This window comes from Delftia sp. NA_296.1 (assembly GCF_052692095.1).
Genome location: NZ_JBQZGF010000009.1, coordinates 1 through 55515 on the forward strand (window position 1 = coordinate 1; position 55515 = coordinate 55515).

A 55515-nucleotide genomic window follows, 5' to 3' on the forward strand; every position below is an offset into this window, starting at 1 on the left:
GGCATCGGTATTACGATCCGGTGGTGGGGAGTTATATCAATCAGGATCCGATTGGGTTAGCGGGCGGAAGCAATAAATCTATTTATGTGGAAAGCAGACCTTTAAGATTTTTCGACCCAGTGGGTCTGGTTCGCTGGAGTGATGTGGGATCAAATACTCTAGGAGTACTGGGATCTGGTGCAGGGATGTTTTTAGGTGCCGCTCTATTCGCGTTTCCCAGTGGGGTGTCTCAGGTGTTAGGTGCTGCAGTATTTTCAAAATCTGTATACGGATTTGGGACAAGTACTTATGGATTAACTCGTGCGTTCAGTGATGACGCCAGCTATGATATCCCCAGCAAGTATCAAACCCTACCAAGAGCAGTTGCAACCAGTCTTAGCTGCAGCAAGAATGCAGAGCGCTACGCAGATGCTGCTGAACTGGCCTTGGATCTTGCCGCCGGAAAAGCTCCCGCCGGTTTTAAGCCAAATCCCAGTGGCTACTTAAGAAACCCTGTTGGCTATCCGCCAATGGACAGCAGTCACTTTACATCTCCGGCCAACTATTCAAACATGTCTTCAAAAGACTTAAATCTGCTTTCTGACATTCTCCAAGGATCGCAAACAATTCAATACGGGTTAGAGGCCACAAAATGAGAATATTTGCAATTATATTTTACATAGTTTTATCAATTTTTGTTGCTTACAATCTATGCAGCCAAAAATACAAGATTATTGGCAATATATTTCAAATTGCAGTGGTCATGTCATTTACTTATGAGCATGGGTACAAGATATTCTTCAAGAACAACAAGAAAATAATATTTTATACGACATATTTACTCCCATTGATAATAATTATTCTTCTGCAAATCCATATCGCATTTGATTTGAAAAATATTTTTAATTAACCATAAATTACTTCAATACTTAACTTAAATGAAAATTACATCAAACTACTACATTTTGAAGAAAGACATGATCACCCAAGCCTTGACCGGCATCCTGTCTCTCTCCGCAGCCACTGCCACCTACGCCGCGCAGTGCCCGCTGATTCCCGATGGCAATGCCACTCTGGAAGAGTCCGAGAGAGCTGCACTGCTCAGCGAGTTCAAGTTCGAGGCGCTGGACAAGGAACTGGCCCGCAGGCACAAGAAGAATCTTTCTTCCTCGGGCGGGGACTTGTTGACCATGCGGGATCTGCTGGGAATGCAGCAACTGAGCCTGCAGGAAGAGAACGTGATGCGCATGTGGGCGGATCAGCAGCCCAAGTCGTTCTTTGCCCAGCTCAATGCGGGCCTCTATTACGGCAACAAGGCATTTGGCGCCCGCGGCAACGCGCCGGCTTCCAGTGTGACGGGCAGCCAGTGGAACAGTGTCAAGCAGCTCAGCGCGAAGGCCCAGCCGTATCTGCAAAAGGCCATGGCGCTGGATGCCCGCTCGGCCTTGCCGCAGACGATGCTGATTGGATTGGCCGCGATGGAAAACCAGGTGGGTGGGCGTACTGCGGCGCAGTGGCTGCAGGCGGCAGATCAGGCCGATCCCAAGAACCTGGCGGCCCGCGTCAATGCCCTCAATTACCTGAGCCCGCGCTGGGGCGGGTCCTTGGAGGGCCTGGACCAAATGGTGTCACAGGCCGTGAAGTCGCTGCCATCGGCCAGCGCCGGCTATCTCCAATACAACCTGGTGCTTGCCAAGGCCAGCCATTACGAAGTCGTCGAGAAGGACAAGAGCAAGGCCCAGGCCCTCTACAAACAGGCCAAGGACATGTGCGACAACTCGGAGGCCGCACGGGCGGGCATGGTCAGGACGTACCAGTAATCAGGAAACAAGGCAGGCCCAAAGGCCTGCCTTGTTTTATCGCCCACAGCCTGCGGGCACACACACCCTCAAAACGTCGCCGAAGGCAGATCCTGCCGGCTGAACACCAGCGACACCTTGGCTTCTTCCGGAATGGGCGGCAGTGAAGCATCCCATTGCTGCCAGGCCTGGCGCAGTTCAGCCAGGCGCTGGGGCTCGCGGTCGCGCAGGTTGGCGCGTTCGCGCGGGTCCTGGGCGACGTTGAAGAGGTATTCCACGCCTTCGATCTGCAGGTATTTCCAGTCACCGCGCACCAGGGCGCGCTGGGCGCGGTGCTTCATGCGCCAGCACAGGTCGCGCTCGGGGTTCCAGGTGCCGTCTTCCATGAGGGGCAGCAGGCTGATGCCGTCCAGCGGGTAGTCGGCGTGGCCGTGCACGCCGGCGGCGGCCAGGAAGGTGGCGGACCAGTCCATGGTGAGATTGGGCGTATCGCTGACGATGCCCGCCGGCATGCGCTCGGGCCAGCGCGCCACCAGGGGCACGCGGATGCCGCCTTCGAGCAGGTCCATCTTCTGGCCGATGAAGGGCCAGTTGTTGGAGAAGCGTTCGCCGCCGTTGTCGCTGGTGAAGACGATGAGCGTGTTCTCGGCCATGCCCTTTTTCTCGAGCGCGTCCAGCACCCAGCCAATGCCTTCGTCCATGTGGTGGATCATGCGCTGGTAGGTCTCGATGGTGCCTCCGTCGGTGTGCTTGCCGAAGCCGCCGATGCGCCGCGACTCCTCCAGGTCGTCGCGCGTGAGCCAGGGCCAGTGCGGGGCGCTGTAGTGCAGGGACAGGTAGAAGGGCTTGTCGGCCGTCTGGCGCTCGACGAAGTCCACGGCGCGGCGGCTCAGCAGGTCGGTGAGGTAGCCCTCTTCCTCATGCGGCTCCTCGTTGATCCAGAAGTCGGGGCGGCCGCGCGGGTCGCAGTGGGCGAAGTAGTCGGCGCCGCCTGCATGGAAACCGTAGAACTCTTCATAGCCCGACATGCGCGGGCCGAAATGCGGCGGGTAGCCCAGGTGCCATTTGCCGACCAGGGCGGTGGCGTAGCCGGCGTCGCGCAGCAGCGAGGCCACGGTGGGATGGTCGGGCGGCAGGCCCAGCACCTTGTCGCCGTGGACGCTGGCGATCGGCTCCTCGGCCGCGCCGCGCAGGCGGTACTGCCAGCGGCCCGTGGCCAGGGCAAAGCGCGTGGGCGAGCACACGGCCGAGTTGGAATAGCCACGCGTGAAGCGCATGCCCTGCGCGGCCATGGCGTCCAGGCGGGGCGAGACATCGGTGGCGCGGCTGTGCGCATCGCGCGCACCCGTGCAGCCGAGGTCGGCATAGCCGAGGTCATCGGCCAGGATGAAGATCAGATTGGGGCGCTGGGTTGCCATGGGAGCCAGAAGACAGTGGATGCGTTGGGAAAGGGAGTATCGCCAAAACGGCGGTGCCTCAGGGCCACAGGCCCTAGTGGCGGCTTCAGTCGTTGGTCAGGTGGATGCGCTTGACCAGGGCGGCCCACTGCGCGGACTGTCCCTTGGCGCGCGCCTGGGCCTCGGCCACGGTGGAGCCGACCATCTCGATGTCCAGGGCCTTGGCGCGTTCCTTTTGCTCGGGCGCGCGGATGGCCTCGTTCATGGCATCGACAAAGCGCTTTTGCACGGCGGGCGGCACGCCCTTGGGCGCGGCCAGCAGGATCCAGAAGGTGCCGTCGAACTCGGGAAAGCCCGATTCGGCAATGGTCGGCAGCTCGGGCGCCAGCGCCGAGCGCGTCTTGCCCGAGGTGGCCAGGGCGATCAGCTTGCCGCTCTGGACCTGGGGGAAGACCGTGGGGCCGGCCAGGAAGCCGCAGTCCACCTGGCCGCCCAGCAGGTCCTGCATGGCCGGCGCGGGGCCCTTGTAGGGCACATGGACCATCTTGGCGCCCGAGGTAGCCAGCAGCGATTCCATGACCAGGTGGCCCGGCGAGCCCGCGCCGCCCGAGGCATAGGTCAGCTCGCGCGTCTTGCTGGCGGCCACCATGTCCTTGACGGACTTGAAGCGCGTGCCCGGGCCGCAGACCAGGGTCTGCGAGAAGCGCGCGGCCACGACCAGGGTTTCCAGCGCGTCGGCCTTGTAGCCCATGTTCTTGTAGACATGGGGGTTGACGGTGAGCACGGGGTCCATGGCCCACAGCCAGGTGTAGCCATCGGGCGCGGAGCGCGCGACCTCGGCCGCGCCGATGTTGCCGTTGGCGCCCGGCTTGTTGTCCACCACCACGGCCTGGCCCAGCGCCGCCTGCATGGCGGCGGCCACGGGGCGCAGCGAGATGTCGGACGGGCCGGCCGGCGGATTGGGCACGACGATGCGGATGGGCCTGGCCTTGGGCCATTCCTGGGCCAGGGCGGGCGCCGCGCACAGCACGGCGGCGGTCAGGGCCACGGCGGCACGCGCCAGGGCTGCGAGGGGGCTGGGCATACTTGTCTCCTTGTCGTTGTCTTGCGGCCAATGTACGCAGGCCGCAGACAATGCATCTAATCCATCATCCCTAGCGTAAACCCGAAACCGGCCCGCGAGCCCATGACCGACCTCCACCGCTGGCGCCACCCCGCCGTGCTCGACGACATGTTCCTCTACCACCTGGCGCGGCTGCAGGCGGTGGCCGGCAGCCGTGTGGTGCGCCTGTGCGAGGGCCGCTACGGCATTACGCGGCGCGAGTGGCGCATGGTCTGCCTGCTGGCCGAGGCCGGGCAGCTGCAGCCCTCGCAGCTGGCCGAGCAGGCGCAGCTGGACCGCACGCGCACCTCGCGCGCGGTCACGGCGCTGCTGGCCAAGGGGCTGTTGTGGAAAGAGAGCCAGGTGGGCGATGCGCGCCGCGCGCTGCTACGCCTGAGCGACACGGGCCGCGCCCTGCATGCCGAGCTGTTCCCGCAGGTGCAGGCCATCAACCGCGAGCTCATGGACGCCGTGCCCGAGCCCGAGCTGCAGGCCATGGCCAGCGCCTTTGCCCGCATCCGCACGCGGGCGCGGGAGCTGGAGGCCAGCAGCCCGCCGCCCAAGGCGCCGCGCAACCGCAAGAAACCGGCAGCGCCCTGACGCCAAGGTCCAGAAGGTCAATCACCCCTGCAGATACACCACATGCGTGTGCGTGTACTCGTACAGGCCGTGCTTGCCGTCGGCCCCGCCCACGCCGGACTTGCGCACGCCCGCGTGGAAGCCCTGCATGGCCTCGAAGTTCTCGCGGTTGATGTAGGTCTCGCCGAAGTCGATCTCGCGCATGGCCTGCATGGCCTTGGACAGGTCGCGCGTGTAAAGCGACGAGGTCAGCCCGTATTCGCAGTCGTTGGCCAGGGCGATGGCCTCGTCCAGGTCCTCCACCACCTGGATGGGCAGCACGGGGCCGAAGATTTCCTTGCGCATGATCTCCATGCCGGCATGGCAGCCGGCCAGCACCGTGGGCTGGAAGTGAAAGCCCGCACCCAGGTCTGCGGCCTGCCCGCCCGTGACCAGTTGCGCGCCGTCGGCGATGGCCTGGCGCACCTTGGCCTGCACGCTGTCCAGGCCCTTCTGGTTGATCAGCGGGCCCATTTCCACGTCGGGCCGCGCAATCGGGTCGCCATAGCGCGTGGCGGCCATGGCCTGGGCGATGCGGGCCGTGAACTCGTCGGCCACCTGGCGCTGCACGTAGACGCGTTCGGCGCAGTTGCAGACCTGGCCGGTGTTGATGATGCGCGAGTCGCGGATGGCGCGCACGGCCAGGTCCAGGTCGGCATCGGCCAGCACGATGGCCGGGGCCTTGCCGCCCAGCTCCAGGTTGAGCTTGGTGATGTGGGGCGCGGCGGCAGCGGCGATGCGCTCGCCCGTGGCCACGCTGCCCGTGAAGCTGACCATGTCCACGCCCGCATGGCCGGCCAGCGCAGCGCCCGTGCCACCCTGGCCATAGACCACGTTGAACACGCCGGCCGGCAGCTCGCACTGGGCCAGCAGCTCGGTGAAGGCATGGCAGTTGATGGGCGTTTCCTCGCTGGGCTTGATGACGATGGTGTTGCCCGTGAGCAGGGCCGGCGCCATCTTGCGGGCGATCAGGAAGAAGGGAAAGTTCCAGGGCAGGATGCCCGCGACCACGCCCAGCGGCTTGCGCAGCAAAAAGATCTGCTCGTTGGCCCGGTCGCTGGTGATGACCTCGCCCTCGATGCGGCGCGCCCATTCGGCCATGTAGTCCAGGTAGTCGGCGGTGAAGTTCACCTCCACCTCGGCCAGGCCCAGGACCTTGCCCTGCTCCTCGGTGATGGTGCGCGCAATGCGCGCGGCGTTGTCGCGGATGCGGGCCGCCACGCGGCGCAGGTACTGCGCGCGCTCCACGGCCGGGCGGCGCGCCCAGGCCCTGTGGGCGCCACGCGCGGCGGCGATGGCGCGGTCCACATCGGCCTGGCTGGACAAGGGCGAGCGCGCCAGCACCGCGCCCGTGGCGGGGTTGGTCACCTCATGCAGTTCGGCGCTGTCGGTGAAGCTGCCGGCGATGAAATTGCGCAGCACGGGAAGGGATGCCATGGAGTTCTCCTTGGGTTCAGTAGGTGCGGGATGCAGGGGCCGCCTGGTCCGTGGCTTGCGTGGCGCGATAGCGCCCCAGGTTGGCCAGCGCGGCCTGGCGCAGCAGGCTGATGTCGATGCCCACGGCGATGAAGCCGCAGCCCCAGTCCGCATAGCGGCGCGCATCTTCCTCGCGCGGCGCGAGGATGCCGCAGGCCTTGCCGGCGGCCAGCGTGGCCTCGACGGTGCGGCGTATGGCGTCCTGCACCTCGCCCTGGCCGGCGTCGCCCGCATGGCCCATGCCCGTGGACAGGTCGGCGGGGCCGATGAAGACGGCGTCCACACCCTCGACGGCCGCAATCTCGGCGGCGTTGGCCACGCCCCGGGGCGATTCGATCTGCACGATCAGGCACAGCTGTTCATGCGCCGTGCGGATGTAGTCGGGCACGGCATCCCAGCGCGTGGCCCGCGTCAGGCCGCCGCCCACGCCGCGCACGCCGTGGGGCGGGTAGCGCATGGCGCGCACCAGTTCGCGCGCCTGTTCGGCCGTCTCCACCATGGGCACCATCAGCGTCTGCACGCCCACGTCCAGCAGTTGCTTGATGAGCACGGTGTCGCCCTGCACGGCGCGCACCACCGGGTGCGTGGCGTAGGGCGCCACGGCCTGCAGCTGGCCCAGCAGCGTGGGCACGGTGTTGGGGGCATGCTCGCCATCGACCAGCATCCAGTCGTAGCCCGTGGTGGCGATGATCTCGGCCGCGTAGGGCGTGGCAAGGCCGGCCCAGATGCCGTACAGCGGCTCGGCGCTCCGCAGCGCGGCCTTGAAGGGGTTGGCAGGCAGTTGCATGGCGGGCTCCTTCAGTGCGTGTACGGGCGGTGCAAGGCGCACTCGGGATTGAGCTCCACGCCGAAGCCAGGCCTGTCCAGCGCCGACAGGCGCATGCGGCCGTTGACGGGCACGGGCTCGCCCAGCAGTTGCGGATGGAACATGGGCACGACCTCGTCGGCCTTGGGGGCCATCATCAGGAACTCGGCAAACGGGCTGTTGTGGCGCGTGGCCACGAAGTGATAGCTGTAGACGCTGGAGCCATGCGGGATGACCAGGGCCTGGTGGGCATCGGCCAGGGCCGAGATCTTGAGCAGCTCGGTGATACCGCCGCACCAGCCCACGTCGGGCTGGATGATGTCGCAGCAGCCCATCTCCAGCAGCTGGCGAAAGCCCCAGCGCGTGGCCTCGTGCTCGCCCGTGGTCACCAGCATGCCGGTGGGCACGTTCCTGCGCAGGGCCGCGTAGCCCCAGTAGTCGTCGGGCGGCAGGGCCTCCTCGATCCACTTGAGGCCATGGGCCTGCGCACCCTGGGCCAGGCGCGTGGCGTAGTTCACGTCCAGGCTCATCCAGCAATCCAGCATGAGCCAGAAGTCCGGGCCCACGCGCTCGCGCATGGTGGCCAGCTCCTGCAGGTTGCGGCGCAGCCCTTCCTCGCCCTCGGCCGGGCCGTGGTGCAGCGGCATCTTGCCGCCGATGAAGCCCATCTTCTGCGCCAGGTCGGGCCGCGCGCCCGTGGCGTAGAACTGCAGCTCGTCGCGCACGGCGCCGCCCAGCAGCTGGTGCACGGGCTCGCCGCGCACCTTGCCCAGCAGGTCCCACAGCGCCAGGTCCACGCCCGAGATGGTGTTGATGACGATGCCCTTGCGGCCGTAGTACAGCGTGGACAGGTACATCTGGTCCCAGATGCGCTCGATGTCGGTGACCCGGGCGCCTTCGAGGAAGCGCGCCAGGTGCTTTTCGACGATGTAGGCCGCAGGCTCGCCGCCCGTGGTCACGGCAAAGCCCACGCGTCCGGCGCTGTCCTCGATCTCCACCACCAGCGTGCCCAGCACGTTGATGCCGAAGCTGCGGCGGCTTTGCCGGTACTCGGGGTACTTGGCCATGGGCGTGGCGATGTGGTCGTCGATCCAGTGGCCGTCGGACTGGTCGTGGTAGTCGGCGCCGCCGCCCTTGAGCGTGAAGGCGCGCACCTGCTTGATGGTGGGGATCTGTGTCATGGGATGGTTCTGCTCCGTGTGCAAGGGGTTCAGGCGGCGGACGGTGCGGCCAGGGCCGGCGCCAGGCGTGCGCGCACGCCCAGCACCAGGGCCGCAGCCAGCAGCGTGGTGCCGGCCAGCAGGTACAGGCCGGCCGCCGGGGAGTGGAAAAAGCCCTCGGCCCAGTTCTTGACGATGGGGGCGATGAAGCCGCCCACGGCGCCGAGGGAGTTGATGAAGGCGATGCCGCCAGCGGCCGCAGCGCCGGCCAGCGTGTTGGCGGGAAAGGTCCAGAACACGGGCTGCACGGCGATGAAACCGGCCGCCGCCAGGCACAGCGCGGCCACACCCAGCAGGGGGCTGGAGAAACTCACCGATGCAGCCATGCCCACGGCAGCCATCACCAGCGTCAGGCTGGCGATGCCGCGCGGCTGGCCTGTTCGCTCGGCATGGCCCGGAATCCACCAGGCGGCCAGCAGCGCGCACAGCCAGGGAATGGCCGAGACCACGCCCACCAGCAGGCCCACCTTGGTGCCCAGCAGGCCTGCCACCTGGCTGGGCAGGTAGAACACCACGCCATAGACGCTGGCCTGGATCAGCAGATAGATCAGCGCCAGGTAGAGCACGCGCGGCTGGCACAGCGCGGCCAGCAGGCTGTGGCCGTGGCTGCCCTTGGCGCGCTCTTCGCTGTCGAGGATGTCCTGCAGCAGCGCCTTGTCCTCGCGGCTGAGCCAGGTGGCGTCGGCGGGGCGGTTGTCCAGGTGGAAATATGCCCAGATGCCCACGGCCACGGCCATCAGCCCTTCCACCGCGAACAGCCACTGCCAGCCGTGCCAGCCGCCCATGCCGTCCAGCTCCAGCAGCAGGCCCGACAGCGGGCTGCCGAAGATGAAGGCCAGCGGCGCGCCGAAGTAGAAAAAACCCATGGCCTGCGCGCGGTGCGCTGCCGGGAACCAGTAGGTCAGATACAGGATGACGCCGGGGAAGAACCCCGCCTCGGCCACGCCCAGCAAAAAGCGCAGCACGTAGAACGTGGTCTGGTCGTGGGCGAACATCATGGCCGCCGACACCAGGCCCCAGGTGACCATGATCCGGCACATCCACATGCGGGCGCCCACGCGGTGCATGATCAGGTTGCTGGGCACTTCCAGCAGCGCATAGCCTGCGAAGAACACGCCCGCGCCAAAGGCGAAGGCGGCATCGCTGATGCCGGTATCGGCCTGGAAGGCCACCTTGGCAAAGCCCACGTTGGCCCGGTCCAGGAAGGCCATGATGTACATGAGCAGAAGAAAGGGCAGCAGGCGCCAGGAGATCCTGGCGAGCAGGGGAGCGGGGAGTTTTTTCATGACGGTCCTGAAGGCGATGGAGAGCCGTCACGCCCGCAAAAATGGGGGCGCTGAAGGCGTGCTTTTTCGGGAAGGCGAGAGGCGGCTGCGGCTTGGTGCCGGTCGCATCAGCGCGTCATGAAACAGGCGATGGGCTGTGCATGTCTTGTCTCCTGGATTGGGTCTGTTTTTTCTTGTCGCAGGGCCAATGTACGGCGCATGATCGATGCTCAACAAATCGAATTTCGGTCACATCCGATACCTTGCGCTTATGCCTGCGAATACGCCTGAATCCGCTCCGCCCGTGCTGCACCGCAGCCTGCTCAACCGCCTGCGCTACAAGCACCTGCACATGCTGGTGGCGCTGGGATCGAGCCTGAACCTGCACCGCGCATCGCTGAGCCTGGCCATGTCCCAGCCTGCGGCCACGCGCATGCTGCGCGAGATCGAGGACATGTTCGGCTGCCAGCTGTTCGAGCGCCTGCCGCGCGGCATGCGGCCCACGGCGCTGGGCGCGCAGCTGGTGCGGTTTGCCGAGGCCTCGCTCAACAGCCTGGACCGCTGCGCCGAAGACCTGGCCGCGCGCCGCCAGGGCGGCTACGGCTACCTGTCCATCGGCACCATCATGGGCGCAGCACCCGACCTGGTGATGACGGCCGTGGCGCGCATGAAGGCGCAAAGCCCGCAGCTGCGCCTGCGCATCATGGGCGACACCAGCGACCAGATCCTTCGCCTGCTGGACCAGCGGCGCATCGACATGGCCATTGCGCGGCGCAGCCCTGCGGCCCACAGCAGCAGCTACAGCTTCGAGGAACTGGGCAACGAGCGGCTGCTGGTCGTCGTGCGCAGCGGCCATCCGCTGACACGCCGGCGCAAGCTGGGCTGGCAAGAGCTTGTCGGCGACTGGCCCTGGATACTGCAGCCGGCCACCAGCCCCGCGCGCATCGCGCTCGACCAGCTGCTGCAGCGCCTGGAGCTGCCCGCGCCCGCTGACATCATCGAATGCAGCTCGGTGTACTCCATGCAGCAACTGGTGCAGCTGACCGACGCCGTGATGCTGCTGTCCGAATCCGCGCTCAAGGACTATCTGCGCATGGGCCTGGTCAGGGCGCTGCCGGTCTGCATCGACGTGCCCATGGCGCCCTTCGGCATCCTCACCCGCACCGACGACGCGCCCACGCAGGAGCAGCAGCGCTTCATCGCGCTGCTGCGCGCGCAGGCCCGGGGGCTGGCTCAGGCGGGTTGAGCCAGCACCTGCCCCATCGCGGCCTGGAACCTCGGATCGAGCATGGCGCTGACGTTGCAGCGCGACCAGCGCGAGACGGCCGAGGGATCGACGTGGAAAACACGGCCCGGCGCCATGCTGAGCTTGCGCGGCACCAGTTGCTCGGCCAGGCGCAGCGAGTCCAGCACACCGGGGAAGGCCACCCACAGGTACAGGCTTTGCGGGCTGCGCGCAAAGACCTCGCAGCCGTTTGCATCGAGCCAGCCCAGCGCCTGGGCCGTGGCCTGGCCCAGCTTGTGGCGCAGGCGCACCAGGTGGCGCTCGTAGTGGCCTTCGCGCAGCATCACGTCCACCATGCGCTCGCAGTACTCGGAGCCGCTGACGTGGATCAGCGCCTTGAGGTCGGCCAGGTCGCTGGCCAGCGCGTCGTTGCAGGCGATGAAGCCCACGCGCAGCGCGGCCGAGAAGGACTTGGAGAAGCTGCCGATGTAGATGGTGCGCTCCAGCTGGTCCAGCGTGGACAGGCGCACGGCCGAGGTGGGCTTGAAGTCGGCCAGCGGATCGTCCTCGACGATGAGCAGGTTGTGGCGCTCGGCCAGCTGCAGCACCTTGTAGGCCTTGGCGGCCGAGATGTCCGAGCCCGTGGGATTGTGGGCCAGCGACTGCGTGAAGAACAGGCGCGGCCGGTGCTGCGCCAGCAGTGATTCGAGCGCGGCCACGTCGGGCCCGTCGGCCAGGCGCGGCACGCCGACCACATGGGCGCCGGCCAGCCTGAGCTTGCCGAACAGCGGGTAGTAGCCGGGCTCGTCCACGAGCACGGTGGCCCCCGGCGGCACGAAGTAGCGGATGACCAGGTCCATGGCTTCGTTGGCGCCGTGGGTCAGCACCAGTTGGCCCGGCGTGGCCTGCAGGCCGAAGTCACCCAGCTTGCGCACCAGGCTGTCGCGCAGCGGCGCATAGCCATAGCGGCTGCCGTAGCGGAACAGCGATCCCAGCCCCGTGCGCACCACCTTCTGGTGGTAGCGGTCCAGCCGCATGTCGGCCAGCCATTCCACGGGCGGAAAGCCGTCGCCCACGCCCACGCAGTCGGGCTGGGTCTTGAGCTGCTCGCGCATCAGCCAGACGATGTCCATGGCCCGACCCAGCTGGCCCGCGTCCTCATCGGTGCGCTGGGCACCGCGCCCCGTGCCCAGCACGTAAAAGCCCGAGCCCCGGCGCGGCTCCACGATGCCGCGCGAGACCAGCAGATCGAAGGCCGAGACCACGGTGTTCTTGGCATAGCGGTGCAGCTGCGCCAGCTCGCGCAGCGAGGGCAGCTTGTCGCCAGGGCGGTACACGCCGTCGGCGATCTGCTGGCCGATCAGGTCGGCCAGCTTCTCGGCAATGGGGGCCGAGCGCCCTCTGGTGTCTGCCATGCGCCCTCCGTTCATGTTGCAGTGCGATGGTACTGTTCCCCGAAACTGTACCTTTTGAAAGCGGTACAGTTTTCCTACAGTCCGGCGACCAGAGTTTTGATTCGAGGAGATGTCTTCCATGGTTGCCGACTCGCGCCTGCCCAATTTCCGTGCCCTCACACCGGCCCAGCGCCGGGATTTCCTGGCCGATGCCTGCGGCCTGTCCGATGCCGAGCGCGCCCTGCTCGCCGCCCCCGGCGCCCTGCCCCTGGCGCTGGCCGACGGCATGATCGAGAACGTGTTCGGCAGCTTCGAGCTGCCGCTGGGCGTGGCCGGCAACTTCCGCGTCAACGGCCGCGACGTGCTGGTGCCCATGGCGGTGGAGGAGCCCTCGGTGGTGGCCGCCGCCTCGTACATGGCCAAGCTGGCGCGCGAGGACGGGGGCTTTCAGACCTCGAGCACGCTGCCGCTGATGCGCGCCCAGGTTCAGGTGCTGGGCGTGACCGATCCGCACGGCGCGCGCCTGGCCGTGCTGCAGGCGCGTGCGCAGATCATCGAGCGCGCCAACAGCCGCGACAAGGTGCTGATCGGCCTGGGCGGCGGCTGCAAGGACATCGAGGTCCACGTCTTCCCCGACACGCCGCGCGGCCCCATGCTGGTGGTCCACCTGATCGTGGACGTGCGCGACGCCATGGGCGCCAACACCGTCAACACCATGGCCGAATCGGTGGCGCCCCTGGTCGAGCAGATCACGGGCGGCAGCGTGCGGCTGCGCATCCTGTCCAACCTGGCCGACCTGCGGCTGGCCCGCGCCCGCGTGCGGCTCACGCCGCAGACCCTGGCCACGCAGGAGCGCAGCGGCGAGGAGATCATCGAAGGCGTGCTGGACGCCTATACCTTCGCGGCCATCGACCCCTACCGCGCGGCCACGCACAACAAGGGAATCATGAACGGCATCGACCCCGTCATCGTCGCCACGGGCAACGACTGGCGCGCGGTCGAGGCCGGCGCCCATGCCTATGCCAGCCGTAGCGGCAGCTACACCTCGCTCACGCGCTGGGAGAAGGACACCGGCGGCGCCCTGGTCGGCAGCATCGAGCTGCCCATGCCGGTCGGCCTGGTCGGCGGCGCCACCAAGACCCATCCGCTGGCACGCCTGGCGCTGAAGATCATGGACCTGCAGTCCGCCCAGCAGCTGGGCGAGATCGCCGCCGCCGTGGGCCTGGCGCAGAACCTGGGCGCCCTGCGCGCCCTGGCCACCGAAGGCATTCAGCGCGGCCACATGGCCCTGCACGCCCGCAACATCGCCCTGGTGGCCGGTGCCACGGGCGACGAGGTCGATGCCGTGGCGCGCCAGCTGGCCGCCGAGCACGACGTGCGCACCGACCGCGCGCTGGAAGTGCTGGCCGCGCTGCGCGCCAGGGCCTGACCAGCGCGCGGCCACACAAACAAAAACCCAAGGAGACACACATGACAAGCAAGGATCCCGCCGACTGGCGGCTGGCCGAGGTCTGGGGCGACACCGTGGACCTGCGCCACCTGGCCTGGGCGATTGCCATCGGCACCGGCATCAGCGTGCTGGGCTTCTACCTGGCCAGCCGCTGGCTGACCACGGTGGTCGAGTCGCGCCAGCTGGCCCACGCCTACGCCATGCTTGCGGGCCTGGCCGGCTGCGTTATCGCCGGCGTGATCTGCGCACGCGCCTTTCCGCCCAAGCGGGAAGTGACCGAGCTGGACACCTCGAACGACCCCGAATGGCGCCGCGAAGTGCTGGAGGAACTGGCGCGCCAGCCCGGAGGCCTGGGCACGGTGCAGGACCTGCCGCCCGCCGTGGTGCAGGAACTCAAGGAGCTCAAGCTCTACGAGTTGTTCGCCGACAAGGCCGGGAGGGCATGAGATGGAAACCCTGCTGACCAATGACATCGCCGTCGCGGCCGCCATGGGACTGATAGGCGCCGTGGTGTTCGCCGCCATCGGCCTGGTCTCCGGAACGGACGAGACCACCACGCTGGCCCCGCTCACCCTGCTGGTGGTGCTGCTGGGCGTGCCGCCTGCCGGCGTGTTCACCTTCTTCCTGGCCGGCGCCGTGGCCAAGCACATGACGCATGCCGTGCCCACGGCGCTGCTGGGCATTCCCGGCGACACGCTGGCCACGCCGCTGCTGCAGGACGCCAACATGCTGCGCAAGCTGGGCGTGCCCCACATCGCGCTGCGCAAGATGGTCTCGGGCGGCATCGTCGCGGCCTTTGTCGCCGTGCCGCTGGCCGTGCTGTTCGCGGTGATGCTGGCGCCCTTCGGCAGCATGATCACAAAGACGGCGCCCTGGATCTTCCTGGCCGCCGCCCTCCTCATCGCCTACTTCTCGGCGGGGCGCTGGGCCTCGGTCATGCTGCTGATTCCGTTCGTGGTGGTCATCATTGCGCTGCAAAGCCTCACCGCCAAATACGAGGTCAAGCTCAGCATCAGCTACTTCCTGGGCATTGCCATCGGGCCGCTGATCGCCGACCTGTTCACCGTGATCTCGCCGGCCGGCCGCCAGCGCATGCTGCGCGACAAGGTGCGCCAGTTCAACCTGGCGCCCGACGTGAAGGGCTGGTCGGGCTACTTCCCCAACCCGCTCAAGGTGCTGGACCGCGTGCAGACGCGCTGGACCCTGGCCACGGCCACCATCTCCAGCGCCACCTTCGTCTTCAGCCCCGTGGCCATGACCGTGGTGCTGGGCGAGCTGGTGGGCTCGCGCATCAAGCATGCCTACCACCGCCTGACCACGGTGCTGAGCGCGCGCAACGGCGTGACCGAGGCCACCTACATCGCCGAGGCGCTGATCCCGCTGATCGCCTTCGGCCTGCCGCTGAGCCCCGTGGCCGCCGGCCCCGCCGCGCCGCTGTTCAACGCGCCGCCGCGCTTCACCGTCGATGCCGCCACGGGCCAGGTGAACAACCTGCACAACCTGCTCAGCCACTGGGAGTTCCTGGGCTACGGCATGCTGGCCGTTCTGCTGGCGGCCCTCGTGTCCTACCCCTTCGCCATGAACTTCGCGCGCAGCGCGGCGCTGTTCGTCTCGCGCCGGGTCAGCCACGAAGCCATCATCGCCACCTTCGTGGGCCTGATCATCGTCATCAGCGTCTGGGAAGGCCAGTTGCTTGGCCTGCTCGTGATCCTGACCATGGGCCTGCTCGGCGGCCTGCTGTCGCGCGGCTTCGGCTTCAACACCGGCGTGCAGTTCATGGGCTACTACACGGCCGTGCTGAGCGTTCCGGCGCTGGTGAAGCTGTTCTGATTTTTGCGCCGCAAGGGTCAGAACATTCTGAGATTTGGGGGCAGCGCCGCACCCGCCGCCCACAAGGTCCAAGGCCGTTGCCATACTGGGTCACCGAGGCCGCCGCACCGCTGGCGGTCTCTTCCTTTGTGTCTGGCTTTGTGTCTGTCGTTCCTGCGAGGTGCCCATGGGTCTGGCCCTGGTTCAAAGTCGTGCGCTGCTGGGGCTGGCCGCCCCGCGTGTCACCGTGGAAGTGCATCTGGCCAACGGCCTGCCGTCGTTCACGCTGGTGGGTCTGGCCGATGTCGAGGTCAAGGAAGCGCGTGAACGCGTGCGCTCGGCACTGCTGAACTGCGGGCTGGAGTTCCCGAGCAACAAACGCATCATCGTCAACCTGGCGCCCGCCGACCTGCCCAAGGATTCGGGGCGCTTCGACCTGCCCATTGCGCTGGGCATTCTCGCGGCCAGCGGCCAGATCAATGGCGATGCGCTGGCCGACTATGAATTCGCGGGCGAGCTGTCGCTGTCGGGCGCCCTGCGGCCCGTGCGCGGCGCGCTGGCCACGGCCCTGGCCCTGCACCGCCAGCAGGACGGCGCCCGCCTGGTCCTGCCGCCGGGCAGCGCGCAGGAGGCGGCCTTCGTGCCATCGGCCCAGGTGTTCTGCGCGCACCACCTGCTGGACGTGGTGCGCCGCTTCATCACACGCTCGGCCAATGCCCTGGTGCAGGCGGAGCAGGACACGGACGGTGCCTGCTGCAGCGACGAAAGCGAGGACACCGGCGAGACCGACGAAACCGACGAAACCGACGCCTTGCCGGCAGCAGGCGACACCCAGACATGCTCCGGCCCGGGCTGGCATGCGGTGCAACCACAGCCCGCTGCCCCAGTGCGCAGCAGCCTGGACCTGGCCGAGGTGCGTGGCCAGGCACAGGCGCGGCGCGCGCTGGAAATTGCGGCGGCCGGAGGCCATGGCCTGCTGCTGGTGGGGCCGCCGGGCTCGGGCAAGTCCATGCTGGCCCAGCGCTTTGCCGACCTGCTTCCGCCCATGAGCGATGACGAGGCGCTGGAGGCCGCCGCCATCGCCAGCCTGGCCGGCCGCTTCACGCCCGAGCGCTGGCGCCAGCGCCCCACGGCCAGTCCGCATCACACGGCCAGTGCCGTGGCCCTGGTCGGAGGAGGCTCGCCACCGCGCCCCGGCGAGATTTCGCAGTCCCATCAGGGAGTACTGTTTCTGGATGAATTTCCCGAGTTCGCGCGCAGTGCGCTGGAGGCGCTGCGGGAGCCGCTGGAGACCGGCCAGATCACCATCGCCAGAGCCGCCCAGCGCTGCGAATTCCCCGCGCGCTTTCAGCTCGTCGCGGCCATGAATCCCTGCCCCTGCGGCCATTGGGGGTCGACGGTGCAGCGCTGCCGCTGCACGCCCGACAAGGTGGCGCGCTACCAGGCGCGCATCAGCGGCCCGCTGCTGGATCGCATCGACCTGCATGTGGAAGTCGGCGCCCTGCCCCCGCAGGAGCTGCTGGCCGCGCGCTCGGGCGAAACCAGCGAGGCCGTGCGCAAGCGCGTGGTCCAGGCCCGCGCGCTGGCCGTGCAGCGCCAGGGCAGCGCCAACCACCAGCTCCAGGGCCAGGCCCTGGACGACCACCTGGGCCTGTCGCCCGAGGCCCTGGCCTTCGCCCACAAGGCCGCCGCACGCCTGGGCTGGTCAGCCCGCAGCACCCACCGCGCGCTCAAGGTGGCGCGCACCATTGCCGACTTGGCCGGCAGCGCGGCAGTGGAGACGGGGCATGTGGCCGAGGCCATGCAGTATCGGAGGGTGTTGCGGTTGCCTTCATGAGGATCTGCATTGGACGCGGTTGCCTGGTTGTCGAACTTATTTCTGATATTCCGAAATTTCCTCCTGAATGAAACGAAGTACTCCTGAATTTCGGAATATTGGAAATTGTTTTGAAAATTCCCGAAGAAATCCTAGAATTTCGGAATATCAGAAATAAGGCCAATCCATCCATGCCGTCTTCCACGCCCATGAACGACCCGCAGCAGGATCGCCCGCAGCCCGGGGCCGTGGTCATCGCTGACCTGTCCGGGCTCGGCGCCCAGATCCGCGCCATGCGCAAGGCCCAGCAACTGCGCATCGATGACACGGCAGCCCTGTGCGGCGTGTCGCTGGATCTGCTCTCCCGTCTGGAGAACGGCAAGGGCGGCGTGGGCTCCGACAAGCTGCTGGCCGTACTCGACGGGCTGGGCCTGGCCATGGTCATCGCGCCCAAGCAGGACGCCCTGATGGCACGACTTCCACGGGCCTGAAGCGCACATGGGCACGCCGCCGTCGCTTTCGCTTTCGCTGTGGAACGATGTCGGCACGCACGTGGCCGATGTGACCCACGACCCGCACAACGATTTCTGGGGGCTGCGGTATGCGCCTGCATGGCTGGAGCAGGAACGGCCTTTCTACCTGGCGCCCTGCTTGCCGCTGGCCGCTCCCGAAGGGGGCTATGACTCGCGCTCCATCCGGCGTTTCATCGAGAACCTGCTGCCCGAAGGCGCGGCGCTGGATGTGGTGGCCAGAAGTCAGGGCATAGGCAAGGGCAACATCTTCGGTCTGATACGCGCCCTCGGCGCCGAGACCACCGGGGCCTTCCGGTTTCAGGCCGACGGCAGCAAGCCCGATCCCCAGGCCGCCAATGCCGCTCGCCCCATATCGACAGCCGAACTCGCCCAACGCATTGCAGACCGAGACACACGCCCTTTCATCGAGTGGGATGGCAAAGTGCGCATGTCGGTGGCCGGCTACCAGGACAAGCTGCCCGTGCACGTGGAAGGCGAGAGCGTGCAGGAAGGCACCATCTTCCTTCCCGACAACGTTCCGTCCACCCACATCCTCAAACCCCAGCCGCGCGACAGCGCGATGCCGCACATGGTGGTGAACGAGCATTTCTGCATGCGCCTGGCAGCGGCCATGCGCTTGCCGGCAGCCGAGGTGCAGATGCTGCACGTGCCACAGCCGGTGCTGGCAGTCAGGCGCTTTGACCGTGTGCGGCAGGCGCCGCAAAGGCGGGTCCTGCGCACCCACATCATCGATGCATGCCAAGCGGGCGATCTGCCCGTCAGCTACAAGTACGAGCACCACATCGGCAGCGTGGGCGATGCCCGGCTATACCGCGACGGCATGAGCTTTCCCCGGCTGTTCGGTCTACTGGAGCACTCGGTGGCGAAGGCTGCGGACAAGCTGGCAATGATCCGATGGGCGCTGTTCCAGATACTGATCGGCAATGGCGACGCACATGGCAAGAACTTCTCCTTCCACGTGCTGCCGCAGGGCCTGGCGACCGCACCCTGGTACGACCTCGTCAGCGTGGCCCAGTATCCCGATGTGTCCCAGGAACTGGCCATGGCCTTCGGCGACTGCTTTGCGCTGGAGGAACTCACACCCTTCGAGTTTGCGCATTTCGCGCACCTGTGTGCGATAGACCGCAGGCTGCTCGCACGTGAAGCCCAGCGCATGGCCAAGGCAGCCCCTGTTGCGGCGGCCAAGGTTCTGCGCGAATCGCCTTACACGCCAGAAGAACACGCCTTCGCCCAGCGCATCGCCGCCTATGCGACCACCCAGGCCCAAAGACTGGTGGACATCGCCCAGAAGGCAGCAGCCTTGCCTTCCGACCTGTTCTGAGCCTCAGGCAGACGCCGCCGGGACTTCCTCCAGGCCAAGGGCTGCCTCGCCCTGCACACCCTCGATCCCCAACACCTCCACGCACGCATGCAGCGCAGGCGACCAACCCTGGCGCGCGGGCACGACGAACCAGGTTTCCACGCGGGCGACTTCCTGGGCGAGTGCTCCGGGAAGGGCCGTGATGTGCACGCCGAAACGGTGCTGCTGGGCCTGAACCACGCTGCGCGGCAGCAGGCCGTAGCCCATGCCGGCGGCCACGCAGCCGAGGATGGCGTCCAGCGATCCCATTTCCATGATGCGTGCGGCCACGCCACGCGCGGCCAGCAGCAGCTCGATGCGCTGGCGGTAGCTGCAGCCCTGGCGGAAGGCCAGGAAGGGCACGGCGCTGAGCTGGGCGGCATCGGGAAAGCGCGGCAGCGCGAAGGCGGTGACCAGCACCAGTTCTTCCTCGAAGACGCGCCAGCCCTGCAGGCGGGACTGGGGCGGCATGCCGGAGACAAAGGCGCAGTCCAGCCGCCCAGCAAGCAGGTCGGCCAGCAGCTCGGCCGTGGTGGCCGTGCGCAGCTCCAGGTCCAGGCCGGGCTGGGCCTGGTGCAGGCGCGCCAGCAGCGGCGGCAGGCGCAGCGCGGCCGTGGTTTCCATGGAGCCTATGCGCAGCGCGCCGGCGGCCCGGGAGCTGCCCTGCAGCAGGGCCAGCGCCTCGTCATGGTCGGCCAGCATGCGCCGCGCGTATTGCTCCAGCAGGCGGCCGGCAGGCGTGGCGTGCACGGGTGCGCTGCGTTCCAGCAGTTGCACGCCGGCCTCGTCCTCGAGCTTTTTCACATGGGCCGTCACGTTGGACTGCACGGTGTGCAGTTGCTGGGCGGCGGCGCCGAAGCTGCCGCTGTCGCAGACGGCCAGGAACATGCGCAGGGACTTCAGTTGCATCGCGGCTCCAGTGACATCCATCTTCAATCGAGATCGACGCCATCATTTTGAATCATTGGACATGATGGGCGGCAGCGCCTAATGTATGCCCATCCTCCCCGCATGGCGCCCACTCCCGTGATCCAACGCAACGAAACTTCCCTGCTGCTGACCGGCTTCATGGCCACGCTCAGCGGCGTCGGCCTGGCGCGCTTTGCCTATACGGCGCTGATGCCGCAGATGGTGCATGCCGGCTGGTTCAGCGGCGAGCAGGTGGCCTATCTGGGCGCGGCCAACCTGCTGGGCTATCTGATCGGCGCGCTGGCCGCCGCGCCGCTGGCCGAACGCCTGGGCGCGCTGCGCGTGCTGCTGTGGTGCTGGGTGGCCCTGGCGCTGAGCTTTGCGGCCTGCGCCTGGCCGCTGCCTATGCCCTGGTTCTTTGCCTGGCGCTGCATCTCGGGCATTGGCGGCGCCATCCTGATGGTGCTGGGCCCCTCCGTGGCCCTGGCGGCCACGCCCCTGCAGCGGCGTGCGGCCCTGGGGCCGCTGATGTTCTGCGGCATAGGTGCCGGCGCCCTGCTGTCGGCCACGCTGATACCGCTGCTGGCGCGCCAGAGCCTGGGAGCCGTCTGGTGGGCGCTGGCGGCGGTCTGCGCCTGGGCCGGCTGGCTGGGCTGGCGCCATGTGCGGCGGCTGCCGGTGCCTGCGCCCATTGCCATCACGCCCCATGCCCGGCCCGTGCCCGCCGCGCCCCTGTGGACGCTGCCCGTGGTGCTGGTGATGCTGGCCTATATGACGGACGCCTTCGGCTTTGTGCCGCACACGGTGTTCTGGGTGGACTACCTGGCGCGCGAGCTGCAGTTGGGCGATGCCTACGCCTCCACGCAGTGGGCCGTGTTCGGCCTGGGCGCCATTGCCGGGCCGCTGGTGGCCTCGCTGTGCGCCACGCGCTTTGGCTGGTGGGGCACGACCACGGGCGCCTATGCGGTCAAGACCCTGGCCATTGCCATGCCGCTGTTCTGGGTGGGATTTGCGGGGCATGCGACCTCGTCCTTTCTGGTGGGCGCCTTGTCGCCGGGCATGGCGGCCATCACCTCGGGCTACCTGATGCAGCTGATCGGCCCCGTGCAGCACAAGCGCATGTGGGGCTATGCGACGGCGGCCTTTGCGCTGATGCAGGCCGTGTCGGGATATTTCATGGCCTGGAGCTATGCGGGCCTGGGCTCGTACCAGCGCCTGTTCGTCATCGGCAGCGTGTCGCTGCTGCTGGGCACGCTCATGATCGCCGCCAGCCGCGCCAGCGCGCGCCGGCAGGCCGCCGCATGAGTGCGCGGATTCGAGACAGGAAACAAGGAGTCGTATGAGCACCGCAAAGACCGCGTGGATGGCCCGACTGGGCATGCGCCATCCCATTATCCAGGCCCCCATGGCCGGCACGTCCACGCCCGCGCTGGCGGCTGCCGTCACCGATGCGGGCGGCCTGGGCTCGCTGGGCATTGGCGCCAGCGGCACGGAGCAGGCGCGCCAGCAGATCGTGCAGACGCGTGCGCTGACCTCGGGCGCCTTCAACGTCAACCTGTTCTGCCACCGGCCGGCCCGGGCCGATGCGCAGCGCGAGGCCGCCTGGCTGGCCCATCTGGCGCCCGAGTTCGCGCGCTTCGGCGCCACGCCGCCCGCCACGCTCAACGAGATCTACGCCACCGCCGTCGACAACGCGGCGCTGCAGGCCATGCTGCTGCAGGAGCGGCCTGCCGTGGTGAGCTTTCATTTCGGGCTGCCTGAGCAGGACTTCATCGACGCGCTGCGCGCGGCCGGCGTCGTGACCCTGGCCAGCGCCACGTCGCTGGACGAGGCACGCCAGGTGGAGCAGGCCGGTGTCGATGCCATCGTGGCCCAGGGCGTGGAGGCCGGGGGACACCGCGGCACGTTCGATCCCGCGCAGGACCGCATGATGGGCACCTTCGCCCTGGTGCGCGTGCTGGCGCGCAACACGGCCCTGCCGGTGATCGCGGCCGGCGGCATCATGGACGGCGAGGGCATTGCGGCCGCGCTGGGCCTGGGCGCCTGTGCGGCGCAGCTGGGCACGGCCTTCATCCTCTGCCCTGAATCGTCCGCCAGCCCGGCCTACCGTGCCGAGCTGCGCAGCGAACGCGCCCACCACACGGGCATCACCGCAGCCATCTCGGGCCGGCCTGCGCGCGGCATGTTCAACCGGCTGCATGCGCTGGGCGCCAGCCATGGCCAGCCCCTGCCCGACTACCCGCGCGTCTACGACGCGGGCAAGGCGCTGCACCAGGCGGCGTCCGCCCAAGGCAGCTCCGACTACGCAGCCCACTGGGCCGGCCAGGGTGCGCCGCTGGCGCGTGAGATGCCGGCCGCTGCGCTGGTGCAGACGCTGGTCGGCGAATTGGCGAGTGCTCAGGCAGGCCGCTAGAGCGTGTTATCCACTAAAGTGCCGCCAGCCCCTGCTCCAGGTCGGCGATGAGGTCGCGCGGCGACTCCAGGCCGATGTGCAGGCGCACCACGGGCCCGCGCGCACTCCAGTCGGTGACGCTGCGCGCCTGCGCCATGTGCGCGGCCGTCGCCAGGCTTTCGTAGCCGCCCCAGGAGGCGCCGATGCCGAAGAGCCGCAGGCCGTCGATGAAGCGGTCCACGGCGGCCTCGGCGGTGCCGGGCTGCAGCTCCAGCGACACCAGGCCGTTCGTGCCCTGGCAGTCGCGCAGCCACAGCGCATGGCCGGGATGCGTGGGCAGCGCGGGGCAGAACACGGTGGCCACGGCCGGGTGCTGCTGCAGCCAGTGCGCCACCTCCAGCGCATGCGCCTCGTGCATCTGCAGCCGTGCGGCCAGCGAGCGCATGCCGCGCAGCACCAGCCAGGCATCGTCGGGGCTGACCGCCATGCCGAAGGCATCGCAGCGCGCGGCCAGCGGCTCCCAGGCGGCCTCGGTGGTGGCCACGGTGCCCATCATCACGTCGGAGTGGCCCGACAGGTACTTGGTGGCTGCCATCACCGAGACATCGGCCCCCAGCGCCAGCGGCCGGTACTGGCAGCCCGATCCCCAGGTGTTGTCGGCCACGACCAGGGCGCCGCGCGCATGGGCCATGGCCGCCAGCGCGGGCAGGTCGCACATCTCGTAGACCAGCGATCCCGGGCATTCGGCATAGACCATGCGGGTGTTGGGACGCATGCGCGCCTGGGCGTCGCTGCCATCGGCCGCGAAGAAGTCGTACTCGATGCCGTAGGGCCGCAGCCATTGCCCGGCCAGGTGGCGCACAGGCTGGTAGGCGCTGTCGGTCAGCAGCACATGGTCGCCGGGGCGCAGGTAGCTGAGCAGGGCCATGCCGATGGCCGCCAGGCCGGTGGGCAGCAGCCGCGTGCGGTGGGCGCCTTCCAGCTCGCTGACGGCGTCTTCCAGCGCAAAGCCGGTGGGCGTGCCGCGCGCGCCGTAGCTGAAGATGCGCTCGCCAGCGCGGCGCTCGCGCATCTCGCGCTGCTGTGCCGTGCTCTCGAACAGCACGGTGCTGGCGCGCACCAGGGGCGGGTTGACGGCCGTGCCGCCCGCATAGGCCGGGCGCTTGCCCGCATGCAGCAGCCGGGTCTGCAGGTCCAGCGCGGGGGCGCCAGGGGCGGATGCGCCAAGCACGGGGGCGTGTTCGGCAGCCATCAGTCGATCTTCGCGCCCGAGAGCTTGACCACGCGCGACCAGCGCTCCATGTCCTGGCGCAACTGGGCGGCAAAGGCCTCGGGCGTATTGGCCACGACTTCGCTGCCGCCATCGACGACCAGCTTGGTCACTTCCGGCAGTTGCAGGGTGCGCACGATGGCGTCGTGCAGATAGGCCACGCGCTCGGGCGGCGTGCCGGCGGGTGCGAAGAAGCCGTACCAGTCCTCGAAGCGCGCATTGCGCAGGCCCAGTTCCTCCAGCGTGGGCACCTTGCCGAACACGCCGATGCGGCGCGGGCTGGTGACGGCCAGCGCACGCACCTGGCCCGCCTGGATCATGCCGGCCACGGACGAGGTGGAGGTGATCAGCACATCGACCTGCTGGCCCAGCAGATCGTTGATGGCCGGCCCCGCGCCCTTGTAGGGCACATGGGTCATGGGCACGCCGTTTTCCTTGGACAGCACCACGCCCACCAGGTGCGACAGCGTGCCGTTGCCGGGCGTGGCATAGGTGACGCGGCCCGGCTCGCCCTTGCTGCGCGCCACCAGGTCGGCAAAGCTCTTGAGGGGCGAGGCCGAGGCGACCACGATGGCCAGCGGCGCCGCGTTGATCTGCGTGATGGGCACGAAGTTCTTGAGCGGATCGAAGCCCGGCGCGCTGTAGAGCGCGGGGTTCACCGCCATCAGCGAGACCTGCCCCGTGAGCACGGTGTAGCCATCGGGCTTGGCCTCGGCCACGGCCTTGGCGCCGATGTTGCCGCCCGCACCGCCCCGGTTTTCCACCACGGAGGGCTGGCCCGTGGCCTCGGTCAGGCGCGTGGTGACCCAGCGTGTGCTGGCGTCGTTGCCGCCGCCCGGCGGGAAGGGCGAGATGAAGCGGATCGGCTGGGCCGGATAGCCATTGCGCGCAGCCAGCGGCTCGGCCGTGGCCTGCGAGAGCATGGCCAGGGCCGCGAGGCTGGCGGCCAGCATCCTGGCCAGGGTGGGGATTGCGAACATGTCTTGTCTCCTGTCGTTATGTGATCTGATTTATGTCGCTCTACGGCAAGTCAGCGATATATGGCGCTGCCTTTGCAACTGACGTGACTTTGGCCAGGGGCACCAAGCAAGGGCCGCCCCCGCAGCGAGGGTGCCGTCCCCCTCCCGCGCAGCGAGAGAGGGGGAAGCGGCGAAGCCGCTCAGGGGGAGCTTCATGCACTCGGCAGGCGGAAGGCGGCCAGTTCCTGCGCGTCCAGTTGGGGCACCAGGCCCGTCTCCCAGGCCAGGTAGCGGCGTGCCGCTTCCTTGTTGCCGTCGTGGCGGTCGTGCACGAAGAACAGGTAGTCGATGCACTCGGCGTCGGTGGGGCTGTCGGGCGTGGCCTCGACGGGCAGGCCGGCCTGCTGCCATGCGGCCAGGCCGCCTTCGAGCAGCAGCGGCGCGGCACCCTGCAGCTCCAGCGCGGCCCATTGCGCCATGCCGGGCTCGTCGGCCACCAGCACGATCTGGCGTGTCTCGCCGGCCAGATCGCTGGCAAGGCACGGGCGGATGGACCAGCGGGCCCCGGCGATGTGGCCTGCGCGGTACTTCATGCCCGCGCGCAGATCGACCACGGCCACCTCGCCCTGGCGCATGCGTTCGTGCAGGGCCTGCGCCGTGATGCCTGCCAGTGCGAGGACCTGGGGCGGCTGGGCCGGTGCCAGGTCCAGGCCGCTTTGCAGGCCGCCCCGCAGCACGCAGGCGTCATGGCCGAGCTGGCGCAGCCAGCTGGCCACCACGGGGGCGCGCACGCCATCGCTGTCGAACAGCACCAGGCGCGCACCGCGCACGCCCACGTACTGGTCGCCGGCCTGCATGAGCTGGCCGCCGGGCGTGTGCTGGGCACCGGGCAGCGAACCGGCCTTGAATTCCTCGGGCGTGCGCACATCGCACAGGAACAGCGTGCGCGCAGCATCCTGGCTCCAGGCGCGCACGGTGTCGGCATCGACCTCGGGCACATCGAAGCGTTCGGCCAGGGCACGGGCCTGTGCTTGCAGCGCGCTGCTGGCCGAGTCGTCGCCATAGCGGTGCGTGCCGCCGTGCTCCAGCGGCAGGTCGGCCAGGTACCAGCCCTGGGTGCCGTTCTCCAGCGCGTAGACGGGGTTGGGAATGCCCAGGTTGATCAAGGTCTGCGCGCCGATGATGGAGCGCGTGCGGCCCGCGCAATTGACCACGATGGGCGTGGCCGCATCGGGCACCAGGCGGCTCACGCGCAGCGCCAGCTCGCCATTGGGGCAGCAGATGGCGCCGGGGATGTTCATCTTGTGGAACTCGGAGACGGGCCGGCCGTCCAGCACCACCAGGGGCAGGCCCGCCGCCTGGCGCGCCGCCAGCTGCTGTGCCGTGATGCGCGGCGTGCCATAGGCGTGCTCGGCCAGTTCGCCAAAGGTCTTGGAGGGCAGGTTCACGCCGGCGAACAGCGTGTAGCCCGCAGCGCTCCAGGCCTTGGCACCGCCTTCGAGCACGGCGACCCGGGTATAGCCCAGGGCCTCCAGGCGGTGCGCGGCGCGCTCGGCCACGCCCGCGCTGGCATCGCCCTCGCCACCGTCGTAGGTGACGACGCGTACCTGCCTGCGCGGCACCAGGCGGGGCACATCCAGCTCCAGCCGGCTGTAGGGCAGGGGCGTGGCGTAGAACAGGTGCGACTCGCCGTACTGGCCGTGCTCGCGCACGTCGAGCAGCGCGATCTCATGGCCATCGTGCAGCCAGGATTTGAGGGTGTGGGCGTCAATGGATGCGGTCATTGCATGCGGTCCGGGAAAAAGATCGGCAAGGAATTTCGGGCAAAGCCCTGCCACGCGCGCCCCGTGGGGCGCGCTGCGGCATGGACAGTGAAAAGGCAGGAAGCGGGAGGTAGCGGCCGGGAGGCCGGGGCTCAGCGGCGCGTCTGCACGCCGATGGCCATGGTCTGGCAGGTGCCGGTGGCCAGGTCGTAGCTGGTGCGCTCGTTGAGCGTCTCCAGCGCGCGGCCGTACATGTGAAGGTGGCGGATGACCTGCTCGCCCTGGATCTCCACGGAGTGGATGTCCTCGGGCATGAGGGCGATGCCCTGGCCTGGTGCGACCACCACGAGTTCCGTCTCGCGCAGCGTGCCCTTGCCGGGGACGGAGCCGTCGTCGGTGCGCTCGTAGACGCGGTTGTGCTCCGTGCCCTCCACGGCGGCAATGCAGGCCCAGGTCGTGTGGTTGTGCGGCACGATGCGCTTGCCCGGGCGCATGACGTTGAGGTACAGCGCATAGCTCTGGTCGGCGTCCTCGGCAATCAGGTAGCGCGCCTGATGCTCGCCCTGCTCCGGTGCGGCGTAGTCGGCCTGTTGCCAGAAGTCTCGGCGCGCGGCCAGGCCCAGCAGTTGCTGGAGCACGGCGTCCAGGCTGGCGCGCGTGGCCGCGTCCTCGCCAATGGCCTGCTTCATGCTGTCGATGGCCGCTGTCACGGCGGCGCTGCGCTGTTCGGTGATGGTGTTGTTGGTGGTGTTGGTGATGGTGTTCAAAGGGGGCTCCTTGTCGTCGTTGAAGCCCACTGTAGTGAGGCGCCCCGCCCGCAACAATCCACGCATGCCCAATAAATACTTCAATAAAATTGAAGTATGGAGACGCTTGACCTGGACCTGCTGCGCACCCTGGCCGCCATTGCCAGCCACGACAGCTTTGCCGCCGCCGCCGTGCAGATGGGGCGCACGCAATCGGCCATCACCCAGCAGATGCAGCGGCTGGAGGAGAAGATCGGCCACGCGCTGTTCGAGAAGCAGGGCCGGCAAAAACGCCTCACCGACCATGGCCAGCGCCTGCTGGGTTATGCGCGCCACATGCTGGCCATCCACGACGAGGCGCTGCGCAACCTGCAGCACCGCCAGGTGCAGGGCCTGGTGCGCATTGGCGCGCCCCACGACGCGGCCGACAACATGCTGCCGCCCGTGCTGCAGGAGATCGCGCTGAACTTTCCGGGCATGCAGATCGACATCCATGTGGGGCGCAGCCCGTTCCTGATGGAGTCGCTCAAGCAGGGCGAGTTGGACCTGGCCATCTCCAACCGGGAGGATGAAGGCTTCGAGGGCTTTGCCCTGCGCTCCACACCCACCGTGTGGCTGTGCGGCGCGGGCTATGCCCATGACCCGGGCAAGCCCGTGCCCCTGGTCATGGCCGACGGGCCCAGCATCTTCCGGCGCCTGGGCTGCGATGCGCTGGATGCGGCCGGCATTGCCTGGACGCCGCGCCACACCTGCACCAGCCTGGTCGGCATACGCGCGGCGCTGCGCGCCGGCCTGGGCGTGACGGCACGCGGCGTGGAGCAGCTCGACCCGGGCCTGCGCGTGCTGGGCGCGGGCGACGGCATGCCGCCGCTGCCGGAACTGGCCTACCGCCTGTACATCCGCAGCCATGTGATCAGCCCCGTGACACGCCAGATCTTCGAGAACCTGCAGGCCCGCATGCGCCAGCCGGCGGGCTGAGCGCCGGGGCGCTTGGCGCGCAGCAGCGCTGGATGTGGCGGCGCTGGATGTGGCGGCGCACTTGACTGCACCGCTTGTAATGGGACTTATTCTCAAATAACATCCGCGCCACCACCGCCCCCTCCGGCCGGCGTTTTTCGAGCCTTTCCAGGCCCCGTGCCATGCCATCTCCCACTCTTGCCCGCACCCATGACTGGTTCCGTGACTGGTTCCGTGACTACGGGCCGCTGATCTCCCGCATCCTCGCCGCGCTGTTTGGCGGCTACGCCGTGGCGGCGCTGGCCAGCGTGGCCGTGCTGGCCCTGCCGGCCGACCGCACGCAGGCGGCGATCTCGGGCACCTTGCTGAGCTTTGCCGTCTATGCGGGCGCGGTGATCTGGGTGTTTGCCGTGCGCAGCGCCACGCGTGCCTGGGCCGGCCTGCTGATCACCGCCCTGGTGCTGGCGCCTGCCGCGTGGTGGACCTGGGGCAAGGGGCTGGGCGCATGAACACGAACACCACGGACACCACGAACACGGCCGGCAAGTCTGCCAAGCCCGCGAAAGCCGCCAAGCCCGGGAAAGCCGCCAAGGCGCCCGGCATCCGCCAGACCATGTCCGACCTGCACACCTGGGTCGGCCTGCTGCTGGGCTGGTTCCTCTACGCCATGTTCCTCACGGGCACGGCGAGCTATTTCAGGAACGAGATCACGCAGTGGATGCAGCCCGAGCAGCCGCACCAGAGCCAGGCGAGCGAGCCCGCGCTCGTGGCCCAGCGGATCGGCGACGCCATGGCGCATGTGGCGCCGCAAAGCCCGCAATGGCTGATTAACCTGCCCGATGAACGCAGCACGGTGGCCACGGTGTTCTGGAGCCCGCCGCAGACCGAAAAGGGCGCCAGGCGCCGCTTCGAGAACGGCCGCTTCGACCCGGCCACCGGCACGCGCCTCGAAGGCCCGGTGCGCGAGACGCGCGGCGGCGAGTTCTTCTACCGCTTCCACTTCCAGTTCCACTACATGCCCGTGCTCTGGGGCCGCTATCTGGCGGGGCTGTGCGCCATGTTCATGCTGGTGGCCATCGTCAGCGGGGTGATCACGCACAAGAAGATCTTTGCCGACTTCTTCACCTTCCGCTGGGGCAAGGGCCAGCGCTCCTGGCTGGACGCGCACAACGCGCTGTCGGTGCTGGGCCTGCCATTTCACCTGATGATCACGTACACCGGCTTGGTGACCCTGGCCCTGATGTACATGCCCTGGGCCAATCTGGCCACGACCATGACGCCGGAGCAGCGCGTGGTGGCCGGCCAGCAGCTCAGCGCCTTTGTTCCCGCAGGCAAGCCCTCGGGCCAGGCCGCGCCCCTGGCACCGCTGGCCGACATGGTTCGCCAGGCCGAGCAGCGCTGGGGCGCGGGCCAGGTGGAACGCCTGAACGTCAACCTGCCCGGCGATGCCAATGCGCGCGTGACCGCCATCCGCGGCGAGAACGGCCGCGTCTCCATCAGCCCGCAGTTCATGATGTTCGACGGCGTCAGCGGCCAGCTGCTGCAGGCACAGGACAGCGTGGGCGCCGCCGCCGAGACGCGCGGCGTGCTCTATGCGCTGCACATGGGCCGCTTCGGCGACCTGCCCACGCGCTGGCTGTACTTCATCGTCAGCCTTGCGGGCACGGCCATGGTGGGAACGGGACTGGTGCTGTGGAACGTGAAGCGGCGCAGCAAGCTGCCCGACCCGGAAAGGCCGCATTTCGGCTTCCGGCTCGTGGAACGGCTGAACATCGCCACCATCGCCGGCCTGTCCATCGGCATGGCCGGCATGCTCTGGGCCAATCGCCTGCTGCCGGTGGAGATGGCGCAGCGCGCCGAGTGGGAGGTGCACGCCATGTTCATCGCCTGGGGCGCCACCCTGTTCTGGGCGCTGGGCCGGCCCGCCAAGCGGGCCTGGATCGAGTTGCTGTGGGCCGGCGCCGCCGTTCTGGCCCTGCTGCCCGTGGTCAACGCGCTGACCACGGATCGCGGCCTGTTCACCAGCCTGCGCGCGGGCGACTGGGTGTTCGCCGGCATGGACCTCATGCTGCTGGCCCTGGCCGCACTGCATGCCCATCTGGCCCTGCGCACCCAGCGCCACCAGCCCAAGGCCAAACCGGTGCGCGCCGCCCGGCCCGCGCCCAAGGCAACCGCCACTGCAGCAGCCGCCACGGCAGTGGCCGCCACAGCAGTGGCCGCCGCAGCGGAGACCAGCGCATGAGCATGGCCCATCTGTTCTGTCAGCTGCTGGCCCTGGGCGCCTTCGCCTGCCTGGCCCTGGCCATGGACCGCCACCAGAGCGACCTGTTCGGCAAGGAACTGCCACCCGCCCACACACGGCGCCTGCGCGCGGCCGGCTGGGTGCTGCTGGCGCTGTCGCTGTGGGCGGCGCTGCAGGTGGAGCCCTGGTCGCTGGGGCTGGTGTCCTGGTTCGGCCACATCGCCGCAGCAGCCGCCATCGTGCTGCTGTCCATGGTGGCGCGCGAGCGGCTGCGCTGACGGCCCTCCCGGCGCTTTCAGAGAAACATGCCGCCCGAGGCCTCGATGCGCTGGCCCTGCACCCAGCCCATGCCGGGCTGCAGCAAGGCGGCCATCACGGGGCCGATGTCGTCGGGCTGGCCCACGCGGCCCAGTGACGTCTGGCTGGCCAGGGCGGCGCCCATCTGCGCATCGTCGCGCACACGGCCGCCGCCAAAATCCGTGGCAATCGCGCCCGGCGCCACCGTGTTGACGCGAATGCCGCGCGCCCCCAGTTCGCGCGCAAGGTAGCGCGTCAGCACCTCCACCCCGCCCTTCATGGATGCATAGGCCGCATAGCCCGGCTGGGTGAAGCGCGTGAGGCCGCTGGACAGATGGATGATGCTGCCGCCATCGCGCAGCAGGGGCAGCAGGTGCTGGCTCAGGAAGAAAGGCGCCTTCAGGTGGATGGCGACCAATTCATCGAACTGCGCCTCGGTGGTGGTGGCGAATGGCGCGTTGATGCCGATGCCGGCGTTGTGCACCAGCGCATCAAGGCGGTCGGCCTGCCAGGTATCGGCCAGCGCCTGGCGCACGCGGGCCGCAAAGTCCGCAAAGCCCGCGCTGCGCGCCACGTCCAGCTGCAGGGCGGCGGCCCGCCCGCCCAGCGCCTCGATGGCGGCCACGGCGGCCTGGGCCTCGTCGGCACGCTCACGGTAGGTCAGCACCACGTCCAGGCCCTGGCGCGCCAGGTGCTCGGCCGTATTGCGGCCCAGGCCGCGGCTGCCGCCCGTGACGAGGACGATGCGGCGGGCGGCAGGGGAAGAAGCGGTCGAAGGAGAAGCTGTCATGGCGGACCTCGTTAGGTGGTTTGCAATGACAGCGACTGTATTGAAGGTCGATTCTTGGATAAATTGGCTGTTTCTGATTTATTTGTTCGCCCCATGCAAACAATCAAGCTTCTGGAGCAGATGCAGATCTTCAGCCGCGTGGCCGAGATGGCCAGCTTCACGCGTGCGGCCGACAGCATGGGTTTGCCCAAGGCCAGCGTCTCCCAGGCCGTGCAGCAGCTGGAGGCGCGGCTGGGCACGCGGCTGCTGCACCGGACCACGCGGCGCGTGCAGCTCACCCAGGACGGCCAGGCCTGCTACGAACGCTGCCAGGACCTGCTGGCCGACGTGGACGAGTTCCAGGGCCAGTTCCAGCAGGCCGGCGACGCGCCGCTGCAGGGCAAGGTCCGGCTGGACATGACCACGGGCCTGGCGCGCCACGTCGTCATGCCCTTGCTGCCGCAACTGCTGCAAAGCCATCCGGCGCTGGAGCTGGAACTGAGCTGCACCGAGCGCCGCGTGGACCTGGTGCGCGAAGGCTTTGATTGCGTGCTGCGCCTGGGCCCCGTGGACGAGCCCGGCCTGGTGGCACGCCCGCTGGGCCTGGTGGCGCTGGCCACCTGCGCCAGCCCCGGCTATGTCCAGGCCCACGGGCTGCCCGCCACGCTGCAGGATCTGGGCGGTCACCGGCTGGTGCACTACCAGCGCACGCTGGGCGCGCGGCCGCTGGGCTTCGAGTACGAGGAGGATGGCCAGCCCCGGTACCTGGCGATGGCGGGCGCGCTCACCGTGAACAACGCCGAGGCCTATCTCGCGGCCTGCCAGGCCGGCCTGGGGCTGATCCAGGTTCCGCGCCTGGCCGTGCAGCCGCTGCTGGACGCAGGGGAACTGGTCGAGGTGCTGCCCCGCCACCCGCCGCCGCCCATGCCGCTGCACCTGATCTACGCCCAGCGCCGCCAATTGCCGCGCCGCGTGCGCGTGCTCATGGATTGGCTGGCCGAAGCGGTCCTGCCCTGGACGCTTGGCGCTGGCCCGGCCGAAAAGCCCTAGCGAGCGCTGCAGCGATTCAGCCAGCGTCATTTTGCTTATCACTAATCCGTATCAAGACAAAGGTTCGCGCCTGCCCCTTTTGACGCCATTTACCGGACAATAGCGACCTTGCCCCGGTCACCGGCCGCCACGAAGCAGCGGCAACGCGCACACCGCGCCTGCTCCCTGTGCTTCCCGCCACCGCGTGCCTGAATGGCACTGACCTCTCATTGCAACGTCCCGGCGGGCACTGCCTGCCCCGAATTCACCGTATTGCCAACATGAGTGCTTTTCTTGAAGAACGCGTGCTGTCCGTCCACCACTGGACCGACCGCCTTTTCTCCTTCACCACCACCCGTGACACCGCGCTGCGCTTTTCCAACGGCCATTTCACGATGATCGGGCTGAAGGTCGACGGCAAGAACCTGCTGCGTGCCTACTCCATCGCCAGCCCCAACTACGAGGAGCACCTCGAGTTCCTGTCGATCAAGGTGCCCGACGGTCCGCTGACCTCGCGCCTGCAGAACATCCAGGTCGGCGACACCATCCTCGTCGGCAAGAAGCCCACGGGCACGCTGCTGATCGACTACCTGCTGCCCGGCAAGAACCTGTACCTGATCGGCACCGGCACGGGCCTGGCCCCCTGGCTGGCCGTGGCCCGCGACCCCGAGACCTACGAGCGCTACGAGAAGGTCGTCGTCGTGCACGGCGTACGCCACGCCAGCGAGCTGGCCTACCAGGAGCTGTTCGAGAAGGAACTGCCCGAGCATGAATTCCTCGGCGAGATCGTCAAGGACAAGCTGGTCTACTACCCCACCGTGACGCGCGAGCCCTTCCGCAACCAGGGCCGCATCTCCAACCAGATCACGGCCGGCACCTTCCCGCAGAACATCGGCCTGCCCGAGCTCAATCCCGAGACCGACCGCGTCATGCTGTGCGGCAGCCCCGCCATGCTGAACGAACTCAAGGAGCTGCTGGAGCACCGCGGCTTCAAGGAAGGCAACACCACCACGCCCGGCGACTTCGTGGTCGAGCGCGCCTTCGTCGAGAAGTAAAGCCCACGACACCCCGCGGCGGGGCGGCTGCCGATAATCGGCGCATGCCGCCCTCCCGCACCCCGCCGCCCCAGCCCGGCGACGATGACCGCAACTTCATCGTCGCCCTGGCGCGCGGCCTTGATGTCCTGTCCTGCTTTCGCTCCGGCGAAAAGCTGCTGGGCAACCAGGACATCGCCAGGCGCTGCGGACTGCCCAGGTCCACGGTTTCGCGCCTCACGCACACGCTGACCACGCTGGGCTACCTCATCCACGTGCCCGAAGAGGGCAAATACCGCCTGGGCACAGCCACGCTGGCCCTGGGCAGCGCCATGCTCTCGCGCCTGGACGTGCGCCAGATCGCGCGCCCGCTGATGCAAAAGCTGGCCGCCACCACCGATGCCGAGGTGGCCCTGGCCGCACGCGACCGGCACAACATGGTCTACATCGAGCACTGCCCCAGCGCGCGCTTCACGCACCGCGACCTGGACATGGGCTCGCGCATCCCCCTGGCCACCACGGCCGTGGGCCGCGCCTGGCTGGCCGCCAGCCCCGCATCCGAGCGCCAGCGCGCGCTGGACTACCTGCAATCACACGCCCCCGAGCAATGGGCCGCCGCCCAGGCCCAGCTGCCGCTGTGGCCCGGTGCCAGCACCCATCCGCAACCCTGGCTGTCGTGCTCGTTCGGCGACTGGCAGCCCGAGGTCAACGCCATCGCCCTGGCCTTCTCGCCGGGGCGTGGCCTGCCGCTGATGGCCGTCAGCCTGGGCGGGCCCTCGCGCTTCGTCACGGCCGATGCGCTGCGCCAGGACGGCGTGCCTGCGCTGCAGCGCATGGTGCGGCGGCTGCAGCAGGACATAGACCGCGCCTGACCGCAGACCGGGCCTGGCCGGCTGTCCCGCAGGCGCCCGCACAGTAGCCGCGCATTACCCGCACAGTAGCCAAGACGACAGCGCGCGCCGCCCTGGCGCCCTAGCATGGAGGGCGTTGCTCAACCATCAGGAAACCAAGGCAGGAGACACCCAGCATGAGCGTGAAAGCACTGTTCAACCTCACCGGCAAGACCGCCCTCATCACCGGAGGCTCGCGCGGCCTGGGCCTGCAGATGGCCGCGGCGCTGGGCGAGATGGGCGCCCGCCTCGCCATCACGGCGCGCAAGTCCGACGAACTGGCCGAAGCCAAGGCCCACCTGCAGGGCCTGGGCTACCAGGTCGAGACCTTCACCAACGATCTGCAGAAGTTCGACACCATCCCCGCCCTGGTCGACGACGTGCTGACGCGCTGCGGCGACATCGACATCCTCGTCAACAACGCCGGCGCCACCTGGGGCGCCAAGGCCGAGGAATACCCGGACGAGGCCTGGAACAAGGTCATGAACCTCAACGTCTCCGCGCCCTTCTTCCTCACCCGCGAAGTGGCCAGGCGCGTGATGATCCCCAAGGGCCAGGGCAACGTGATCATCACCGCCTCGGTCGCGGCCTTCAAGGGCACGCCGCCCGGCATGAACACCGTGGCCTACAACACCTCCAAGGCGGCCGCCGTGCACCTGGCGCGCACCCTGGCCTCGGAATGGGGCCACTACGGCATCCGCGTCAACTCCATCTGCCCGGGCTTCTTCCCCAGCAAGCTGGCCAACGGCCTCATCGACAAGCTCGGCGACCAGCTCATCGCCCGCGCCCCGCTGCGCCGCATCGGCGGCGAGGAGGACCTCAAGGGCGCCGTGGTCTACCTGGCGTCCGATGCGTCGCGGCACATGACGGGGCAGGCGTTGGTGCTGGATGGTGGAGCGAGCTTGTTGTAAGGCGCATCGCGCTGACCACAGAGGAGCGCCGAGGCGCTCCTTTTTGTTTCAATAAAAGCCTTTGTATGCCAAGGCCGAGCAAACAAACTCCTGCCCAAGGACATCCGAAGGAGTTGACCATGGTGAAGTCCCTGAAGGCCCTGCAGGCCATGGACACGGAAAAGCTGGCCCAGGCCATCGAGGCCGACGCGGGTGAGGCGGTTCCCGGCCTCCGTCAGGCGCTGCAAGAGGCCAAGGCAGGCCAGTTTGCCGCCGTGCACACGCCCGAGCAGATTGCCGCGCGCAAACGGGGCCGCCCGCAAGGCTCGGTCAAGGCAGATGCCAAGATCGCCACCAACATCCGCTTCGACCCCGACGTACTGCAAGCGCTCAAGGCCACCGGCCAGGGCTGGCAAACACGCGTCAACGAATTGCTGCGCGCGGATATCGAATCCGGGCGCCTCAAGCGCAGCCTCTGAGGCCAAGAGGCCGTACGGCGTAATTTCAAGCCTGCAGGGCAAACGGTTCGATGGACTCCAGATCGTCGCCGATGGACTTGCGTGCCATGTCGGCGTCGTACTGGCTTTGCAGATTCATCCAGAACTCCACGGACGTGCCAAAGAAGCGCGCAAGGCGCAGCGCCGTATCCGCAGTGATGGAGCGGCCATTCTTGACGATGGCCGCGATGCGTGTCTGCGGGACATGGATGGCCTGGGCCAGGCGGTATTGCGTCAGGCCCATGGGCTCCAGGAATTCAGTGGCCAGGATTTCGCCTGGCGTGGGGAGGTTCAAAGGTTTGTTCATGGTCAGCACTCCTGCGCCAGATCCAGGATCAACGCTTTCGCTTCAGTGGTAATCGACGATCTCCAGCTCACTCGGGCCTTCATGGGTCCACACAAAGCACACGCGCCACTGATCATTGATGCGGATGCTGTGCTGCCCCTTGCGATCTCCGTGCAGCGCCTCCAGCCGGTTTCCGGGCGGGACCCTCAAGTCCTGAAGCACATGAGCGGCATGCAGCATCCGAAGCTTGCGCAGCGCGACCACTTCAATGCTGCTCCACCGACGCACCCGCCTCTGCTGGAACAGTTGCTCGGTGTCGGGGCACTTGAATGACTGGATCGTCATGGAAGCAAATAATAACGCGTCGCGTCAGTAACGTCAAACGTAAGCACCAGGCAACTGAGTCCACAAGAAAGCGCCTGGGCCAGATCAAGCTGGCACCAGGCGCTTTCGGTCGAAAAACTGAGCGGCGCTCTACTTGTTCGCCACCGTCATCACCGCCTCAATCTTGCCGTCGCGCACAGCGGCGCCGCGCTCCGTGGTCAACGTGCCGCCGCGCTCATCGACGCCCTTGACGCCGCCGGGGTTCACGTCAGGGCGCAGGGATTTGTAGGCCTCGTCCAGCTTGGCGTGGATGGCCTTGGTGTCCGAGGCCGAGCCGGCCAGCTGCATGGCCTTGACGGTGGCGTGCACGGCCGTGTAGTTCCACTGCGCCTCCGAGCCGGGGATGCGGCCCGGGTAGACCTTGCCGAAGCGTTCGACGAAGGCCTTGTTCTCGGGCTTGGTGTCCTCGGAGACGGGCATGACGCCGATGGCGCCTTCCAGCGGCGCATAGCCGCCGACCACGCGGGCCATTTCGTCGAGCTTGGCCTGGTCCATGACCACGAAGCCGCCCTTGAAGCCCAGCTCGCGCGCCTGCTTGACGACCAGGGCCGTGGGCTCGGAGGCACCGCCCACGAAGAGCACGTCGGGCTTCTCGGCCAGGGCCTTGCTCACGCCGCTGTAGAAGTCGGTGGCGCGGTTGTAGCTCATGGCGTTCTCGGCCACCACGGTGCCGCCCAGCTTTTCCCAGCCGGGCTTGAAGGCAGCGACCCAGGCCTTGGCGTAGTCGTGGTCGGCGCCCACCAGGGCCACCTTCTTGCCGAAGCGGCCCATCACGTACTTGGAGAACGGGTCGATGTACGAGGTGAACTCGGGCGGGATGCGCAGGGTCAGCTTGTTGCCCCGGTTGGTGATCTGCGGCACCGAGCTGTAGGCCAGCACGATGAAGTTGCTGCGCTCGTTGGTGGTCTGCAGCGCGAAGATGCCGCCCGAATGCGGCACCAGGATGGCCGCCGTCTTGTGCTGCTGCACCAGGCGCTGGGCGTTGATCGCGGTCTCGGACGGGTTGTACTTGTCGTCCAGCGGAACGATCTCGATCTTGACCTTCTTGCCACCGATCTCGGGAGCTGCGGCATTGATCTCGGAGACGGCCATCTGCATGCCGTCGAGCACGTTCTTGCCGTACTGGGCAGCGCCGCCCGACAGCGGGCCGGAGTAGCCGATCTTGACCACCTCCTGCGCCAATGCAGGGCCGGCGGCGGCCACGGCGGCGCAGGCCAGGGCCAGGGCCAGCGTGCCCACCCTGCGGCGGGTCAATGGTGCGAATGCTGTCATGTCTGTCTCCTTGAATAGTGAAGAACGAATCGCTGCTGACGCAACGCATAAATCCGGCGCAGCCCAGACCAGGGACGCCGAGCAAGGGCCGCCCCGCAGCGAGGGCGTCGTCCCCCTCCCTCGCGAAGCGAGAGAGAGGGGGAAGCCGCGCAGCGGCTCAGGGGGTGCAGTGTCATGTCATGCGCCGATGTACGCCTTGCGGATGGAGTCGTCGGCCAGCAGCTCGGCCGGCCTGCCCTCGCGCACGATGCGGCCGCTTTCCATCACATAGGCGCGGTGCGCGATCTTCAGCGCCGCATAGGCGTTCTGCTCGGCCAGCAGCACGGTGGTGCCGGCCGCGTTGATGCGCTGTATGGCCTCGAACATCTGCTTGATGACCAGGGGCGCCAGGCCCAGCGAGGGCTCGTCCAGCAGCAGGGCCTGTGGCCGGCCCATCATGGCGCGGCCGATGGCCACCATCTGCTGCTGGCCGCCCGACAGCGAGCCAGCCGGGTCGTGCTGCTTCTCGCGCAGGATGGGAAACAGCTCCATCACCTCCTGCAGCGTCTTCTGGCTGGGGCCGGGGTCGCGGCGGTGCACGTAGGCGCCCAGCTGCAGGTTGCGCAGCACCGACATCTGGGGGAACAGCTTGCGTCCCTCGGGGCACTGCACCACGCCGGACTGCACGATGGCCGATGGCTTGCTGCCAGCCAGCTCCTTGCCATTCCAGACGATGGAGCCGCCAGCGGCCTTGTGGATGCCGCTGGCCGTGAGGAACAGCGAACTCTTGCCCGCGCCGTTGGCGCCCAGCAGCACCACCAGCTCGCCGCGGTCGGCATGCAGGCTGACCCCGTCCAGCGCCAGGAAGCTGCCGTAGCGCAGCGACACGTTCTCAAACTTCAGCATGCTCGCTCCCCAGGTAGGCATCGATGACGGCGGGGTTGCGGCGTATTTCCTCGGGCGTGCCCTCGGCGATCTTCTCGCCGTAGCTGAGCACCAGGATCTTGTCGGCCAGGCTCATGATCATGCCCATCTTGTGCTCGATCAGCGCCACCGTGATGCCGTGGCGCACCAGCTTGCGGATCAGCTCGGCCAGGCCCTCTGTCTCCTCGGGGTTGACGCCGCCAGCGGGCTCGTCGAGCAGCATCAGCTTGGGGTCGGTGGCCAGGGCCAGCGCGAAGGCCACGCGCTTGCGCTCCTCCTGCGTGATGTCGCCCGCGATGCGGCCGGCCACATGCGACAGGCCCACGAAGTCCAGCGCGTCGCGCGCCTTCTCGCGGCACACGCGCTCTTCCTCGCGCAGGCGGCTGGAGCCGCGCAGCACGTCCCACAGGCCTGAGCGCGTGCGCAGCCGGTGGCCCACGATGAGGTTGTCCAGCACCGTGGCGCGGTCGAACAGCGCTGTGGTCTGGAAGGTGCGCGCCACGCCCAGTTTCGCCACCTGGTCGGTGCGCAGAGAGGTCACGTCCTGGCCGTTGAAGGTGATGGTGCCCGAGGTGGGCTTGTGCACGCAGCTGATCAGGTTGAAGAACGTGGTCTTGCCCGCGCCGTTGGGGCCGATGATGGCGTTGATGCGGCCTTCCTCGATCACGGTGCTGACATCGCTCACGGCGGCCAGCCCGCCGAAGGTCTTGGTCAGGTGGTCAATCTTGAGCATGCGGCTTGCCCTCCTTGGCATTGCGGCGCGCGCGCCATGCGGTGAAGCTGCCCACCACGCCGTAGGGCATGAAGATCACCAGCATCACGAGAATCGGGCCGAAGACGATGAAGCGGTACTCCTGCAGGAACTGCAGGTACTGCGTGATCCAGGGCATGCCGATGGCGCCCAGCAGCGGCCCCAGCACCGTGCCCATGCCGCCGACCATGGCGAAGATCATCATGTCGAAGGTGTGGTGCACGCCGGCCATGTCGGGACCGATGAAGCGCACGAAGCCCGCATACAGGCCGCCGGCCACGCCCGCGTAGACCACGCTCAGCATGAAGGCCAGCACCTTGTTGCGCATGAGGTTGATGCCCAGCGCCTCGGCCAGCTCGTCGCTGTTGCGGATGGCCATGAAGGTGCGGCCCAGCAGCGACCGGACGATGCGCCGCATCACCCAGATCGAGGCCACGAGGAAGGCCAGCACCAGGTAGTACAGCGCCAGCGGCGACTCGAAGCTCAGCGCGCCCAGGGCCTCGGGCGCGGGGATGCCCATGATGCCCACGGTGCCGTGGGTCAGGCCCTCCCACTTCTCGATCACGAGGAACATGATGTAGCCCACGCACAGCGTGAAGATCGAGAAGTAGTGCCCCTTCAGGCGCAGCGAGACGATGCCGATCAGGTAGCCCAGCACCGCGCACACCACGCCCGACATCACCAGCCCGCCCCAGAACGGCCAGCCATGGTCCACCGTGAGGATGCCCACGGTATAGGCGCCCGCGGCCATGAAGCCTGCGTGCGCGAGGTTGAGCTGGCCCGTGTAGCCCGTGATCAGGTTCAGGCCCAGCGTGGCGATGGCGAAGATATAGGCCGTGCTCATCACCGTGAGGTGGTAGTCGTTGCCCGCCAGCCAGGGAAAGGCGATGCCGGCGGCCAGCAGCAGGCCCCAGGCAACGCGGGAGTCGATGAATCCGTTCATTCAATGACTCCTCTTGGCGAACAGGCCCTGCGGGCGCAGCGACAGGATCACCACCAGCAGCACGAAGGCGATGATGTCCTTGTAGTCGGTGGAGATGTAGTAGGCGCCGAAGCTCTCGGCAAAGCCGATGATCAGCCCGCCCAGCACGGCGCCCGGGATGCTGCCCATGCCGCCCAGGATGATGATCACGAACGCCTTGGTGATGACCAGGTGGCCCATGGCCGGATAGACCAGGTTGATGGGCGCATACAGCGTGGCTGCCACGGCCGCGAGCACGCCCGAGATGGCAAAGGTCAGCATGGATACGCGGTTGGCGTCGATGCCCACCATGGATGCGCCCTCGCGGTTCTGCGCCATGGCGATGATGGTCGCGCCCGTGATGGTGCGCGTCAGGAACAGGTGCAGGGCCACCATCAGCGCAAAGGCCGCGCCGATGATCAGCAGGCGCTGCGCGGGCGCCGTGATGCCGCCCATCTCCACGATGGAGGTGTAGGGCGTGGGCATGCGCTGGAAGTCCGCGCCCCACAGCGCCTGGGCGCCCGCCTCCAGGAACAGCAGCAGCCCGATGGAGGCGATCTTGGGATGCAGGGGCGAGGCCTTGCGCAGCGGATGGAAGATCAGCCGCTCGCTGACGATGCCCAGCACCGCCACCGCGACGGCTGCGGTCAGCATGGCCGCCCAGTAGCCCCAGCTCCAGGCCACCATGGCCTGGAAGGCCACGAAGGCGCCGATCATGTAGAAGCCGCCGTGCGCGAAATTGGGCACGTGCAGGATGCCGTAGACCAGGGTCAGGCCCAGGGCCACCAGGCCGTAGATGCCGCCCAGGGTCAGGCCGTTGAGCACTTGCTGCAGAAAAACGTCCATTCAACGCCTCCTGCGGAAAGGCGCGGCTCGGCGCCCGGCCAGGGTCTGTGCTTGCATTGTCTTGTCTCCTTTGCATGGCCGGCCGGCGCGGCGCGACAACGCATGCGGCAGACAGGCAAGGCCAGCTTAGGAGGGGGGCGGCGCCACGATCAACCCGAAGATTCCGCACAGCGGAATTCACCTGGGAAACCCCGAGACCCTCAGGCCCCCGCCAGTAACCTAGATGACAGCCGCGCTCAGATGGACAGGGCCGGCAAGTTGGCGGGCAGGCCCTGCATGGAGCGCTGCGTGTGCTCGGCCACGAAGTCCAGGAAGCTGCGCACGCGCGCCGGCATGAACTTGCGCGTGGGCAAGGTGGCGTAGAGGGTGAAATGGCCCGTGGTCCATTCGGGCAGCACATGGCGCAGGCGGCCCGAACGCAGGTGGCGCGCGATCAGGTCCAGCGGCTGGGTGCTGATGCCCGCGCCGTCCAGCGTGGCACGCAGCAGCGTGCCGGTGTGGTTGGCCACCAGCACGGGCTGCACGGCCACCTCGGCCTCGCCCGCGTTGCCATCGAGCCGGCGCAGGCGCAGCACGTCGGAGCGGCCCTGGGCGCGGCGCCGCAGCAGGCACTGGTGGCCCGCCAGATCCCCGGGCACGGCGGGCACGCCATGGGCGTCCAGGTACTCGGGCGAGGCGCAGGCCAGGCCGCAGGTGGTGACGATGGGCCGCGCCACCACGTTGCCGTCATAGCCCTCCTCGGCGTTGAGGAAGGTGATGTCGTACTCGCCCACGGCGGCCTCGCTGGCCGACTCCACGAAGACCTCGATGCAGATGCGCGGATGCAGGCGGTGGAAGTCCGCCACCAGCGGCGCCAGCACATGCTCGGCAAACACGGGCGGCGTGAGCACGCGCACGGCGCCCGACAGCTCCAGCGTGTGCGCCTGCGCCAGGCTGAAGGCATCCTCCACATCGGCCAGGATGCCGCGCACGCGCTCCAGATAGGCCTCGCCGGCCTCGGTCAGCGACACGCTGCGCGTGGTGCGCTGCAGCAGCCGCGTGCCCAGGTGCTGCTCCAGGTCGGCCACCAGGCGCGTGACCGTGGGCACGGACATGTCCAGGCGCCGCGCCGCCGCCGAAAACCCGGCCTCGTCGGCCACGGTCTGAAACACCCGCATGGTCTGCAATCGGTCCATGTTGTCCTTGGCCCCGGGCCTCGGTGCCCGGGGACTTTCGCTGCATTGTTCCACTCCCAAACGCCCTGCGCCGCGGCTTTGCGGGCCGCGGCGCAGGCGTTCATCTTCGTCGAAATGCAGCCGCTCAGCCCTTGCCGTCCGAAGTGTCCCTGGCCTGCGCTGGACCGGCGGGCGGCGCCCAGCGGATGGGGTGGGTGAAGCGCACCTCGGCGTCGCTGAAGGCCTTGGCCGTGGCGGCCGACAGCAGCAGGATGGCCGACGAGAAATAGATCCACATCAACAGCACCACCAGCGAACCCGCCGCGCCATAGGCCGAGACCACGGCCGCCGTGGACAGATACCAGGCCAGGGCCTGCTTGCCCAGCGTGAACAGCAGGGCGCCGACGATGGCGCCGAAGATGAGATAGCGCAGCCGGGGCTTGGGGCCGCTGCCGATGCGCATCAGCCCCACGAAGAGCAGCACGGCAATGCCGAAGGACACGCATTCGTTGATCAGGCTGATCAGCGGCCCCAGCGGCTGCATCTGCAGCTTGGTGCCGGCCCAGTTGGTGATCAGCTGGATGGCCGTGGACAGGGCCATGGACACCAGCAGCAAGAAGCCCAGCGCCAGCACATAGGTCAGGCCGCGCAGCCGCAGCGCGGCCATGCGCCACCACACGGCCTTGGGCGGCGGTGGCTCGCCGTTCGAGGTCCAGAGCTTTTCCAGCGCGGACTGCAGCTCCACGAACACACCCGTGGCGCCCGACATCAGCAGGATGAAGCCGAACAGCGAGGCCAGCCGCCCCTCGTCGGGCCGCTGGGCGCTTTCCAGCGCACCGCGCACCACCTGGGCGCCGCGCTCGCCGATCACGTCCTGCACCTGGTCGATCAACTGGTGTTCCACATAGCTGCGGTCCACCCACCAGCCCAGCAGGCCGACCAGCAGCAGCAGCAGCGGCGCCAGGCTCAGGATGCCGTAGAAGGACATGGCCGCGCTCATGCGCAGGCCATCGGCGTCCAGCCACAGCTGCACGGCATTCCACATGGCGCGCAGCGGGTTCAGCTCCATCAGGCGCTGCAGGCGTGCGGACCAGGACGAGGCGGGGGGAGTTTCCGGGGTATCTGAGGGCATGGCCCCCATTGTGCGCAGCGGCGCACCAGCGCCCTGTCAGCCTGTGCCGACAGGGGCCTGTGGGCGCGGCTCAGGTCACGGGCGCTGGATTGAACAGCACCAGGGCGTTGTGCAGCTTCCACTGCTCGGCCCAGGTCTTCTTGCGGCCGCTGGCCACGTCCAGCATCAGGCGGAACATCTCCCAGCCCACGTCCTCGATGCTGGCCTGGCCTTCGGCGATGCGGCCCGCGTTCACGTCCATCAGGTCATGCCAGCGCCGCGCCAGGTCGCTGCGCGTGGCCACCTTGATCACGGGCACCTGGGCCAGGCCGTAGGGCGTGCCCCGGCCCGTGGTGAACACATGCAGGTTCATGCCGGCGGCCAGTTGCAGCGTGCCGCAGATGAAGTCGCTGGCCGGCGTGGCCGCATAGACCAGGCCGCTTTGGATGCCCCGGTCGGCCAGACGCTGGCCCGGCGACAGCACGCCGGTGATGGGCGCCGTGCCGCTCTTGATGATGGAGCCCATGGCCTTCTCGACGATGTTGGACAGGCCGCCCTTCTTGTTGCCCGGCGTGGTGTTGGCGCTGCGGTCCACGCGGCCCTTGTCCAGGTAGGCGTCGTACCAGGCCATCTCCTCGATCATGGCCTGGGCCACCTCGGGGCTGGAGGCGCGCGAGGTGAGCTGGTCGATGCCGTCGCGCACCTCGGTCACCTCGCTGAACATCACGGTGGCGCCTGCGCGCACCAGCAAATCGGTGCAAAAGCCCACGGCCGGATTGGCCGTGACGCCGCTGAACGCATCGCTGCCGCCGCACTGCACGCCCACCACCAGGGCGCTGGCCGGCACGGTCTCGCGCCGGCGCGCGTTCAGCCGCTCCAGATGCACCCGGGCGCTGCCCATGATGGAGTCCACCATGGACATGAAGCCCACATGCGCCTCGTCCTGCAGGCAGACCACGTCCAGCGCGGGCTCGCGCTCATCGACGATGGGGAAGGACCCCGGCGGCAGCAGCCGCTCGGGCTGCAGCTTCTCGCAGCCCAGGCTCACCACCATCACCTCGCCGCCAAAATTCGGGTTGTGGCTGATGTTGCGCAGCGTGCGCTGCGGAATCTCGGCGCCCACGGCATCGATGGCCACGCCACAGCCATAGCTGTGCTCCAGGCCCACCACATCGTCCACATTCGGATAGCGCGGCAGCAGCTCGGCCTTGATGCGGCCCACCGCGAAATCCAGCACCCCGGCCACGCACTGCACCGTCGTGGTGATGGCCAGGATATTGCGCGTGCCCACCGTGCCATCGGCATTGCGGTAGCCCTCGAAGGTGTAGCCCGTCAGCGGCGGCAGCTCGGGCGGCTGCACCGTGGCGATCGGCAACCCCTCAAGAGACAGCGCCCCCGGCATGCGCAGCAGCCGCTCATGCACCCAGCTGCCCGCGGCAATGGCCTGCAGCGCATAGCCGATCACCACGTTGTAGCGGCGCACCTCGCCGCCCTCGGCAATATCCACCAGCGCCACCTTGTGCGCCTGCGGCACCTTGTCGACCAGCACCAGCCCCCCGGGCATCACCGTGCCCGCAGGCAACCCCCCGTCATTGGCCACGATGGCCACGTTATCGGCCGGATGCATGCGGATGGAAAGAGGAAGTGGGGTACTCATGGCAATGTCTTTTCAGTTTCTTGTCGCTGTCCGCTGGGCACAGCCCGCCCAAGCAAGCGGCACAGCCCACGCAACCGGCGCGGCCCAAAGCGAGGGACACCAAGCAAGGGCCTACGCCGGCCGCGCCGCCCCGCAGCGAGGGTGTCGTCCCCCTCCCTTGCGAAGCAAGTAGAGAGGGGGAAGCGGCGCAAGCCGCTCAGGGGGTGCTTTATTTACTCTGCCTTTATTCCAGCAGCCTTGATCACCTTCCCCCACTTGACCACCTCGGCCTTCTGGTACTCGCCCAGCTCGGCCGGCGTCATCTGCGAGGGCAGCATGCCGAAGTTCTTCAGGCGCGCCTGCACCTCAGGCGTGGCGACGATCTTCATGATCTCCGCATGCAGCCGGTCCACGATGGGCTTGGGCGTGCCAGCGGGCGCGAACACGGCCTGCCACGATCCCATGTCGAAGCCTTTCTCTCCGGCCTCGGCGATGGTGGGCACATCGGGCAGGGACTCCAGGCGCCGCGAGCTGGTCACGGCAATGGGGCGCAGCTTGCCGGCCTGCACATGGGGGCCGACGACCAGGGCGGTGTCGAACATCATGTCCACCTGGCCGCCGATCACGTCCTGCACGGCCGGGCCGCTGCCCTTGTAGGGCACGTGGGTGAACTTCACGCCCGTCTGGTAGCCCAGCAGCTCCAGCGCCATGTGGTTGGAGGTGCCGCTGCCCGGCGAGGCCGAGGTCAGGCCGCCCGCTGCTGCCTTGGCCTTGCTGGCGGCCAGCACGTCGGCCAGCGTCTTGTAGGGGCTGGAGGCCGGCACCACCAGCACCAGCGGGCCCGAGCCCAGCATGGCCACCGGCGTGAAGGACTTGACCGGGTCGTAGTCCAGCTTGGCGTACAGGCTCACATTGATGGCGTGCGAGCTGATGGTGCCGCCCAGGATGGTGTAGCCATCGGCCGGTGCGCGCGCCGCAATGGCCGAGCCCACGCTGCCGCCCGCGCCGCCCTTGTTCTCGATCACCACGGGCGTGCCCAGGGCCTTGCTCAGCGGCTGGGCGATCACGCGCGCCAGCGTATCGGTATTGCCGCCAGGCGGGAACGGCACCAGGTAGGTGATGGGCTTGCCCGTGGGCCAGTTGCCCTGCGCGGCGGCGGGCATGGCGGCCAGGGCCGTGCCCAGCAGCAGGGCGCTGGCGAGGGAATGTTGGATGAGTGTGCGGCGTTGCATGGTGCTTGTCTCCGGGAAGGGCTTGTCGTTGGAATGGTGTGAAAGCGGGTTCAGAAGCGCGGCTGGTGGCCGGTGAACGCGGGGTCGTACTTGCGCATCTGCCCCAGGTCGTCGCGGTTGCGGATGCCGCAGTGCAGGTAGTTGTCGTGCAGGCGGGCCAGGGCCTCGCGGTCCAGCCGCACACCCAGGCCGGGCGCCGTGGGCACGCGCAGGCTGCCCTGCTCGAACTGCAGCCGGCCGCCCTCGACGACTTCCTCGTCCTGCCAGGGGTAATGCGTGTCGCAGGCATAGGTCAGCAGGGGCACGCTGGCGCACAGGTGCGTCATGGCCACCAGGCTCACGCCCAGGTGCGAGTTGCTGTGCATGGACAGGCCCAGGTCGAAGGTGCGGCACAGGGTGGACAGGCGCTGCGTGGCGCGCAGCCCGCCCCAGTAGTGGTGGTCGCTGAGAACGATCTTCACGGGGCAGCCCATGTCGGCGTTGCGGCGGAACTCGGCAAAGTCCGTCACCACCATGTTGGTGGCCAGCGGCACATCGCACTCGCGTGCCACGGCGGCCATGCCGTCCAGGCCGGGCGCCGGGTCCTCGTAGTACTCGAGCACGCCCTGCAGCTGCTGCACGATCTTCAGGCTGGTCTCCACCGTCCAGTTGCCATTGGGATCGATGCGCAGCGGCGTGCCCGGAAAGGCCTCGGCCAGTGCCAGGATGCCGGCCGCCTCCTGCTCGGGCGGCAGCGCGCCGGCCTTGAGCTTGATGCTCTGGAAGCCGTACTGCGCAATCATGCGCCGCGCCTGCTCCACCAGCTGCTGCGGCGCCAGGGCCTCGCCCCAGGCGTCGGGAGAAGAATCTGGTCCATAGGGCCTGTCGATGTGCTCGGCGTACTTGTAGAACAGGTAGGCAGAGAACGGCACGCTGTCGCGCGCGGCGCCGCCCAGCAGGTCCACGATGGGGGCGCCCGCCATCTGGCCCTGCAGGTCCAGCATGGCGACCTCGAAGGCGCTGACCACCTTGGCCACGGTCTTGGACACATGCGTGCCCGGCGCCAGCGACACCTGCTGGCCCAGGAATTCGGAGGCCGTCAGCGCTGGCGGCGCCACCAGGGCCGCGACGCGGACCTCCATCTCGTTGAGCGCCCAGGGTGACAGCCCCACCAGCGCGGGCGCGGCCTTGGCCAGCGCATCGAGCATGGGCTGGTCGCCATAGCTTTCGTTGATGCCGACCAGGCCCGAGGCCGTTTCGATCTCGATGATGGAACGCAGCGCCCAGGGCTCGTGAATGCCGGCCGCATTGAGCAGCGGCGGATCGCGGAAGGCAATGGGCGTGATGCGTATGTGGCGGATCGCGTGGGTCGCGTGGGTGGTGCTCATCTGGAATGCGGGTTCAGGAGGATCAAAAAAACTCGATGGCGTGGACGTCTTGTGATACGTTGTCGTACAACTTGGAGCGATTATGATCAGCACCATGGAAAGTTCGGCAAAGGGATTTCCCGCATCACCCCCAACGATCGAGCTTCCCCTGCGAGGAAAGTCCGGTCGCAGCGGCCGCAATCTGGCCGCCCTGCTGTTCGACGAGTTCGCGAGCAAGATCCGCAACGGCCTGCTGGCCGAAGGCGAGAAGCTGCCCACGGAGTCGTCGCTGGTGCAGACCTACGAAGTCAGCCGCACCGTGGTGCGCGAGGCGCTGTCGCGCCTGCAGGCCTCGGGCCTGGTGGAGACGCGCCACGGCATAGGCACCTTCGTGCGCGCCGCCCAGCCCGCATCCACGCTGATGCTCAATGCCGACGAGCTGACGGCCGCCGTGGACGTGATGGCCGTGCTGGAGCTGCGCATCAGCCTGGAGACCGAAAGCGCCGGCCTGGCCGCGCTGCGCCGCAGCCCCGAGCAGTTGCAGGGCATACGCATGGCGCTGCAGGCCTTCGAGATCGCCTTTGCGCGCGGCGAGGACACGGTGGCCCATGACCTGGCCTTCCACACCCAGATCGCCGAGGCCACGGGCAACCGCTACTTCGGCGACATCCTGCGCCACTTCGGCGCCCAGCTGATTCCGCGCACGCGCATCGCCTCCATCCACCAGCCCCAGCGCGACCCCGATTACCTGCGCCGCGTCAACCGCGAGCATGAGGAAATCCTCGCTGCCATCGAGCGCCAGGACGCCGACTCGGCCCGCGCGGCCATGCGCATCCACCTGACCAACAGCCGCGAACGCCTGCGCCTGGCACAAAAGACCAGCGCCGCCTGAGTGCTCCCATGGGCCTTTCGGGGCCGATGGCGTTGCCACGGGAATTCAGACAACCAAGGGAAAACCCTTTATCACTGCTTGCAGATCTCGGTTAAAAATCGGTTTCAGTTGTACGACAACTGACAACATCAAACCCGGAGACAAGAGCATGACCCTGAGCCGAAAGCAGTTCCTGCGCGCCGCTGGCGCCACCGCCCTCGTAGCCACCGGCGCCGGTGCGCTGGCCCAGAGCAACTGGCCCACGCGGCCGCTGCGCCTGGTGGTGCCCTACCCGCCGGGCGGCAGCTCGGACATCATTGCGCGCGCCATCGGCCCGCTGCTGTCGGCAGAACTCAAGCAGCCCGTGGTCATCGAGAACAAGCCCGGCGCCAACGGCAACCTGGGCGCCGACATGGTGGCCAAGGCCCAGCCCGACGGCCACACGCTGATGCTGTGCGACCTGGGTGCGCTGGCCATCTCGCCCTCGCTCTACACCAAGCTGTCCTTCGACCTGTCCCGGGACCTGCGCGGCACGGCCATGCTGGCCTACTCGCCCCACCTGCTGGTGGTCCATCCTTCGGTGCCGGCCAACAACCTGCAGGAGCTGGTGGCCCTGTCCAAGAAGGAAGACCTGAGCTTTGCCGTCACCGCCACGGGCAGCGCCCCGCACCTGGCCGGCGTGGAACTGGCGCGCGCCACGGGCGCCCGCTGGGAATACGTGCCCTACAAGGGCGGCGTGCAGTCCATCCAGGACACGGTGGCAGGCCAGACCCAGGTGCTGATGAACGGCATGCTGGCCACCTACCCCCATGTGCAAAGCGGCAAGCTCAAGCTGCTGGGCCTGTCCAAGGGCACGCGCATGCCGCTGGCCGCCAACGTACCCACCATCGCCGAGCAGGGCGTGCCCGGCTTCGAGACCGGCACCTGGCAAGGCGTGGTCGTTCCCGCCAAGACGCCCGAGGCCGTGGTCCAGCGCCTGCATGAGGCCCTGATCACCGCCATCCGCTCGCCCGAGGTGCGCGCCCGCCTCACGGGCCAGGGCGCCGAGGTCGTGACCATGAACCCCGCCGAGACCGCGCGCTTCCTGACCACCGAGCGCCAGCGCTGGCAAAAAGTGGTTCAAACAGCCGGTTTGAAGCTCGACTGATTCCGCCCTTTTTTTCTTTCTTCCCCACCCTTATTCCCGAGAGCACCATGACCCCCCAAGACCTCAAAGACGTGATGAGTTCCGGCCTGCTGTCCTTCCCCGTGACGGACTTCGACAGCAACGGCAACTTCAATGCCAAGGGCTATGCGGCCCGCCTCGAATGGCTGGCCCCCTACGGCGCCAGCGCGCTGTTCGCGGCCGGCGGCACGGGCGAGTACTTCTCGCTGTACGGCGAGGAATACGGCCAGATCATCAAGACCGCCGTGGACACCTGCCGCGGCAAGGTGCCCATCATCGCGGGCGCCGGCGGCCCCACGCGCACGGCCATTGCCCATGCCCAGGAAGCGGAGCGCCTGGGCGCACACGGCGTCCTGCTGCTGCCCCACTACCTGACCGAAGCCGGCCAGGAAGGCCTGATCGCCCATGTGGAGCAGGTCTGCAAGAGCGTGAAGTTCGGCGTCATCGTCTACAACCGCGACCGCACCCGCTTCACGCCCGAATCGCTGGCCATCCTGGCCGAGCGCTGCCCCAACCTGGTGGGCTTCAAGGACGGCATGGGCAACATCGAGACCATGTCCGCCATCTTCATGAAGATGGGCGACCGCTTCGCCTACCTGGGCGGCCTGCCCACGGCCGAGGTCTATGCGGCCGCCTACAAGGCCCTGGGCACGCCGGTGTACTCCTCGGCCGTCTTCAACTTCATCCCCAAGACGGCGATGGCGTTCTACGAAGCCGTGCGCACCGACGACATGGCCACGCAGCACAAGCTGCTCAAGGAATTCTTCATGCCCTACCTGAAGATCCGCAACCGCGTCGAAGGCTACGGCGTGAGCATCATCAAGGCCGGCGCCAAGCTGGTCGGCCACGACGCAGGCCCCGTGCGCGCCCCGCTGACGGACCTCAAGCCCTCCGAGCTGGAAGAGCTCAAGGCCCTGATCGACAAGCTCGGCCCGCAATAAGCCACAAGACCGGACGCAGGGGCCAGTCCGGCCCTTGCGCCCCCCCAGGAGACAAGAACATGAAGAAGATTCTGATCACGCTGGGTGCCGCACTGGCCCTCACGGCGCAGGCGGCCGGCAGCTTTCCGGACAAGGCCGTCAACATCATCGTGCCCTTCCCGGCCGGCGGCTCCACCGACACCGTGGCGCGCGCCATGGCCCTGAGCATGGGCGAGCAGCTGGGCAAGCCCTTCGTGGTGGAAAACCGCCCGGGCGCCACCGGCACCATCGGCGCGGGCGCCGTCAAGCGCGCACCGGCCGATGGCTACACGCTGCTGGTGGCCTCGCTGGGCCCCTTCGTGGTCACGCCGCACCTGGTCAAGAACGTGCCCTATGACGCAGGCAAGGACTTCGACTACATCACCATCCCCGTGCAGGCGCCCAACGTGCTCGTGGCCAGCCCCGCGCAGAAGGCCCGCACCGTGGCCGAGGTCATCGCCGCGCTCAAGGCCAACCCCGGCAAGATCAGTTTCGCGAGTTCGGGCAACGGCTCCTCGGACCATCTGTCGGCCGAGCTGTTCTGGCAGCAAAGCGGCACCGAAGGCATGCACGTGCCCTACAAGGGCGGCGCCCCGGCCATCACGGACCTGATCGGCGGCCAGGTGGACTTCTCGTTCCAGAACGTCAACGCCGTGCTGCCCCATCTGCGCAGCGGCAAGCTGCATGCGATTGCCGTGACCGGCAGCCAGCGCTCGCCCGTGCTGCCCGATGTGCCCACGCTGGCCGAGGCCGGCGTCAAGGGTGCCGAGGTCTACTCCTGGCAAGGCCTGGCCGCACCCAAGGGCCTGCCCGCCGATGTGAAGGCCAAGCTTGCCAAGGCCGCCATCGCCTCCGTGCAGCAGCCCGACATCCGCAAGCGCTTCGTGGAGCAGGGCCTGGAGATCGTGGGCAACACGCCCGAGGAATTCACGCGCTACCAGGCCCAGGAGTCGGAGCGCTGGAAGCAGCTGATCCAGACCCGAAAAATCACTGCTGATTGAGCTAGAAACAACGGGCCGGCCCCAGGGCCGTTCCCGCTGGCCTGCGCACCGCAGGCCCTTTTCACCGGGGCTTCCAGCCCCCGCAAGTTCCAAGGATTCCAAGGCATGGCGACCTCCCGTCCACGCGTTCTCCAGTTCGGCAAGATGCCGCTGCCCCAGCTCGATGCCGAACTGGCCCAGGCCTATGAGGTGACGCTGCTGTCCGAGCAGCCCGACCGCGAGCGCTTTCTCGCCGAGCACGGCGCGCAGTTCGAATACCTGGTCACCTCGGCCGCCATGGGCGTGCCCGCGAGCGTGGTGCAGGCCCTGCCCAGGCTGCGCTTCGTGAGCAGCTTCGGCGTGGGCTTTGACGCGCTGGACCGCGAGTCCCTGCTGCGCCAGGGCGCGCGCGTGGGCTACACGCCCGGCGTGCTGGACGACTGCGTGGCCGACATGGCCTTCGCCCTGCTGCTGGACGCGGCGCGTGGCCTGAGCGAATCCGACCGCTTCGTGCGCCGGGGCGACTGGAGCCGAGGCCGCTTCGGCATCCGCACGCGCGCCAGCGGCAAGCGCCTGGGCATCTTCGGCATGGGCCGCATCGGCTCCACCGTGGCGCGCCGCGCGGCCGGCTTCGACATGGAGGTGGCCTATCACAACCGCCGCCCGGTCGAGGGATCGCCCCACCTCTACCAGCCCTCGCTGCTCGAACTCGCACGCTGGAGCGACTTCCTCGTCATCACGGCCGCAGGCGGCGACGGCACGCAGCACCTGGTCAACGCCGAGGTGCTGGACGCGCTGGGCCCGCAGGGCTTTCTGATCAACGTGGCGCGCGGCAGCGTGGTCGACGAGGCCGCACTGGTCCAGGCCCTGCAGCAGGGCCGCATCGCAGGCGCGGGCCTGGATGTGTTCGAGGACGAGCCACGCCCCCATGCCGAGCTGCTGTCGCAGGACAACGTGGTGCTTGCGCCCCACATCGCCAGCGGCACGCACGAAACCCGCCGCGCCATGGCCGACCTCGTGCTGCGCAACCTGGCGCAGTTCATCGCCACGGGCCGGCCCGAGGCCGAGGTGCCGTGGTCCGCCGCACAGCAGGCGGCCACCGCCGCCGCATAGCCGTTTTTTCCCAGAGACCGATCCAAACGATCCAAGAGCACGCCATGTCCTCCACCCCGACCATCACCGAGATCGAAGTCATTCCCGTCGCCGGCCGCGACGGCATGCTCATGAACCTCAGCGGCGCGCATGCGCCCTACTTCACGCGCAACATCGTGCTCGTGCACGACAGCGCGGGCCACACCGGTGTGGGCGAGGTGCCTGGCGGCGAAGGCATACGCCAGGCGCTGGAGGACAGCAAGGCGCTGCTCATCGGCCAGTCCGTGGGCAACCACCTGAAGCTGCTGCAGAACCTGCAGCAGGCCCTGGCCGGCCGCGACACGGGCGGGCGCGGCCTGCAGACCTTCGATCTGCGCATTGCCGTGCATGCCGTCACCGCCGTGGAATCGGCCCTGCTGGACCTGCTGGGCCAGCACCTGGGCGTGCCCGTGGCAGCCCTGCTGGGCGAAGGCCAGCAGCGCGACCGCGTGGAGATGCTGGGCTACCTGTTCTTCACCGGCCCCACCGACAGGACCGATCTACCCTACGTCCAGCCCGGCGAAGACCAAAGCGGCAGCGACGACTGGACGCAGGTGCGCCACATGACTGCCATGGACCCGGCCGCCATCGTGCGCCAGGCCGAGGCGGCGCACGCGCGCTACGGCTTCAACGACTTCAAGCTCAAGGGCGGCGTGCTGGCCGGCGAGCAGGAAGTGGAGGCCGTCACCGCGCTGGCCAGGCGCTTTCCGCAGGCGCGCGTCACGCTGGACCCCAACGGCGGCTGGCTGCTCAAGGACGCCATCCGCCTCATGCGCGACATGCACGGCGTGCTCGCCTATGCCGAAGATCCCTGCGGCGCCGAGAACGGCTTCTCGGGCCGCGAAGTCATGGCCGAATTCCGCCGCGCCACCGGCCTGCCCACGGCCACCAACATGATCGCCACCGACTGGCGCCAGATGGTGCATGCGCTGTCGCTGCAGTCCGTGGACATCCCCCTGGCCGACCCGCATTTCTGGACCATGGCCGGCTCCGTGCGCGTGGGCCAGACCTGCCGCGACTGGGGCCTGACCTGGGGATCGCACTCCAACAACCACTTCGACATCTCGCTGGCCATGTTCACCCACGTGGCCGCCGCCGTGCCCGGCAAGGTCACGGCCATCGACACGCACTGGATCTGGCAGGACGGCCAGTACCTCACCCAGAACCCGCTGCAGATCCGGGGCGGCTTCGTCGAGGTGCCCAAGACCCCGGGCCTGGGCGTCACCGTGGACCGCGCCGCGCTGCAGCGCGCCAACGCCCTGTACCTGGAGCATGGCCTAGGAGCGCGCAATGACGCCATGGCCATGCAGTACCTGATCCCGGGCTGGACCTTCGACAACAAGCGCCCCTGCATGGTCCGCTGACCCCTTCCTTCCGTTACCCCTTTCCCGGAGCACCTCATGTCCCGCTACGACAACCTCATCAACGGCCAATGGAAGCCTGCCGACGGCTACAGCGCCAACACCAACCCCAGCGACCTGTCCGATGTAATCGGCGAGTACGCCCAGGGCAATGCCGCCGATGTGGAAGCCGCCATCGCCGCGGCGGCCGCGGCCTTTCCCGCCTGGAGCACCTCGGGCATCCAGGCCCGCCACGACGCCCTGGACAAGATCGGCAACGAAATCCTGGCCCGCAAGGAAGAGCTGGGCGACCTGCTGGCGCGCGAGGAAGGCAAGACCCGCCCCGAAGCCATTGGCGAAGTCGGCCGCGCAGGCCAGATCTTCAAGTTCTTCGCGGGTGAATGCCTGCGCCTGGCCGGCGAAACCCTGCCCTCCGTGCGCCCCGGCATCGGCGTGGAAATCACGCGCGAGCCCGTCGGCGTGGTGGGCCTGATCACGCCGTGGAACTTCCCCATCGCCATTCCCGCCTGGAAGATCGCGCCGGCCCTGGCCTTCGGCAACTGCGTGGTCCTGAAGCCTGCCGACCTCGTGCCCGGCAGCGCCTGGGCGCTGGCCGACATCATTCACCGCTCGGGCATTCCGGCCGGCGTGTTCAACCTCGTCATGGGCCCGGGCCGTGTCATCGGTGATGCCCTGGTGCGCCACAGCGCCGTGGCCGCCATCAGCTTCACCGGCTCCGTCGGCGTGGGCCGCGGCATTGCCCGCGCCTGCGTGGAAAGCGGCAAGAAAGTGCAGCTGGAGATGGGCGGCAAGAACCCGCAGATCGTGCTGGACGACGCCGACCTCACCCAGGCCGTGGAGCTGTCCGCGCAAAGCGGTTTCTACTCCACGGGCCAGCGCTGCACGGCATCGAGCCGCCTCATCGTCACCGACAGGATCTACCCCGCCTTCATCGAGGCCCTGCAGGCCCGCATGGCCAGGATCAAGGTGGGCGACGCCCGCGCCGCAGGCACCGACATGGGCCCCGTGGTCAGCCAGGCCCAGCTGGAGCAGGACCTGAGCTACGTGGAAATCGCCAAGGCCGAAGGCGCCGTGCTGGCTGCCGGCGGCGCTGCCGCCGCCTGCCACACCGGCAGCGGCAACAAGGGCTACTACATGGCGCCCACCCTGTTCGTGGACACCGCCGCCGCCATGCGCATCAACCGCGAGGAAGTCTTCGGCCCCGTGGCCAGCGTCATCCGCGTCAAGGACTACGAAGAAGCCCTGGCCGTGGCCAACGACACGCCCTTCGGCCTGGCCGCAGGCATTGCCACCAC

53 protein-coding genes (1 of these 53 only partly in view) are annotated in these 55515 nt (G+C 68.1%); 28 read left to right on the top strand and 25 right to left on the bottom strand.

The window, feature by feature from the left end:
• Both ACUTR7_RS21095 and ACUTR7_RS21100 read left to right on the top strand, forming a co-directional pair.
• Positions 1 to 635 (top strand): RHS repeat-associated core domain-containing protein (locus tag ACUTR7_RS21095; protein WP_445609754.1); only part of this gene is annotated, 635 nt, incomplete at its 5' end.
• Positions 636 to 956: 321 nt separating this feature from the next.
• Complete coding sequence (locus ACUTR7_RS21100; protein WP_445609755.1) at positions 957 to 1799, top strand: DUF4034 domain-containing protein; 843 nt, start codon at positions 957 to 959, stop codon at positions 1797 to 1799.
• A gap of 68 nt (positions 1800 to 1867) precedes the next feature.
• On the opposite strand, the gene ACUTR7_RS21105 is transcribed toward ACUTR7_RS21100, so the two are convergent.
• Positions 1868 to 3196 (bottom strand): sulfatase family protein, encoded by a 1329-nt coding sequence (locus ACUTR7_RS21105; RefSeq protein WP_445609756.1) that lies wholly within the window; start codon positions 3194 to 3196, stop codon positions 1868 to 1870.
• Positions 3197 to 3281: 85 nt separating this feature from the next.
• On the bottom strand, positions 3282 to 4259 hold the full coding sequence (locus tag ACUTR7_RS21110; RefSeq protein WP_445609757.1) for a tripartite tricarboxylate transporter substrate binding protein: 978 nt from the start codon (positions 4257 to 4259) through the stop codon (positions 3282 to 3284).
• A 102-nt stretch (positions 4260 to 4361) separates the two neighbouring features.
• On the opposite strand from ACUTR7_RS21110, the gene ACUTR7_RS21115 reads away from it, so the two are divergent.
• On the top strand, positions 4362 to 4877 hold the full coding sequence (locus ACUTR7_RS21115) for a MarR family winged helix-turn-helix transcriptional regulator (RefSeq protein ID WP_445609758.1): 516 nt from the start codon (positions 4362 to 4364) through the stop codon (positions 4875 to 4877).
• Positions 4878 to 4898: 21 nt separating this feature from the next.
• Here the strand turns inward: ACUTR7_RS21115 and aldA are convergent, their stop codons facing one another.
• The 4 genes from aldA to ACUTR7_RS21135 are packed head-to-tail and all read right to left on the bottom strand — an operon-like array spanning position 4899 to position 9682.
• Positions 4899 to 6332 carry an aldehyde dehydrogenase gene (gene aldA / locus ACUTR7_RS21120; protein ID WP_445609759.1) on the bottom strand — a complete coding sequence of 478 codons (1434 nt, stop codon included), beginning with the start codon at positions 6330 to 6332 and terminating at the stop codon, positions 4899 to 4901.
• A 16-nt stretch (positions 6333 to 6348) separates the two neighbouring features.
• Positions 6349 to 7158 carry an HpcH/HpaI aldolase family protein gene (locus ACUTR7_RS21125; RefSeq protein WP_445609760.1) on the bottom strand — a complete coding sequence of 270 codons (810 nt, stop codon included), beginning with the start codon at positions 7156 to 7158 and terminating at the stop codon, positions 6349 to 6351.
• 11 nt (positions 7159 to 7169) lie between these two features.
• Entirely contained in the window at positions 7170 to 8357 is a 1188-nt protein-coding gene (rhmD, locus tag ACUTR7_RS21130; protein WP_013800167.1) for an L-rhamnonate dehydratase, read from the bottom strand.
• A gap of 29 nt (positions 8358 to 8386) precedes the next feature.
• A complete protein-coding gene (locus ACUTR7_RS21135) occupies positions 8387 to 9682 on the bottom strand; it encodes an MFS transporter (RefSeq protein WP_013800166.1) in 1296 nt (431 codons plus the stop codon).
• A 250-nt stretch (positions 9683 to 9932) separates the two neighbouring features.
• Here ACUTR7_RS21135 and ACUTR7_RS21140 point away from each other — a divergent pair, with 250 nt between their 5' ends.
• A complete protein-coding gene (locus ACUTR7_RS21140) occupies positions 9933 to 10907 on the top strand; it encodes a LysR family transcriptional regulator (RefSeq protein WP_123695053.1) in 975 nt (324 codons plus the stop codon).
• On the opposite strand, the gene ACUTR7_RS21145 is transcribed toward ACUTR7_RS21140, so the two are convergent.
• Positions 10895 to 12301 carry an aminotransferase-like domain-containing protein gene (locus ACUTR7_RS21145; protein WP_445609761.1) on the bottom strand — a complete coding sequence of 469 codons (1407 nt, stop codon included), beginning with the start codon at positions 12299 to 12301 and terminating at the stop codon, positions 10895 to 10897. The two genes, ACUTR7_RS21140 and ACUTR7_RS21145, sit on opposite strands and share 13 nt — an antisense overlap.
• 118 nt (positions 12302 to 12419) lie before the next feature.
• Between ACUTR7_RS21145 and ACUTR7_RS21150 the strand changes: the two genes are divergently transcribed.
• The 6 genes from ACUTR7_RS21150 to ACUTR7_RS21175 all read left to right on the top strand — a co-directional run bounded on the left by ACUTR7_RS21150 (position 12420) and on the right by ACUTR7_RS21175 (position 19209).
• Entirely contained in the window at positions 12420 to 13709 is a 1290-nt protein-coding gene (locus tag ACUTR7_RS21150) for a hydroxymethylglutaryl-CoA reductase, degradative (RefSeq protein ID WP_445609762.1), read from the top strand.
• 41 nt (positions 13710 to 13750) lie between these two features.
• Complete coding sequence (locus ACUTR7_RS21155; RefSeq protein WP_445609763.1) at positions 13751 to 14176, top strand: hypothetical protein; 426 nt, start codon at positions 13751 to 13753, stop codon at positions 14174 to 14176.
• A 1-nt stretch (position 14177) separates the two neighbouring features.
• Positions 14178 to 15560 carry a tripartite tricarboxylate transporter permease gene (locus ACUTR7_RS21160; protein ID WP_013800161.1) on the top strand — a complete coding sequence of 461 codons (1383 nt, stop codon included), beginning with the start codon at positions 14178 to 14180 and terminating at the stop codon, positions 15558 to 15560.
• A gap of 166 nt (positions 15561 to 15726) precedes the next feature.
• Positions 15727 to 17376: a YifB family Mg chelatase-like AAA ATPase gene (locus ACUTR7_RS21165; RefSeq protein WP_445609764.1), complete on the top strand. Its 1650-nt coding sequence runs from the start codon at positions 15727 to 15729 to the stop codon at positions 17374 to 17376.
• Between the two features lie 170 nt (positions 17377 to 17546).
• The gene (locus ACUTR7_RS21170) at positions 17547 to 17846 is read left to right on the top strand and encodes a helix-turn-helix domain-containing protein (protein ID WP_088166555.1); all 300 of its coding nucleotides are present in this window, start codon (positions 17547 to 17549) and stop codon (positions 17844 to 17846) included.
• A 7-nt stretch (positions 17847 to 17853) separates the two neighbouring features.
• Positions 17854 to 19209: a HipA domain-containing protein gene (locus tag ACUTR7_RS21175; RefSeq protein WP_445609765.1), complete on the top strand. Its 1356-nt coding sequence runs from the start codon at positions 17854 to 17856 to the stop codon at positions 19207 to 19209.
• A gap of 3 nt (positions 19210 to 19212) precedes the next feature.
• Here the strand turns inward: ACUTR7_RS21175 and ACUTR7_RS21180 are convergent, their stop codons facing one another.
• Entirely contained in the window at positions 19213 to 20136 is a 924-nt protein-coding gene (locus ACUTR7_RS21180) for a LysR family transcriptional regulator (RefSeq protein ID WP_315530402.1), read from the bottom strand.
• Positions 20137 to 20238: 102 nt separating this feature from the next.
• Between ACUTR7_RS21180 and ACUTR7_RS21185 the strand changes: the two genes are divergently transcribed.
• Positions 20239 to 21441 carry a YbfB/YjiJ family MFS transporter gene (locus tag ACUTR7_RS21185; RefSeq protein WP_016448656.1) on the top strand — a complete coding sequence of 401 codons (1203 nt, stop codon included), beginning with the start codon at positions 20239 to 20241 and terminating at the stop codon, positions 21439 to 21441.
• Between the two features lie 34 nt (positions 21442 to 21475).
• Positions 21476 to 22549: an NAD(P)H-dependent flavin oxidoreductase gene (locus ACUTR7_RS21190; RefSeq protein WP_445609766.1), complete on the top strand. Its 1074-nt coding sequence runs from the start codon at positions 21476 to 21478 to the stop codon at positions 22547 to 22549.
• A gap of 13 nt (positions 22550 to 22562) precedes the next feature.
• Here ACUTR7_RS21190 and metC read toward each other — a convergent pair whose 3' ends face one another.
• From metC to ACUTR7_RS21210, 4 genes are all read right to left on the bottom strand, one after another.
• Positions 22563 to 23780, bottom strand: coding sequence for a cystathionine beta-lyase (metC, locus tag ACUTR7_RS21195; protein WP_445609767.1), 1218 nt, complete (start codon positions 23778 to 23780; stop codon positions 22563 to 22565).
• Entirely contained in the window at positions 23780 to 24778 is a 999-nt protein-coding gene (locus ACUTR7_RS21200; RefSeq protein WP_065345443.1) for a Bug family tripartite tricarboxylate transporter substrate binding protein, read from the bottom strand. Before ACUTR7_RS21200 ends, metC begins: the two co-directional genes overlap by 1 nt.
• A 191-nt stretch (positions 24779 to 24969) precedes the next feature.
• The gene (locus tag ACUTR7_RS21205; protein ID WP_445609768.1) at positions 24970 to 26541 is read right to left on the bottom strand and encodes a rhodanese-like domain-containing protein; all 1572 of its coding nucleotides are present in this window, start codon (positions 26539 to 26541) and stop codon (positions 24970 to 24972) included.
• A gap of 131 nt (positions 26542 to 26672) precedes the next feature.
• Positions 26673 to 27209: a cysteine dioxygenase family protein gene (locus ACUTR7_RS21210; protein ID WP_052155368.1), complete on the bottom strand. Its 537-nt coding sequence runs from the start codon at positions 27207 to 27209 to the stop codon at positions 26673 to 26675.
• A 174-nt stretch (positions 27210 to 27383) separates the two neighbouring features.
• On the opposite strand from ACUTR7_RS21210, the gene ACUTR7_RS21215 reads away from it, so the two are divergent.
• From ACUTR7_RS21215 to ACUTR7_RS21230, 4 genes are all read left to right on the top strand, one after another.
• Entirely contained in the window at positions 27384 to 28244 is an 861-nt protein-coding gene (locus tag ACUTR7_RS21215) for a LysR substrate-binding domain-containing protein (protein ID WP_445609769.1), read from the top strand.
• 161 nt (positions 28245 to 28405) lie between these two features.
• Entirely contained in the window at positions 28406 to 28732 is a 327-nt protein-coding gene (locus ACUTR7_RS21220) for a DUF3649 domain-containing protein (RefSeq protein ID WP_445609770.1), read from the top strand.
• The gene (locus ACUTR7_RS21225; protein WP_445609771.1) at positions 28729 to 30465 is read left to right on the top strand and encodes a PepSY-associated TM helix domain-containing protein; all 1737 of its coding nucleotides are present in this window, start codon (positions 28729 to 28731) and stop codon (positions 30463 to 30465) included. The genes ACUTR7_RS21220 and ACUTR7_RS21225 overlap by 4 nt, the downstream gene beginning before the upstream one ends.
• Positions 30462 to 30743, top strand: a complete 282-nt coding sequence (locus ACUTR7_RS21230) for a DUF3325 domain-containing protein (RefSeq protein WP_445609772.1) — start codon at positions 30462 to 30464, stop codon at positions 30741 to 30743. Before ACUTR7_RS21225 ends, ACUTR7_RS21230 begins: the two co-directional genes overlap by 4 nt.
• A 17-nt stretch (positions 30744 to 30760) precedes the next feature.
• Here ACUTR7_RS21230 and ACUTR7_RS21235 read toward each other — a convergent pair whose 3' ends face one another.
• Positions 30761 to 31552 carry an SDR family NAD(P)-dependent oxidoreductase gene (locus tag ACUTR7_RS21235; RefSeq protein ID WP_445609773.1) on the bottom strand — a complete coding sequence of 264 codons (792 nt, stop codon included), beginning with the start codon at positions 31550 to 31552 and terminating at the stop codon, positions 30761 to 30763.
• Positions 31553 to 31645: 93 nt separating this feature from the next.
• Here ACUTR7_RS21235 and ACUTR7_RS21240 point away from each other — a divergent pair, with 93 nt between their 5' ends.
• From ACUTR7_RS21240 to ACUTR7_RS21260, 5 genes are all read left to right on the top strand, one after another.
• Entirely contained in the window at positions 31646 to 32581 is a 936-nt protein-coding gene (locus ACUTR7_RS21240; RefSeq protein WP_445609774.1) for a LysR family transcriptional regulator, read from the top strand.
• Between the two features lie 260 nt (positions 32582 to 32841).
• Positions 32842 to 33615 (top strand): ferredoxin--NADP reductase, encoded by a 774-nt coding sequence (locus ACUTR7_RS21245; RefSeq protein WP_012202207.1) that lies wholly within the window; start codon positions 32842 to 32844, stop codon positions 33613 to 33615.
• 44 nt (positions 33616 to 33659) lie between these two features.
• A complete protein-coding gene (locus ACUTR7_RS21250) occupies positions 33660 to 34466 on the top strand; it encodes an IclR family transcriptional regulator (RefSeq protein ID WP_012202206.1) in 807 nt (268 codons plus the stop codon).
• A gap of 155 nt (positions 34467 to 34621) precedes the next feature.
• A complete protein-coding gene (locus ACUTR7_RS21255) occupies positions 34622 to 35395 on the top strand; it encodes an SDR family oxidoreductase (RefSeq protein WP_445609775.1) in 774 nt (257 codons plus the stop codon).
• A 119-nt stretch (positions 35396 to 35514) separates the two neighbouring features.
• Positions 35515 to 35853: a BrnA antitoxin family protein gene (locus ACUTR7_RS21260; protein ID WP_052155364.1), complete on the top strand. Its 339-nt coding sequence runs from the start codon at positions 35515 to 35517 to the stop codon at positions 35851 to 35853.
• A gap of 25 nt (positions 35854 to 35878) precedes the next feature.
• On the opposite strand, the gene ACUTR7_RS21265 is transcribed toward ACUTR7_RS21260, so the two are convergent.
• From ACUTR7_RS21265 to ACUTR7_RS21320, 12 genes are all read right to left on the bottom strand, one after another.
• Positions 35879 to 36178, bottom strand: a complete 300-nt coding sequence (locus tag ACUTR7_RS21265; protein WP_034399070.1) for a HigA family addiction module antitoxin — start codon at positions 36176 to 36178, stop codon at positions 35879 to 35881.
• A 42-nt stretch (positions 36179 to 36220) separates the two neighbouring features.
• On the bottom strand, positions 36221 to 36502 hold the full coding sequence (locus tag ACUTR7_RS21270) for a type II toxin-antitoxin system RelE/ParE family toxin (protein ID WP_013800140.1): 282 nt from the start codon (positions 36500 to 36502) through the stop codon (positions 36221 to 36223).
• Positions 36503 to 36631: 129 nt separating this feature from the next.
• Entirely contained in the window at positions 36632 to 37813 is a 1182-nt protein-coding gene (locus tag ACUTR7_RS21275; RefSeq protein ID WP_445609776.1) for an ABC transporter substrate-binding protein, read from the bottom strand.
• Positions 37814 to 37990: 177 nt separating this feature from the next.
• Positions 37991 to 38698 (bottom strand): ABC transporter ATP-binding protein, encoded by a 708-nt coding sequence (locus ACUTR7_RS21280; protein ID WP_013800138.1) that lies wholly within the window; start codon positions 38696 to 38698, stop codon positions 37991 to 37993.
• Positions 38685 to 39449: an ABC transporter ATP-binding protein gene (locus ACUTR7_RS21285; RefSeq protein ID WP_012202201.1), complete on the bottom strand. Its 765-nt coding sequence runs from the start codon at positions 39447 to 39449 to the stop codon at positions 38685 to 38687. Before ACUTR7_RS21285 ends, ACUTR7_RS21280 begins: the two co-directional genes overlap by 14 nt.
• Positions 39436 to 40410, bottom strand: coding sequence for a branched-chain amino acid ABC transporter permease (locus tag ACUTR7_RS21290; RefSeq protein WP_445609777.1), 975 nt, complete (start codon positions 40408 to 40410; stop codon positions 39436 to 39438). Before ACUTR7_RS21290 ends, ACUTR7_RS21285 begins: the two co-directional genes overlap by 14 nt.
• Positions 40411 to 41274: a branched-chain amino acid ABC transporter permease gene (locus ACUTR7_RS21295; RefSeq protein WP_012202199.1), complete on the bottom strand. Its 864-nt coding sequence runs from the start codon at positions 41272 to 41274 to the stop codon at positions 40411 to 40413.
• Positions 41275 to 41510: 236 nt separating this feature from the next.
• Complete coding sequence (locus ACUTR7_RS21300) at positions 41511 to 42449, bottom strand: LysR family transcriptional regulator (RefSeq protein WP_013800135.1); 939 nt, start codon at positions 42447 to 42449, stop codon at positions 41511 to 41513.
• A 124-nt stretch (positions 42450 to 42573) separates the two neighbouring features.
• Complete coding sequence (locus ACUTR7_RS21305; protein ID WP_034397739.1) at positions 42574 to 43560, bottom strand: YihY/virulence factor BrkB family protein; 987 nt, start codon at positions 43558 to 43560, stop codon at positions 42574 to 42576.
• Between the two features lie 70 nt (positions 43561 to 43630).
• On the bottom strand, positions 43631 to 45196 hold the full coding sequence (gene garD, locus ACUTR7_RS21310) for a galactarate dehydratase (protein WP_034397737.1): 1566 nt from the start codon (positions 45194 to 45196) through the stop codon (positions 43631 to 43633).
• A 212-nt stretch (positions 45197 to 45408) separates the two neighbouring features.
• The gene (locus ACUTR7_RS21315; protein WP_063327751.1) at positions 45409 to 46407 is read right to left on the bottom strand and encodes a Bug family tripartite tricarboxylate transporter substrate binding protein; all 999 of its coding nucleotides are present in this window, start codon (positions 46405 to 46407) and stop codon (positions 45409 to 45411) included.
• A 50-nt stretch (positions 46408 to 46457) separates the two neighbouring features.
• Positions 46458 to 47774 carry a glucarate dehydratase family protein gene (locus ACUTR7_RS21320; protein WP_199961831.1) on the bottom strand — a complete coding sequence of 439 codons (1317 nt, stop codon included), beginning with the start codon at positions 47772 to 47774 and terminating at the stop codon, positions 46458 to 46460.
• A gap of 82 nt (positions 47775 to 47856) precedes the next feature.
• Here ACUTR7_RS21320 and ACUTR7_RS21325 point away from each other — a divergent pair, with 82 nt between their 5' ends.
• The 7 genes from ACUTR7_RS21325 to ACUTR7_RS21355 all read left to right on the top strand — a co-directional run.
• Entirely contained in the window at positions 47857 to 48645 is a 789-nt protein-coding gene (locus ACUTR7_RS21325; protein ID WP_012202192.1) for a FadR/GntR family transcriptional regulator, read from the top strand.
• A 148-nt stretch (positions 48646 to 48793) separates the two neighbouring features.
• Positions 48794 to 49771, top strand: a complete 978-nt coding sequence (locus ACUTR7_RS21330) for a Bug family tripartite tricarboxylate transporter substrate binding protein (protein WP_013800130.1) — start codon at positions 48794 to 48796, stop codon at positions 49769 to 49771.
• 47 nt (positions 49772 to 49818) lie between these two features.
• A complete protein-coding gene (kdgD, locus tag ACUTR7_RS21335; RefSeq protein ID WP_012202190.1) occupies positions 49819 to 50730 on the top strand; it encodes a 5-dehydro-4-deoxyglucarate dehydratase in 912 nt (303 codons plus the stop codon).
• 59 nt (positions 50731 to 50789) lie between these two features.
• The gene (locus tag ACUTR7_RS21340; RefSeq protein WP_012202189.1) at positions 50790 to 51749 is read left to right on the top strand and encodes a Bug family tripartite tricarboxylate transporter substrate binding protein; all 960 of its coding nucleotides are present in this window, start codon (positions 50790 to 50792) and stop codon (positions 51747 to 51749) included.
• 105 nt (positions 51750 to 51854) lie between these two features.
• The gene (locus tag ACUTR7_RS21345) at positions 51855 to 52841 is read left to right on the top strand and encodes a 2-hydroxyacid dehydrogenase (protein WP_063327753.1); all 987 of its coding nucleotides are present in this window, start codon (positions 51855 to 51857) and stop codon (positions 52839 to 52841) included.
• 44 nt (positions 52842 to 52885) lie between these two features.
• Positions 52886 to 54223, top strand: a complete 1338-nt coding sequence (locus ACUTR7_RS21350; protein ID WP_043823221.1) for an enolase C-terminal domain-like protein — start codon at positions 52886 to 52888, stop codon at positions 54221 to 54223.
• Positions 54224 to 54259: 36 nt separating this feature from the next.
• On the top strand, positions 54260 to 55515 hold the 5' portion of the coding sequence (locus ACUTR7_RS21355; protein WP_445609778.1) for an aldehyde dehydrogenase family protein. 193 nt of this gene lie beyond the right edge of the window; 1256 of the gene's 1449 nt are visible here — the first part of the coding sequence; the start codon lies at positions 54260 to 54262; its stop codon lies off the right edge, out of view.

Coding starts and splice junctions, on each gene's coding strand:
- ACUTR7_RS21100 (WP_445609755.1), top strand. CDS start 957: ATGATCACCCAAGCCTTGACCGGCATCCTGTCTCTCTCCGCAGCCACT.
- ACUTR7_RS21105 (WP_445609756.1), bottom strand. CDS start 3,196: ATGGCAACCCAGCGCCCCAATCTGATCTTCATCCTGGCCGATGACCTC.
- ACUTR7_RS21110 (WP_445609757.1), bottom strand. CDS start 4,259: ATGCCCAGCCCCCTCGCAGCCCTGGCGCGTGCCGCCGTGGCCCTGACC.
- ACUTR7_RS21115 (WP_445609758.1), top strand. CDS start 4,362: ATGACCGACCTCCACCGCTGGCGCCACCCCGCCGTGCTCGACGACATG.
- aldA (WP_445609759.1), bottom strand. CDS start 6,332: ATGGCATCCCTTCCCGTGCTGCGCAATTTCATCGCCGGCAGCTTCACC.
- ACUTR7_RS21125 (WP_445609760.1), bottom strand. CDS start 7,158: ATGCAACTGCCTGCCAACCCCTTCAAGGCCGCGCTGCGGAGCGCCGAG.
- rhmD (WP_013800167.1), bottom strand. CDS start 8,357: ATGACACAGATCCCCACCATCAAGCAGGTGCGCGCCTTCACGCTCAAG.
- ACUTR7_RS21135 (WP_013800166.1), bottom strand. CDS start 9,682: ATGAAAAAACTCCCCGCTCCCCTGCTCGCCAGGATCTCCTGGCGCCTG.
- ACUTR7_RS21140 (WP_123695053.1), top strand. CDS start 9,933: ATGCCTGCGAATACGCCTGAATCCGCTCCGCCCGTGCTGCACCGCAGC.
- ACUTR7_RS21145 (WP_445609761.1), bottom strand. CDS start 12,301: ATGGCAGACACCAGAGGGCGCTCGGCCCCCATTGCCGAGAAGCTGGCC.
- ACUTR7_RS21150 (WP_445609762.1), top strand. CDS start 12,420: ATGGTTGCCGACTCGCGCCTGCCCAATTTCCGTGCCCTCACACCGGCC.
- ACUTR7_RS21155 (WP_445609763.1), top strand. CDS start 13,751: ATGACAAGCAAGGATCCCGCCGACTGGCGGCTGGCCGAGGTCTGGGGC.
- ACUTR7_RS21160 (WP_013800161.1), top strand. CDS start 14,178: ATGGAAACCCTGCTGACCAATGACATCGCCGTCGCGGCCGCCATGGGA.
- ACUTR7_RS21165 (WP_445609764.1), top strand. CDS start 15,727: ATGGGTCTGGCCCTGGTTCAAAGTCGTGCGCTGCTGGGGCTGGCCGCC.
- ACUTR7_RS21170 (WP_088166555.1), top strand. CDS start 17,547: ATGCCGTCTTCCACGCCCATGAACGACCCGCAGCAGGATCGCCCGCAG.
- ACUTR7_RS21175 (WP_445609765.1), top strand. CDS start 17,854: ATGGGCACGCCGCCGTCGCTTTCGCTTTCGCTGTGGAACGATGTCGGC.
- ACUTR7_RS21180 (WP_315530402.1), bottom strand. CDS start 20,136: ATGCAACTGAAGTCCCTGCGCATGTTCCTGGCCGTCTGCGACAGCGGC.
- ACUTR7_RS21185 (WP_016448656.1), top strand. CDS start 20,239: ATGGCGCCCACTCCCGTGATCCAACGCAACGAAACTTCCCTGCTGCTG.
- ACUTR7_RS21190 (WP_445609766.1), top strand. CDS start 21,476: ATGAGCACCGCAAAGACCGCGTGGATGGCCCGACTGGGCATGCGCCAT.
- metC (WP_445609767.1), bottom strand. CDS start 23,780: ATGGCTGCCGAACACGCCCCCGTGCTTGGCGCATCCGCCCCTGGCGCC.
- ACUTR7_RS21200 (WP_065345443.1), bottom strand. CDS start 24,778: ATGTTCGCAATCCCCACCCTGGCCAGGATGCTGGCCGCCAGCCTCGCG.
- ACUTR7_RS21205 (WP_445609768.1), bottom strand. CDS start 26,541: ATGACCGCATCCATTGACGCCCACACCCTCAAATCCTGGCTGCACGAT.
- ACUTR7_RS21210 (WP_052155368.1), bottom strand. CDS start 27,209: ATGAAGCAGGCCATTGGCGAGGACGCGGCCACGCGCGCCAGCCTGGAC.
- ACUTR7_RS21215 (WP_445609769.1), top strand. CDS start 27,384: ATGGAGACGCTTGACCTGGACCTGCTGCGCACCCTGGCCGCCATTGCC.
- ACUTR7_RS21220 (WP_445609770.1), top strand. CDS start 28,406: ATGCCATCTCCCACTCTTGCCCGCACCCATGACTGGTTCCGTGACTGG.
- ACUTR7_RS21225 (WP_445609771.1), top strand. CDS start 28,729: ATGAACACGAACACCACGGACACCACGAACACGGCCGGCAAGTCTGCC.
- ACUTR7_RS21230 (WP_445609772.1), top strand. CDS start 30,462: ATGAGCATGGCCCATCTGTTCTGTCAGCTGCTGGCCCTGGGCGCCTTC.
- ACUTR7_RS21235 (WP_445609773.1), bottom strand. CDS start 31,552: ATGACAGCTTCTCCTTCGACCGCTTCTTCCCCTGCCGCCCGCCGCATC.
- ACUTR7_RS21240 (WP_445609774.1), top strand. CDS start 31,646: ATGCAAACAATCAAGCTTCTGGAGCAGATGCAGATCTTCAGCCGCGTG.
- ACUTR7_RS21245 (WP_012202207.1), top strand. CDS start 32,842: ATGAGTGCTTTTCTTGAAGAACGCGTGCTGTCCGTCCACCACTGGACC.
- ACUTR7_RS21250 (WP_012202206.1), top strand. CDS start 33,660: ATGCCGCCCTCCCGCACCCCGCCGCCCCAGCCCGGCGACGATGACCGC.
- ACUTR7_RS21255 (WP_445609775.1), top strand. CDS start 34,622: ATGAGCGTGAAAGCACTGTTCAACCTCACCGGCAAGACCGCCCTCATC.
- ACUTR7_RS21260 (WP_052155364.1), top strand. CDS start 35,515: ATGGTGAAGTCCCTGAAGGCCCTGCAGGCCATGGACACGGAAAAGCTG.
- ACUTR7_RS21265 (WP_034399070.1), bottom strand. CDS start 36,178: ATGAACAAACCTTTGAACCTCCCCACGCCAGGCGAAATCCTGGCCACT.
- ACUTR7_RS21270 (WP_013800140.1), bottom strand. CDS start 36,502: ATGACGATCCAGTCATTCAAGTGCCCCGACACCGAGCAACTGTTCCAG.
- ACUTR7_RS21275 (WP_445609776.1), bottom strand. CDS start 37,813: ATGACAGCATTCGCACCATTGACCCGCCGCAGGGTGGGCACGCTGGCC.
- ACUTR7_RS21280 (WP_013800138.1), bottom strand. CDS start 38,698: ATGCTGAAGTTTGAGAACGTGTCGCTGCGCTACGGCAGCTTCCTGGCG.
- ACUTR7_RS21285 (WP_012202201.1), bottom strand. CDS start 39,449: ATGCTCAAGATTGACCACCTGACCAAGACCTTCGGCGGGCTGGCCGCC.
- ACUTR7_RS21290 (WP_445609777.1), bottom strand. CDS start 40,410: ATGAACGGATTCATCGACTCCCGCGTTGCCTGGGGCCTGCTGCTGGCC.
- ACUTR7_RS21295 (WP_012202199.1), bottom strand. CDS start 41,274: ATGGACGTTTTTCTGCAGCAAGTGCTCAACGGCCTGACCCTGGGCGGC.
- ACUTR7_RS21300 (WP_013800135.1), bottom strand. CDS start 42,449: ATGGACCGATTGCAGACCATGCGGGTGTTTCAGACCGTGGCCGACGAG.
- ACUTR7_RS21305 (WP_034397739.1), bottom strand. CDS start 43,560: ATGCCCTCAGATACCCCGGAAACTCCCCCCGCCTCGTCCTGGTCCGCA.
- garD (WP_034397737.1), bottom strand. CDS start 45,196: ATGAGTACCCCACTTCCTCTTTCCATCCGCATGCATCCGGCCGATAAC.
- ACUTR7_RS21315 (WP_063327751.1), bottom strand. CDS start 46,407: ATGCAACGCCGCACACTCATCCAACATTCCCTCGCCAGCGCCCTGCTG.
- ACUTR7_RS21320 (WP_199961831.1), bottom strand. CDS start 47,774: ATGAGCACCACCCACGCGACCCACGCGATCCGCCACATACGCATCACG.
- ACUTR7_RS21325 (WP_012202192.1), top strand. CDS start 47,857: ATGATCAGCACCATGGAAAGTTCGGCAAAGGGATTTCCCGCATCACCC.
- ACUTR7_RS21330 (WP_013800130.1), top strand. CDS start 48,794: ATGACCCTGAGCCGAAAGCAGTTCCTGCGCGCCGCTGGCGCCACCGCC.
- kdgD (WP_012202190.1), top strand. CDS start 49,819: ATGACCCCCCAAGACCTCAAAGACGTGATGAGTTCCGGCCTGCTGTCC.
- ACUTR7_RS21340 (WP_012202189.1), top strand. CDS start 50,790: ATGAAGAAGATTCTGATCACGCTGGGTGCCGCACTGGCCCTCACGGCG.
- ACUTR7_RS21345 (WP_063327753.1), top strand. CDS start 51,855: ATGGCGACCTCCCGTCCACGCGTTCTCCAGTTCGGCAAGATGCCGCTG.
- ACUTR7_RS21350 (WP_043823221.1), top strand. CDS start 52,886: ATGTCCTCCACCCCGACCATCACCGAGATCGAAGTCATTCCCGTCGCC.